This window comes from Polaromonas sp. AER18D-145 (genome assembly GCF_002379095.1).
In the GTDB taxonomy this organism is placed as follows: domain Bacteria; phylum Pseudomonadota; class Gammaproteobacteria; order Burkholderiales; family Burkholderiaceae_C; genus Polaromonas.
Genome location: NZ_NBZV01000036.1, coordinates 1 through 48,756, shown reverse-complemented (window position 1 = coordinate 48,756; position 48,756 = coordinate 1). Strand labels below are relative to the sequence as shown.

General features: G+C 63.5%; 45 protein-coding genes and 1 tRNA gene. 19 read left to right on the top strand and 27 right to left on the bottom strand.

Going from position 1 to position 48,756, the window contains the following annotated elements; translation table 11 throughout:
• The first annotated feature begins 1 nt into the window (after nucleotide 1).
• Complete coding sequence (locus B7G52_RS16815; RefSeq protein ID WP_096698698.1) at nucleotides 2–1,279, top strand: Glu/Leu/Phe/Val dehydrogenase; 1,278 nt, start codon at nucleotides 2–4, stop codon at nucleotides 1,277–1,279.
• A 123-nt stretch (nucleotides 1,280–1,402) separates the two neighbouring features.
• Here B7G52_RS16815 and B7G52_RS16810 read toward each other — a convergent pair whose 3' ends face one another.
• The 25 genes from B7G52_RS16810 to B7G52_RS16690 form a co-directional block, all read right to left on the bottom strand.
• Nucleotides 1,403–1,897 (bottom strand): DUF1178 family protein, encoded by a 495-nt coding sequence (locus B7G52_RS16810; RefSeq protein ID WP_096698697.1) that lies wholly within the window; start codon nucleotides 1,895–1,897, stop codon nucleotides 1,403–1,405.
• Nucleotides 1,898–1,907: 10 nt separating this feature from the next.
• Nucleotides 1,908–2,558: an NUDIX domain-containing protein gene (locus tag B7G52_RS16805; RefSeq protein ID WP_170954792.1), complete on the bottom strand. Its 651-nt coding sequence runs from the start codon at nucleotides 2,556–2,558 to the stop codon at nucleotides 1,908–1,910.
• Nucleotides 2,555–2,854 carry a DUF2818 family protein gene (locus tag B7G52_RS16800; RefSeq protein WP_096698695.1) on the bottom strand — a complete coding sequence of 100 codons (300 nt, stop codon included), beginning with the start codon at nucleotides 2,852–2,854 and terminating at the stop codon, nucleotides 2,555–2,557. The genes B7G52_RS16805 and B7G52_RS16800 overlap by 4 nt, the downstream gene beginning before the upstream one ends.
• On the bottom strand, nucleotides 2,851–4,353 hold the full coding sequence (gene nuoN, locus B7G52_RS16795) for an NADH-quinone oxidoreductase subunit NuoN (protein ID WP_096698694.1): 1,503 nt from the start codon (nucleotides 4,351–4,353) through the stop codon (nucleotides 2,851–2,853). Before nuoN ends, B7G52_RS16800 begins: the two co-directional genes overlap by 4 nt.
• Nucleotides 4,354–4,375: 22 nt before the next feature.
• The gene (locus B7G52_RS16790; RefSeq protein WP_096698693.1) at nucleotides 4,376–5,851 is read right to left on the bottom strand and encodes an NADH-quinone oxidoreductase subunit M; all 1,476 of its coding nucleotides are present in this window, start codon (nucleotides 5,849–5,851) and stop codon (nucleotides 4,376–4,378) included.
• A gap of 21 nt (nucleotides 5,852–5,872) precedes the next feature.
• A complete protein-coding gene (gene nuoL, locus B7G52_RS16785; protein WP_096698692.1) occupies nucleotides 5,873–7,918 on the bottom strand; it encodes an NADH-quinone oxidoreductase subunit L in 2,046 nt (681 codons plus the stop codon).
• Between the two features lie 7 nt (nucleotides 7,919–7,925).
• Nucleotides 7,926–8,234, bottom strand: coding sequence for an NADH-quinone oxidoreductase subunit NuoK (gene nuoK / locus B7G52_RS16780; protein ID WP_096665916.1), 309 nt, complete (start codon nucleotides 8,232–8,234; stop codon nucleotides 7,926–7,928).
• Entirely contained in the window at nucleotides 8,231–8,875 is a 645-nt protein-coding gene (locus B7G52_RS16775) for an NADH-quinone oxidoreductase subunit J (protein ID WP_096698691.1), read from the bottom strand. Before B7G52_RS16775 ends, nuoK begins: the two co-directional genes overlap by 4 nt.
• A 41-nt stretch (nucleotides 8,876–8,916) precedes the next feature.
• Nucleotides 8,917–9,414, bottom strand: a complete 498-nt coding sequence (nuoI, locus tag B7G52_RS16770; RefSeq protein ID WP_096698690.1) for an NADH-quinone oxidoreductase subunit NuoI — start codon at nucleotides 9,412–9,414, stop codon at nucleotides 8,917–8,919.
• A gap of 133 nt (nucleotides 9,415–9,547) precedes the next feature.
• Entirely contained in the window at nucleotides 9,548–10,627 is a 1,080-nt protein-coding gene (gene nuoH, locus B7G52_RS16765) for an NADH-quinone oxidoreductase subunit NuoH (RefSeq protein WP_096698689.1), read from the bottom strand.
• Nucleotides 10,624–12,765, bottom strand: a complete 2,142-nt coding sequence (gene nuoG / locus B7G52_RS16760) for an NADH-quinone oxidoreductase subunit NuoG (protein ID WP_096698688.1) — start codon at nucleotides 12,763–12,765, stop codon at nucleotides 10,624–10,626. The genes nuoH and nuoG overlap by 4 nt, the downstream gene beginning before the upstream one ends.
• 27 nt (nucleotides 12,766–12,792) lie before the next feature.
• Nucleotides 12,793–14,145 carry an NADH-quinone oxidoreductase subunit NuoF gene (gene nuoF / locus B7G52_RS16755; RefSeq protein WP_096698687.1) on the bottom strand — a complete coding sequence of 451 codons (1,353 nt, stop codon included), beginning with the start codon at nucleotides 14,143–14,145 and terminating at the stop codon, nucleotides 12,793–12,795.
• A gap of 2 nt (nucleotides 14,146–14,147) precedes the next feature.
• Nucleotides 14,148–14,669 (bottom strand): NADH-quinone oxidoreductase subunit NuoE, encoded by a 522-nt coding sequence (gene nuoE / locus B7G52_RS16750; protein WP_096698686.1) that lies wholly within the window; start codon nucleotides 14,667–14,669, stop codon nucleotides 14,148–14,150.
• Nucleotides 14,670–14,675: 6 nt separating this feature from the next.
• On the bottom strand, nucleotides 14,676–15,929 hold the full coding sequence (locus B7G52_RS16745) for an NADH-quinone oxidoreductase subunit D (RefSeq protein ID WP_096665937.1): 1,254 nt from the start codon (nucleotides 15,927–15,929) through the stop codon (nucleotides 14,676–14,678).
• A gap of 113 nt (nucleotides 15,930–16,042) precedes the next feature.
• Entirely contained in the window at nucleotides 16,043–16,654 is a 612-nt protein-coding gene (locus tag B7G52_RS16740) for an NADH-quinone oxidoreductase subunit C (RefSeq protein WP_096698685.1), read from the bottom strand.
• Nucleotides 16,654–17,133, bottom strand: a complete 480-nt coding sequence (locus B7G52_RS16735; protein WP_096665943.1) for an NADH-quinone oxidoreductase subunit B family protein — start codon at nucleotides 17,131–17,133, stop codon at nucleotides 16,654–16,656. The genes B7G52_RS16740 and B7G52_RS16735 overlap by 1 nt, the downstream gene beginning before the upstream one ends.
• Nucleotides 17,134–17,182: 49 nt before the next feature.
• Nucleotides 17,183–17,542, bottom strand: coding sequence for an NADH-quinone oxidoreductase subunit A (locus B7G52_RS16730; RefSeq protein ID WP_096665946.1), 360 nt, complete (start codon nucleotides 17,540–17,542; stop codon nucleotides 17,183–17,185).
• 95 nt (nucleotides 17,543–17,637) lie between these two features.
• Nucleotides 17,638–17,722: transfer RNA gene (locus B7G52_RS16725), tRNA-Leu, on the bottom strand.
• A 115-nt stretch (nucleotides 17,723–17,837) separates the two neighbouring features.
• Nucleotides 17,838–18,248, bottom strand: coding sequence for a preprotein translocase subunit SecG (secG, locus tag B7G52_RS16720; RefSeq protein ID WP_096698684.1), 411 nt, complete (start codon nucleotides 18,246–18,248; stop codon nucleotides 17,838–17,840).
• Nucleotides 18,249–18,281: 33 nt separating this feature from the next.
• Nucleotides 18,282–19,040 (bottom strand): triose-phosphate isomerase, encoded by a 759-nt coding sequence (tpiA, locus tag B7G52_RS16715; protein WP_096698683.1) that lies wholly within the window; start codon nucleotides 19,038–19,040, stop codon nucleotides 18,282–18,284.
• Nucleotides 19,037–20,038 carry an NAD(P)H-quinone oxidoreductase gene (locus tag B7G52_RS16710; RefSeq protein ID WP_096698682.1) on the bottom strand — a complete coding sequence of 334 codons (1,002 nt, stop codon included), beginning with the start codon at nucleotides 20,036–20,038 and terminating at the stop codon, nucleotides 19,037–19,039. Before B7G52_RS16710 ends, tpiA begins: the two co-directional genes overlap by 4 nt.
• 71 nt (nucleotides 20,039–20,109) lie before the next feature.
• On the bottom strand, nucleotides 20,110–22,227 hold the full coding sequence (gene pnp / locus B7G52_RS16705; protein WP_096698681.1) for a polyribonucleotide nucleotidyltransferase: 2,118 nt from the start codon (nucleotides 22,225–22,227) through the stop codon (nucleotides 20,110–20,112).
• A gap of 254 nt (nucleotides 22,228–22,481) precedes the next feature.
• The gene (gene rpsO / locus B7G52_RS16700; RefSeq protein ID WP_096665963.1) at nucleotides 22,482–22,748 is read right to left on the bottom strand and encodes a 30S ribosomal protein S15; all 267 of its coding nucleotides are present in this window, start codon (nucleotides 22,746–22,748) and stop codon (nucleotides 22,482–22,484) included.
• 152 nt (nucleotides 22,749–22,900) lie between these two features.
• Nucleotides 22,901–24,178, bottom strand: a complete 1,278-nt coding sequence (locus B7G52_RS16695) for a pyridoxal phosphate-dependent aminotransferase (RefSeq protein ID WP_096698680.1) — start codon at nucleotides 24,176–24,178, stop codon at nucleotides 22,901–22,903.
• On the bottom strand, nucleotides 24,129–25,421 hold the full coding sequence (locus B7G52_RS16690; RefSeq protein WP_096698679.1) for a branched-chain amino acid ABC transporter substrate-binding protein: 1,293 nt from the start codon (nucleotides 25,419–25,421) through the stop codon (nucleotides 24,129–24,131). The genes B7G52_RS16695 and B7G52_RS16690 overlap by 50 nt, the downstream gene beginning before the upstream one ends.
• Before the next feature lie 117 nt (nucleotides 25,422–25,538).
• Between B7G52_RS16690 and B7G52_RS16685 the strand changes: the two genes are divergently transcribed.
• The gene (locus B7G52_RS16685) at nucleotides 25,539–25,940 is read left to right on the top strand and encodes an Hsp20/alpha crystallin family protein (RefSeq protein WP_096698678.1); all 402 of its coding nucleotides are present in this window, start codon (nucleotides 25,539–25,541) and stop codon (nucleotides 25,938–25,940) included.
• Nucleotides 25,941–26,081: 141 nt separating this feature from the next.
• On the opposite strand, the gene tsaD is transcribed toward B7G52_RS16685, so the two are convergent.
• Complete coding sequence (tsaD, locus tag B7G52_RS16680; protein WP_096698677.1) at nucleotides 26,082–27,119, bottom strand: tRNA (adenosine(37)-N6)-threonylcarbamoyltransferase complex transferase subunit TsaD; 1,038 nt, start codon at nucleotides 27,117–27,119, stop codon at nucleotides 26,082–26,084.
• Between the two features lie 115 nt (nucleotides 27,120–27,234).
• On the opposite strand from tsaD, the gene B7G52_RS16675 reads away from it, so the two are divergent.
• From B7G52_RS16675 to B7G52_RS16605, 15 genes are all read left to right on the top strand, one after another.
• The gene (locus B7G52_RS16675; RefSeq protein WP_096698676.1) at nucleotides 27,235–28,479 is read left to right on the top strand and encodes a nitrate regulatory protein; all 1,245 of its coding nucleotides are present in this window, start codon (nucleotides 27,235–27,237) and stop codon (nucleotides 28,477–28,479) included.
• 341 nt (nucleotides 28,480–28,820) lie between these two features.
• On the top strand, nucleotides 28,821–30,074 hold the full coding sequence (locus B7G52_RS16670; protein WP_096698675.1) for an ABC transporter substrate-binding protein: 1,254 nt from the start codon (nucleotides 28,821–28,823) through the stop codon (nucleotides 30,072–30,074).
• 249 nt (nucleotides 30,075–30,323) lie between these two features.
• Nucleotides 30,324–31,289, top strand: coding sequence for a nitrate ABC transporter permease (gene ntrB / locus B7G52_RS16665; RefSeq protein WP_096698674.1), 966 nt, complete (start codon nucleotides 30,324–30,326; stop codon nucleotides 31,287–31,289).
• Nucleotides 31,290–31,318: 29 nt separating this feature from the next.
• Nucleotides 31,319–32,128 carry an ABC transporter ATP-binding protein gene (locus B7G52_RS16660; RefSeq protein ID WP_096698673.1) on the top strand — a complete coding sequence of 270 codons (810 nt, stop codon included), beginning with the start codon at nucleotides 31,319–31,321 and terminating at the stop codon, nucleotides 32,126–32,128.
• 399 nt (nucleotides 32,129–32,527) lie between these two features.
• On the top strand, nucleotides 32,528–33,292 hold the full coding sequence (locus B7G52_RS16655) for an MHYT domain-containing protein (RefSeq protein ID WP_096698672.1): 765 nt from the start codon (nucleotides 32,528–32,530) through the stop codon (nucleotides 33,290–33,292).
• A 163-nt stretch (nucleotides 33,293–33,455) separates the two neighbouring features.
• The gene (locus B7G52_RS16650; RefSeq protein WP_096698671.1) at nucleotides 33,456–34,571 is read left to right on the top strand and encodes a response regulator; all 1,116 of its coding nucleotides are present in this window, start codon (nucleotides 33,456–33,458) and stop codon (nucleotides 34,569–34,571) included.
• A 457-nt stretch (nucleotides 34,572–35,028) separates the two neighbouring features.
• Nucleotides 35,029–37,461 (top strand): nitrite reductase large subunit NirB, encoded by a 2,433-nt coding sequence (gene nirB / locus B7G52_RS16645; protein WP_096698670.1) that lies wholly within the window; start codon nucleotides 35,029–35,031, stop codon nucleotides 37,459–37,461.
• 32 nt (nucleotides 37,462–37,493) lie between these two features.
• Nucleotides 37,494–38,276 (top strand): type IV pili methyl-accepting chemotaxis transducer N-terminal domain-containing protein, encoded by a 783-nt coding sequence (locus B7G52_RS16640; protein ID WP_096698699.1) that lies wholly within the window; start codon nucleotides 37,494–37,496, stop codon nucleotides 38,274–38,276.
• 14 nt (nucleotides 38,277–38,290) lie between these two features.
• Entirely contained in the window at nucleotides 38,291–38,677 is a 387-nt protein-coding gene (gene nirD / locus B7G52_RS16635) for a nitrite reductase small subunit NirD (RefSeq protein ID WP_096698669.1), read from the top strand.
• 136 nt (nucleotides 38,678–38,813) lie between these two features.
• A complete protein-coding gene (locus B7G52_RS16630; RefSeq protein ID WP_096698668.1) occupies nucleotides 38,814–41,702 on the top strand; it encodes a nitrate reductase in 2,889 nt (962 codons plus the stop codon).
• A gap of 173 nt (nucleotides 41,703–41,875) precedes the next feature.
• Nucleotides 41,876–42,781 carry a DNA-binding protein YbiB gene (gene ybiB / locus B7G52_RS16625; RefSeq protein WP_096698667.1) on the top strand — a complete coding sequence of 302 codons (906 nt, stop codon included), beginning with the start codon at nucleotides 41,876–41,878 and terminating at the stop codon, nucleotides 42,779–42,781.
• Nucleotides 42,778–43,581, top strand: a complete 804-nt coding sequence (cobA, locus tag B7G52_RS16620; RefSeq protein ID WP_096698666.1) for a uroporphyrinogen-III C-methyltransferase — start codon at nucleotides 42,778–42,780, stop codon at nucleotides 43,579–43,581. Before ybiB ends, cobA begins: the two co-directional genes overlap by 4 nt.
• Nucleotides 43,582–43,690: 109 nt before the next feature.
• Entirely contained in the window at nucleotides 43,691–44,950 is a 1,260-nt protein-coding gene (locus B7G52_RS16615; protein ID WP_096698665.1) for an NAD(P)/FAD-dependent oxidoreductase, read from the top strand.
• Nucleotides 44,951–45,134: 184 nt separating this feature from the next.
• On the top strand, nucleotides 45,135–45,347 hold the full coding sequence (gene rpsU / locus B7G52_RS16610) for a 30S ribosomal protein S21 (protein WP_007872347.1): 213 nt from the start codon (nucleotides 45,135–45,137) through the stop codon (nucleotides 45,345–45,347).
• An 85-nt stretch (nucleotides 45,348–45,432) separates the two neighbouring features.
• Nucleotides 45,433–45,879: a GatB/YqeY domain-containing protein gene (locus B7G52_RS16605; protein ID WP_096666012.1), complete on the top strand. Its 447-nt coding sequence runs from the start codon at nucleotides 45,433–45,435 to the stop codon at nucleotides 45,877–45,879.
• A gap of 123 nt (nucleotides 45,880–46,002) precedes the next feature.
• On the opposite strand, the gene pmbA is transcribed toward B7G52_RS16605, so the two are convergent.
• Nucleotides 46,003–47,415 carry a metalloprotease PmbA gene (gene pmbA / locus B7G52_RS16600; RefSeq protein WP_096698664.1) on the bottom strand — a complete coding sequence of 471 codons (1,413 nt, stop codon included), beginning with the start codon at nucleotides 47,413–47,415 and terminating at the stop codon, nucleotides 46,003–46,005.
• Nucleotides 47,416–47,440: 25 nt separating this feature from the next.
• Between pmbA and yjgA the strand changes: the two genes are divergently transcribed.
• Both yjgA and mog read left to right on the top strand, forming a co-directional pair.
• Nucleotides 47,441–48,028 (top strand): ribosome biogenesis factor YjgA, encoded by a 588-nt coding sequence (yjgA, locus tag B7G52_RS16595; protein WP_240523499.1) that lies wholly within the window; start codon nucleotides 47,441–47,443, stop codon nucleotides 48,026–48,028.
• A 2-nt stretch (nucleotides 48,029–48,030) separates the two neighbouring features.
• Complete coding sequence (gene mog / locus B7G52_RS16590; RefSeq protein WP_096698662.1) at nucleotides 48,031–48,621, top strand: molybdopterin adenylyltransferase; 591 nt, start codon at nucleotides 48,031–48,033, stop codon at nucleotides 48,619–48,621.
• Nucleotides 48,622–48,756 lie beyond the last annotated feature (135 nt).

Here is a 48,756-nt window from a genome sequence, read left to right as displayed (position 1 = left end):
ACTGTCGCACCCCCTGCCCTCCTACCTGCAGGCCGACAAGCTCGGCCCCTGGGGCAATTACCTGCAGCAGGTCGACCGCGTGATTCCGCACCTGGGCAGCCTGGCACGGTGGGCGGAGACACTCAAGCGGCCCAAGCGCATCCTGATTGTCGACGTGCCCATCCACATGGACGACGGCACGGTGGCGCACTTTGAAGGTTACCGCGTGCAGCACAACGTCTCGCGCGGTCCGGGCAAGGGCGGCGTGCGTTTTCACCAGGATGTGACCTTGTCTGAAGTGATGGCGCTGTCGGCCTGGATGTCGATCAAGAACGCCGCGGTGAACGTGCCCTACGGCGGCGCCAAGGGCGGAATCCGCGTGGACCCGAAGAAACTCTCGCGCGGCGAACTCGAACGCATGACACGCCGCTACACCAGCGAGATCGGCATCATCATCGGCCCGAACAAGGACATCCCCGCGCCCGACGTCAACACCAATGAGCAGATCATGGCGTGGATGATGGACACCTACTCGATGAACACCGGCTCGACCTCGACCGGCGTGGTCACCGGCAAGCCGGTGGACCTGGGCGGCTCGCTGGGTCGGCGCGAAGCCACCGGCCGCGGCGTGTTCACCGTTGGCGCCGAAGCAGCCAGACACATCGACCTGGACATCGCGACCGCCCGCGTGGCGGTGCAGGGTTTTGGCAATGTGGGCGGCGTGGCCGGCAAGCTGTTTGCCGAAGCCGGCGCACGCATTGTGGCCGTGCAGGACCATGGCGGCACGATTTACCGCGAGGCCGGGCTCGATGTGCCCTCGCTGCTCAGACACGTGGCGGAGACCGGCAGCGTGGCCGGTTTTGCGCAGGCCGAAAAAATCGACGACGACAAATTTTGGGAAGTCGATTGTGAAATCCTGATCCCTGCCGCATTGGAGCAGCAGATCACCAAGGACAACGCCGGTCGCATCAAGGCGCGCATGATCATTGAAGGTGCCAACGGGCCGACCACCCCCGAAGCCGACGACATCCTGCAGGAACGCAATGTGCTGGTGCTGCCCGACGTGATTGCCAACGCCGGCGGCGTGACCGTCAGTTATTTCGAATGGGTGCAGGATTTTTCAAGCTTTTTCTGGGACGAAGCCGAAATCAACGCCCGCCTGGTGCGCATCATGAAGGAAGCCTTTGCCGGCGTCTGGCAGATGTCCCAGGACCACAAGGTCAGCCTGCGCACTGCGACCTTCATCGTGGCCTGCAAACGCATTCTGCACACGCGCGAGTTGCGGGGTTTGTACCCCTGATCGGCGGGAAGGCTATCCCGCGGTTCCAGATTCAAGCAGGGGCCGCGGGACTGGCTTTGCCAGTCCGCAGACGCAGCGGCCCCCTCGGAAGGCAGAGCTACACGCAGTGAACGACCGTGGGGATCAGTGAAGCTTGACGGCCGCAGGCAGCGGCAAGGGCATCACGTCGATGCCCTCTTCCAGCAGCTCGACCGCTTCGGCCCGGCTGGCCTGGCCGCGGATGCTGCGCTGCTCGGCGTCGCCGTAATGCATGGCACGGGCCTCGTCGGCGAACCGTTCGCCCACGTCCTCGGTGTTGGCCATCACGTGGCGCAAGGCCTTCAGGAACTCGGCCTGAACGGCCGGGCTGCCGGCGGCAGCCATCACCTCATGCACCGGGCTGCTGGCCGGCGCGGCCGCAGGCACGGACAGTTCACGCGAAGATGAAGCCGCTGCCGGCTCCGCGCCGGTGGCGCCCAGATTGAGCCGGGGCGCGCTGGGCATTTTCCGCACGGACGGGTCGGCGCACAGCGGGCAGGTCACCAGGCCGCGGGCCAGCTGGCCCTGAAAGTCATCTTCCGACGCAAACCAGCCTTCAAAGGCGTGCTGGTGCGAACACTGGAGGTTGAGGACTTTCATGGGCTGATTATCAGGCCCCGGCGCGGGAAGCGCCGGTCTGCCAGTCCAGCGACCATGCGCCCGACAGGACGTTTTGTAGCCACAGCGCGCCCGTCAGTGTCTTGCCGTCGGTGACACGGCCGTCGCGGCACCACTGCAGCAATTCGGCCGGGGTGGCCGTGAACACGTCGAGAAACTCGCCCGCGTCGAGCTTGCGTTCCCCGAGGGTCAGGTCCCTGGCGAACCAGATGTCGATGAACTCGGTCGAGTAGGAAATCACCGGGTGCATGACACCGGCGCGGGCCCAGGACGCCGCGCTGTAACCGGTTTCCTCGAGCAGCTCGCGCTGCGCACAGGCCAGCGGTTGCTCGCCGGCATCGAGCTTGCCGGCCGGAAACTCCAGCATCACGGCCTGCACCGGGTAGCGGTATTGCCGCTCCAGCACCAGGCGGCCGTCGCCGAGCTGGGCAATGATCATGACCGCGCCCGGATGGCGCACATATTCGCGTGAGGCTTCGCGCCCGTCCGGCAGGCGGACCGTGTCGCGGAAAGCATGGAGGAAATGGCCGTGCAACAGCTCCTGGCTGCCAACCTTGTGCTCGATCAGATGGCTGTCGGCCGGATCAAGGGGCTCTGCGGGATGCTCAGGCATGGCGGAGGATCGGGCGGACGCCGCGCTCAACGATGTTTGAACAGGTAGCGAAACACAAAGCCCGGAAAGGCGAAGGTGATGAACAGCGTGGCCGTGATGGCGTAGAACTCCCAGCCCTGCGGCGCGATCTGGCCGGCGCGCTGCTCCAGCAGCAAGGCGACACCGCCCACCACGACGTACCAGAACACCATTTCGGCAAGACGCACCGCGAGGTTCTTCGGGTTCTTCAGCCGGTACACCAGCAGCACGCGGTTGCTGATGAACGGCAGGTTGGCCGCCAGCAGGGCCAGCGCCACCACCAGCCATACCGAGACAGTCTGGTTCATGTGCCGAGGGACTTCACAACGCTGGCAATCGCCTGCTGGCACAGCGTCATCAGGCCGCCGGGCATGACACCCAGCAGCAGCACCAGCGCACCGTTGATGGACAGCACCACGCGGGCATCGGCAGGGGCCACGATGGCCGTGGGCATGCCGACGTTGGGTGCATCAAAATACATCACCTTGACGATACGCAGGTAATAGAAGGCGCCGACCAGCGACATCAGCACCGCAAAAACCGCCAGCACGATGTAGCTGGTCTGCTGCGAGGACACCAGGGCCTGCAACACGCCGAGCTTGGCGTAGAAACCAACCACAGGCGGCACCCCGGCCAGCGAGAACATGCTGATGGCCATGACGCCGGCAAACAGCGGGCTGCGCTGGTTCAGGCCGGCCAGGTCGGTGATTTCCTCGGACTCGTGGCCAGCACGCGCCAGCAGCAGGATGATGCCGAACACCGCGAGTGTGGTCAGCACATAGGTGATGGCGTAGAACATGGCCGCGCCGTAGGCGTACTCGGCGTTGAGCGGCCGCCCGGGAACCACCGCGGCCAGTAGCGCCAGCAACAGGAAGCCCATTTGCGAGATGGTGGAGAACGCCAGCATGCGCTTGAGGTTGGTCTGCGCCACCGCCGCCAGATTGCCCACCAGCAGCGAACCGATGGCCATCAGCGCCAGCATCTGCTGCCAGTCGATGGCCAGCGGCAGCAGGCCCTGCACCAGCAGGCGGATGCAGATGGCAAAGGCGGCAAACTGCGGCGCCGCACCGATCAGCAGCGTGATCGCCGTGGGCGCGCCCTGGTACACGTCGGGCAGCCACATGTGAAACGGCACGGCGCCCAGCTTGAAGGCCAGGCCGGCCACGATGAAGACCAGGCCGAACACCAGCACCTGGTGGTTCACCTGGCGGCTGGCAATGGCCCGGTACACCTCGTTGACGTCCAGCGAGCCGGTGGCGCCGTACATCATGGACAGGCCGTAAAGCAGGAAGCCCGAGGCCATGGCACTGAGCACAAAGTACTTCATCGCGGCTTCAGTGGCCGTTGCGTTGTCGCGGCGCAGCGCCACCAGGGCGTAGCTGGACAGCGTCATCAGCTCCAGGCCCATGTAGAGCACCAGGAAGTTGTTGCCGGAGATCATCACGAAGATGCCGAGCAGCGCAAACATGCCCAGCGTGAACAGCTCGCCGCCGCGCAGCATGTCGCGGTCTGCCGCATACCCGCGCCCATACACCAGGGTGACCATCATCGCGATCGAGGCGAAACACTTGAGCCAGTTGCCCATGGGGTCGCTCACGACCATGTTGCCGAAGCCGTAGAACGTGTTGCCCTTGACGGCGTACACGGCCTCCAGTGCCGCCACGGCAGCCAGCGTCAGCAGGGTCAGCACATAAGTCAGGGTGCGCTGCGGGCTTTTCACGCCGAGGTCGACCAGCGCGATCACGCAGGCCATGACCAGGAGCACGATTTCCGGGTAGACCGATAGCCAACTGAGTTTGTCAATCATCTGGATTCTTTGAAATGGTTGCTTATTGCAGTTTGGAAGCCGCGACGTGTTTCAGCAGGTCGATGACCGAACTGTCCATCACATCGGTGAAGGGCTTGGGATAGATACCCATGAACAACACGGCAATGGCCAGCAGGGCCAACATCAGGAATTCACGGCTGTTGATGTCGGCCAGGCCTTTGACATCGTCGTTGGCGACTGGTCCGAGGTAGACGCGCTTGAACATCCAAAGCGTATAGGCCGCGCCGAAAATCAGCGCCGACGCGGCGGCCGCGCCAATCCAGAAGTTGAACTTGACCGCGCCCAGGATCACCATCCATTCGCCGACAAACCCGGCTGTGGCGGGTAGGCCGCAGTTGGCCATTGCAAACAGCAGCGCAAAGGCCGTGAACTTGGGCATGGTGTTGACCACGCCGCCATAACTGGCGATTTCACGCGAATGCACACGGTCATACAGCACGCCGATACACAGAAACATGGCGGCGGAGACGAAGCCATGCGCAATCATCTGCACAATGCCGCCGGACACACCGATGTCGTTGAAGATGAAAAAGCCCAGGGTGACAAAACCCATGTGCGCCACCGACGAATACGCCACCAGCTTTTTCATGTCCCGCTGGACCATGGCGACCAGGCCGACGTAAATCACGGCGATCAGCGACAGGGCAATCATGAGCCCGGCCCATTCGCGCGCGGCGTCTGGCGCAATCGGCAGCGAAAACCGCAGGAAGCCGTAGGCACCGAGCTTGAGCATGATGGCGGCCAGCACCGCCGAGCCGCCGGTGGGCGCCTCGACGTGCACGTCGGGCAGCCAGGTGTGGACCGGCCACATCGGCACCTTCACCGAAAACGCCGCCAGGAAGGCGAAGAACAACACCGTCTGCGCGGTGGCGTCCAAGGGCAGCTTGTACCAGACGGCGAGGTCAAAACTGCCGCCCGACTTGACATACAGGAAGATCAGCGCGATCAGCATCAGCAGCGAGCCGAGCAGCGTGTACAGGAAGAACTTGAAGGCCGCGTAGATCTTTCTCGGCCCGCCCCAGACGCCGATGATCAAGTACATCGGGATCAGCGTGGCTTCGAAGAACACGTAAAACAGCATGCCGTCGAGCGCCGCGAACACACCTATCATCAGGCCGCTGAGGATCAGGAAAGCGGCCATGTACTGGTTGACGCGGCTGGTGATCGACTCCCAGCTCGCGATGATGACCACCACGTTGATGAAGGCCGTCAGCAGCACAAACCATAGCGAGATGCCGTCCACGCCGAGGTGGTAGTTGACATTGAAACGCTCTATCCACGGGGCCTTCTCGACAAACTGCATGGCCGACGTGCCGATTTCAAAGCCGCCGTAAAGAGGAAGGGTCACAAGGAAACTGACGATGGCACCGATCAGTGCGATCCAGCGCACGCTGCGCGCCTGGTCGTCACGTCCGAGGGCCAGCAGGATGACGCCGAAAAAGATCGGCGTCCAGATGGCAAGGCTCAACAATCCCATTTTTATTCTTCTCCTTGTCGCTTATTTGCTGAGCAATTCTTTGATCATCGGCCAGGTCGAGAAATAACTGACCAGGATAAAAATACCGACGATCATGGCCAGCGCGTAGTGGTAGATGTAGCCGGTCTGCACCTTGCGCACCACACCGGACACCCAGCCGACCAGCTTCCAGGAGCCGTTGACCAGTGCGCCGTCGATCAGCTTCTCGTCGCCGCCCTTCCAAAGACCAATGCCCAGGCCGCGCGCACCACGCGCGAGAACGTTCTCATTGAACCAGTCCATGTAGTACTTGTTCTCAAGCAGCGTGTAGAGGGGCTCGACGCGGCGCTTGATGGCTGCCGGCAGGGCCGGGTTGACCATGTACATGTAATAGGCTGAGGCGACGCCCGCAAGTGCCAGCCAGAACGGCGCGGTCATGAGGCCATGCAGCGCCATCTGGGCCGGACCGTGGAACATTTTTGCCAGTTCGGCCATGGCCGGGTGTTTGGCCGCGTTGACGATGATGGCGTCTTTCAGGAAGTCGCCGAACAGCATGGCGTCAATGCTCATGAAGCCGATCACCACCGAGGGAATGGCCAGCAGGACCAGCGGCGCGGTCACCACCCAGGGCGACTCGTGCGGCACATGGGCCGCATGGTGCGCATCATGGCCATGGTGGTCGTCGTGGTGGGCATCGGGGTTCTGGTCAAAACGCTCCTTGCCGTGGAACACCAGGAAATACATGCGGAAGGAATAAAAGGCTGTCACGAACACACCGGCGAGCACCGCGAAGTGCGCAAAACCGGCGCCCGGCAGGTTGCTGAAATGCACCGCTTCGATGATGCTGTCTTTCGAATAGAACCCGGCAAACAGTGGTGTGCCAATCAGCGCCAGGGAACCGAGCAGCGCCGTGATCCAGGTGATGGGCATGTACTTGCGCAGCCCGCCCATCCAGCGAATGTCCTGGTTGTGGTGCACCCCCATGATGACGGAACCCGCCGCCAGGAACAGCAGCGCCTTGAAGAAGGCGTGGGTCATCAGGTGGAAGACGGCGACCGAGTAGGCCGAGGCGCCCAGCGCCACTGTCATGTAGCCGAGTTGAGACAAGGTGGAATAGGCCACGACGCGTTTGATGTCGTTCTGGATGATGCCCAGAAAACCCATGAACAGGGCCGTGATGGCGCCGATCACCATGATGAAGCTCAGCGCGGTGTCGCTGAGTTCGAACAGCGGTGACATGCGGGCCACCATGAAGATGCCGGCCGTGACCATGGTGGCGGCGTGGATCAGCGCGGAAATCGGCGTCGGGCCTTCCATGGAGTCTGGCAACCAGACATGCAGCGGGAACTGCGCCGACTTGCCCATGGCGCCAATGAACAGGCAGATGCAGATCACGGTGATCAGCATCCAGTCGGTGCCCGGGAAACCGAGCTTGGCGATGTCGCCCGATTTGGCAAACACCTCGGTGTAATTGAGCGAGCCGGCGTAGGCCGCGAGCAGGCCAATGCCGAGGATGAAGCCGAAGTCGCCGACCCGGTTGACCAGGAAGGCCTTCATGTTGGCGAAGATGGCGGTCGGCTTGTTGAACCAGAACCCGATCAGCAGGTAGGACACCAGGCCCACGGCCTCCCAGCCGAAGAACAGCTGCAGCAGGTTGTTGCTCATCACCAGCATCAGCATGGAGAAGGTGAACAGCGAGATGTAGGCGAAAAAGCGGTTGTAGCCTTCGTCTTCTTCCATGTAGCCGATGGTGTAGATGTGCACCATCAGCGAGACAAAGGTCACGACACACATCATCATGGCGGTCAGGCCATCCACCAGGAAGCCGATTTCCATCTTCAGCCCACCCACGACCATCCAGGTGTAAAGCGTTTCATTGAAACGCGCACCGTCGATGGCGACACTCTTGAGTGTCATGGCCGAGATGATGAAGGCCACCAGCACACCGACGATGGTCAGCGTGTGCGACAGGCGGCGGCCTATCCAGTTGCCACCGAACGTGGTGCCGAAAATACCGGCCAGCAGCGAGCCTGCCAGAGGTGCCAGGGGAACGGCCAGCAGGGTGGCGGCGGAAAGGGTCTGGCTCATGTTCTTCTTATCCCTTGAGCGTGTTGAGTTCGTCCACGTTGATGCTGGCCTTGTTGCGGAACAGCAGAACGAGAATGGCCAGGCCGATGGCCGATTCGGCGGCCGCGACGGTCAGGATGAAAAACACGAACACCTGGCCGGCCAGGTCATTGAGGTAGTACGAGAAAGCCACGAAGTTCATGTTGACGGCCAGCAGCATGAGCTCGATCGCCATCAGGATGATGATCAGGTTTTTCCGGTTCAGGAAAATACCGATGACCGACAGCGCAAACAGCATCGCGCCCAGTGTCAGGAAATGTCCCAGCGTGAGCATCATGCCTTTTCCTCCGGTGCGGCAACCACAGGGGCAGCCTGCGTGGCCTTGATCTTGACCAGGCTGACGCGATCGCCGCGCTTGACGCGGATCTGGTCGGCCGGGTTGGTGTTTTTGGAATCCTTGCGCGCACGCAGGGTCAGCGCAATGGCGGCAATGATGGCCACCAGCAGAATCACTGCCGCGATTTCAAGCGGATACAGGTACTCGGAATACAGCACCTTGCCGATCTCTTTGGTGTTCGAATACTGCGCGGCGGCCTGCCCTGCCACCACGGCCGACTTCGGCGCCTCGCTCAGGCGGAAACCGCCCATCAGCACGGCAGACATTTCCAGTGCAATCAGCGCACCGACGCTGGCAGCCAGCGGAAAGTGCTTCCAGAAACCCTTGCGCACCCCTTCCATGTTGATGTCCAGCATCATCACGACAAAGAGGAAAAGCACCATCACGGCGCCGACATACACCAGCACCAGCGTGATGGCCAGGAATTCGGCCTTGAGCAGAATCCACAGGGCCGACGCCTGGAAGAAGGCCAGCACCAGGTAGAGGGCGGCATGCACGGGATTGCGCGCCGTGATCACCCGGAATGCGGCAAACAGCAGCACCAGGGCGAAGAGATAAAAGAGACCTGTTTTAGCGTCCATGTTCTGCGAATCTTTCTTGAGCCAACGACCTGGGGGCGGTGTCAGCGGTACTTGGCATCCGCGGCGCGGCTGGCAGCGATTTCTTTTTCGTAACGGTCACCGACAGCCAGCAGCATGTCCTTGGTGAAATACAGGTCACCGCGTTTTTCGCCGTGGTATTCGAAGATGTGGGTCTCGACGATGGAGTCCACCGGGCAGCTTTCCTCGCAGAAGCCGCAGAAGATGCACTTGGTCAGGTCGATGTCGTAACGCGAGGTGCGGCGGCTGCCGTCTTCGCGCACATCCGATTCGATCGTGATGGCCATCGCCGGGCAGACGGCCTCGCACAGCTTGCAGGCAATGCAGCGCTCTTCGCCGTTTTCATAACGGCGCAGCGCATGCAGGCCGCGAAAACGCGGACTCAGCGGCGTCTTTTCTTCCGGGAACTGGATCGTGATCTTGCGCTTGAACATGTACTTGCCGGTCAGGGCCATGCCCTTGAACAGCTCGGTCAGCATGAAGCTGGATACGAAGTCTTTGACAGAGGCAACTGCACTCATGATGATTTCCTGAGAGCTACACGAAGTGAGCGAATGCGGGGGCCAGGCTTTTCCGACGGGCCGCCCCTAGGAAAAACGCGCCCCCTCGGGGGGCAGAGAGCTACACGAAGTGAGCGAACGTGGGGGCTCATGGTCATTTCCAGAGGCTGTACGGGGTCTGCATCCAGGCCCCGATGACCACCAGCCAGACCAGGGTCACAGGAATGAAGATCTTCCAACCCAGACGCATGATCTGGTCATAACGGAAGCGCGGGAAGGTGGCGCGCACCCACAGGAACAGGGTGACCACCACAAAGGTCTTCAGCCCCAGCCAGATCCAGCCAGGCACCCAGTTGAAGAGTTCGCTGTCGATCGGCGACAACCAGCCGCCGAGGAACAGGATCACGGTCAGGATGGACACCAGAATCATGTTGGCGTATTCGGCCAGGAAGAACATGGCGAAGGCCATGCCCGAGTACTCGACCATGTGGCCGGCCACGATTTCCGACTCGCCCTCGACCACGTCAAACGGGTGACGGTTGGTTTCGGCCAGGCCGGCAATGAAAAACACCACGAAAATCGGCAGCAGCGGCAGCCAGTTCCAGGACAGGAAGTTCAGGCCTTTGCTGGCCGCCATGCCGATGGACTGGCCCATCACGATGTCGGTCATGTTCAGGCTGGCCGACACCATCAGCACCACCACCAGGCAAAAACCCATGGCGATTTCGTAGCTGACCATCTGCGCCGACGCCCGCATGGCGCCCAGGAAAGCGTATTTGGAATTCGAAGCCCAGCCGGCAATGATGACGCCGTACACCTCGAGCGAGGTGATGGCCATCAGGAACAGCAGGCCGGCGTTGATGTTGGCCAGCGCCACATCGGGCCCGAAAGGCACGACCGCCCAGGCCGCCAGCGCCGGCATGATGGTCATGATGGGGCCGAGCACAAACAGGCCCTTGCTGGCCGCCGTCGGAATGATGATTTCCTTGGTCAGCAGCTTGAGTGCGTCGGCAATCGGCTGCAACAGGCCGAAGGGGCCGACGCGGTTCGGGCCGAGGCGGATCTGGGTAAAACCGATCGCCTTGCGCTCCCACAGCGTGAGGTAGGCCACACAACCCATCAGCGGCAGCAGCACCACGACAATCTTGATCAGGGTCCAGAGCACCGGCCAGACCGTGCCAGGCCAGATGCCGCCCATCAAACCCTGGCCGAAGCTGAAAATGGTGTCAATCATGCTGCCACTCCCTCAAGCGCAGCGGCCTGCCGCGCATCAGCCGTCAGTTGCAGCGAGGTGGCGCGCCGGACCAGGCTGTCGAGCTGGTAAATGCTGGCCACGACAGGCGCCGCACCGGCCGCCGTCAGCTGGACCGCCGCCTGGGTTGCATTGCCAAGCTGCTGCGCCGGCACCATCGCACCTTCGGCACCGGAAATCTGCCGCAGCACATCCTGCGCGGACTCGAAATCAAAACCCGGCAGGCCGAGCAGGTTGGCCAGCACGCGCAGCACCTTCCAGGCGGGCCGCGCTTCCCCGAAGGGCTTGACCACGGCATGAAAACTCTGCACGCGGCCCTCGGCGTTGACAAAGGTGCCGGGCGTTTCGGTGAACGGTGCAATCGGCAGCAACACGTCGCTGAAATCCATGTTCGCCTTGAAGGGGCTCAGGGTCACCACCATGTGCGCGCTGTTGAGTGCGGCCTTGGCCGAAGCCCCGGCCGCCGAATCGAACTCAGGCTCGTTGTTGAGCAGAATGACGGCCTTGAGCTTGCCCGCCAGCATCTGGCCGGCATCCAGGCCGTTGCCCGCCGGGAACGCGCCAGCGAGCTGTGCGCCGACGGTGTTGGCCGCTTCCGTGAGGTAACCGACGGTCGCGCCGGTCTGCTCGCCGATCCAGTTGGCCAGGGCCAGCAGGCTGGCGGCGTTGGCATGGTGCGCGGCGGCATTGCCCAGCAGGATGGCCTTGCGCTCCCCGCCCTGCAGGGACTTTGCCACTGCTTTGGCGACGTCCGTGGCCTGGCCGGCGGCAGGCGCCGGAACACCCTTGTCCGCCGCTATCGCTGCGGCCACATCGGCCAGGGCCTGCGCCCAGGCACCCGGCTCGGCCAGGACCGCATTGGCCACCGGCATCGCCCAGGCGTCGACCGAGGCCAGCTCTGCTACGGAAGTGATAGCACTCAGCGCACAGCCCTTGCGGACGGACTGCCGGATTCGCTGGGCAAACAGCGGGTGGTCCTTGCGCAGGTTGGAACCCACGACCAGCACACGCTGCAGATTGGACAGTGACGCGATCGAGGTGCCCAGCCAGCGCACGGAGGACGACGGGGCAAATTCAGCATTGCGCAGGCGGTAGTCGATGTTGTCGCTGCCCAGGCCGCGCATCAGCGAGGCCGCCAGGAACAGCTCTTCGAGCGTGCTGTGCGGGCTGGCCAGCGTGCCCACGCTGTCGGCACCGTGGTCAGCCTTGATCTGCTTGAGCCCGTTGGCGACATATTCGAGCGCGGTCTGCCAGTCCACGGCCTTCCACTGTCCGCCCTGCTTGAGCATGGGGGTGGTCAGGCGCTCGTCGCTGTTCAGGGCTTCGTAGGAGAAACGGTCGCGGTCGGCAAGCCAGCATTCGTTGACGTCTTCGTTTTCGAGCGGCACGACACGCATGACCCGGTTGTTCTTGACCTGGACAATCAGGTTGGCACCGGTCGAATCGTGCGGGCTGACCGACTTGCGGCGCGACAGCTCCCAGGTGCGGGCGCTGTAGCGGAAAGGCTTGCTGGTCAGCGCGCCCACCGGGCAGATGTCGATCATGTTGCCCGACAGCTCGGAGTCCACCGACATGCCGACAAAGGTCTCGATCTCGGCGTGTTCACCGCGGTGCGACATGCCCAGCTCCATCACGCCGGCGACTTCCTGGCCAAAACGCACGCAGCGCGTGCAGTGGATGCAGCGGCTCATCTCTTCCATCGAGATCAGCGGGCCGACATCCTTGTGGAAAACCACGCGCTTTTCTTCCTCGTAGCGCGAACCGCTGCTGCCGTAGCCGACCGCCAAGTCCTGCAACTGGCACTCGCCGCCCTGGTCGCAGATCGGGCAATCGAGCGGGTGGTTGATCAGCAGGAACTCCATCACGCCCTTCTGGGCCTTGATGGCTTTGTCGCTCTTGGTGTGCACGATCATGCCCTGCGTCACGGGCGTGGCGCAGGCCGGCATCGGCTTGGGCGCCTTTTCCACATCAACCAGGCACATGCGGCAGTTGGCCGCGATGCTGAGCTTCTTGTGGTAGCAAAAATGGGGAATGTAGGTACCGGCTTTTTCGGCCGCATGCATCACCGTGCTGCCTTCGAGCACTTCCACTTTCTGACCGTCGAGTTGGATTTCAACCATGGTGATTTTGCTTTGAGGGAGGCGCTGTTATGCGTAAACCGGGACCAGACAGGTCTTGTGGGTGATGTGGTGTTCGAACTCGGCGCGGAAGTGCTTGATCATGGCGCGCACCGGCATGGCCGCGGCGTCGCCGAGCGCGCAGATGGTGCGGCCCTGGATGTTGTCGGAGATCGAATTGAGCATGTCCAGGTCGCTCTCGCGGCCATGGCCGTGTTCAATGCGGTCCACCATGCGCCAGAGCCAGCCGGTGCCTTCGCGGCAGGGTGTGCACTGGCCGCAGCTTTCATGCATGTAGAAGTAGGACAGGCGCAGCAGGCTCTTGACCATGCAGCGGGTCTCGTCCATCACGATCACCGCGCCGGAGCCGAGCATGGAGCCGGCCTTGGCGATCGAGTCGTAGTCCATGTCGGTGGCCATCATGATGTCGGCCGGCAGCACCGGCATCGACGAGCCGCCGGGAATCACGGCCTTGAGCTTGCGCCCGCCGCGCATGCCGCCCGCGAGCTCGAGCAGTTTGGCAAACGGGGTGCCCATCGGGATTTCGTAGTTGCCTGGACGCTCGACGTCGCCGCTGATGGTGAAAATCTTGGTGCCGCCGTTGTTGGGCTTGCCGCAGTCCAGGTAGGCCTGGCCGCCATTGCGGATGATCCAGGGCACGGCCGCGAAGGTTTCGGTGTTGTTGATGGTGGTCGGTTTGCCATACAGGCCGAAACTGGCGGGGAACGGCGGCTTGAAACGCGGCTGGCCTTTTTTGCCCTCCAGCGATTCAAGCAAGGCGGTTTCCTCGCCGCAGATGTAGGCGCCGAAACCATGGGCCGCGTGCAGCTGGAAGCTGTAATTGCTGCCCAGGATATTGTTGCCCAGCAGCCCGGCGGCACGCGCTTCTTCCAGCGCTTCTTCAAACCGCTTGTAAGTGGTGAAGATTTCGCCGTGGATGTAGTTGTAGCCCACATTGATGCCCATCGCGTAGGCGGCGATCGCCATGCCTTCGATGACGATGTGCGGGTTGTACTGCATGATGTCACGGTCTTTGGCGGTGCCCGGCTCGCCTTCGTCCGAGTTGCAGACCAGGTATTTCTGGCCCGGGAACTGGCGCGGCATGAAACTCCACTTCAGGCCGGTCGGAAAACCCGCGCCGCCACGGCCGCGCAGGCCGCTGCCTTTGACCTCGGCGATCACCTGGTCTTGCGTCAGGCCTTCGCCGCCATCCTGGCCGAGGATCTTGCGCAGGGCCTGGTAACCGCCGCGCGCTTCGTAGTCTTTCAGGCGCCAGTTGGCACCATCGAGGCCCGCCATGATTTGCGGGTCGATATGGCGGCCATGGAACGAGGTCTGGACGCCGGTGGCCTCAAACTGGGAAAGGATGCTGGAAGCAGACATGGTTACTTCGCCTCGGCAGATTTAAGGCCATCGATCAGCTGGTCGAGTTTGTCGTTGCTCATGAAGCTGCACATGTGCAGGTCGTTGACCAGCATGACGGGCGAGTCGGCGCAGGCGCCCAGGCACTCGGACTGCTGCAGCGTGAACAGGCCGTCTGCGGTCGTGCCGCCCATGGTCACACCCAGCTTGTGCTCCAGATAGGCCAGCGCCCTGGTGCCCTCGCGCAGCTGGCACGGCAGGTTGGTACAGACGTTGATCTTGTACTTGCCCACCGGCTGCTGGTTGTACATGTTGTAGAAGGTCGTGACCTCGTGCACGGCAATCGGCGCCATGCCGAGGTAGGCGGCAACCAGCTTCTCACTCTCGGCGCTCACGTAGCCCAGCTCTTCCTGCACGATGGCCAGGCAGGCCATGACGGCCGACTGCTTCTGGTCGGCCGGGTACTTGGCGACCTCGCGGGAAAAACGGTCCAGGGTCTGCGCTGACAGCGCAGACGTTTGCGTTGGGTTGGATTCAGAAGTCATAGATTTTCAGCGGTCAATTTCGCCAAACACAATGTCCATCGTGCCGATGACGGCGACCGCATCGGCAATCATGTGGCCACGCGACATTTCGTCCATGGCCGCCAGGTGCGGAAAGCCGGGCGGCCGGATCTTCAGGCGATACGGCTTGTTGGCCCCGTCGCTGACGATGTAGATGCCGAACTCACCCTTGGGGTGTTCCACGGCGGCATAGGCCTCGCCTTCGGGCACGTGGAAGCCTTCGGTGAAGAGCTTGAAATGGTGGATCAGCTCTTCCATGTTGGACTTCATGGATTCGCGGTCGGGGGCAGCCACCTTGTGGTTGCTGGTGATCACCGGGCCGGGGTTCACGCGCAGCCAGTCCACACACTGCTTGATGATGCGGTTGGACTGGCGCATCTCCTCGATGCGGACCAGGTAGCGGTCGTAACAGTCGCCGGTCTTGCCGACCGGGACGTCGAAATCCATCTGGGCATAGACATCGTAGGGCTGCTGCTTGCGCAGGTCCCAGGCAAAACCGGAGCCCCTGAGCATGGGGCCGGTGAAACCCAGGTTCAGCGCGCGCTCGGGCGACACCACGCCGATGCCGACCGTGCGCTGTTTCCAGATGCGGTTGTCGGTCAGCAGGGTTTCGTACTCGTCCACATAACCCGGAAACTTGTTGGCGAAGTCGTCGATGAAGTCCAGCAGCGAACCCTGGCGGTTTTCGTTGAGTGCCTCGATCGCCTTGGCGTTCTTGATCTTGCTGACCTTGTACTGGGACATGGTCTCGGGCAGGTCGCGGTAAACGCCGCCCGGCCGGAAATAGGCCGCATGCATGCGCGCACCGGAGACGGCCTCGTACATGTCGAACAACGCCTCGCGCTCGCGGAAGCAGTAAATCAGGATGTTCATCGCGCCGCAGTCGAAACCGTGCGCGCCCAGCCAAAGCAGGTGGTTGAGCAGGCGCGTGATCTCGGAGAACATCACGCGGATGTATTGCGCGCGCACCGGCACGTCCACGCCTATGAGCTTTTCGATCGCCAGGCAGTAGGCATGCTCGTTGGACATCATCGACACGTAGTCGAGGCGGTCCATGTAGGGCAGCGACTGGATGTAGGTCTTGCTCTCGGCGAGTTTTTCGGTGGCGCGGTGCAGCAGCCCGATGTGCGGGTCGGCGCGCTGGATCACCTCGCCGTCGAGTTCGAGAACGAGGCGCAGCACACCGTGGGCGGCAGGGTGCTGCGGCCCGAAATTGAGCGTGTAGTTTTTGATTTCAGCCATGGGGTATCAAACTATGTAAAACCGGGCTGCCGCCGCCGCGCCGGGCCGCCCCCAACAAGGCAAGCCCCCTCGGGGGGCAGCGCAGCACACGAAGTGGCAAGCGTGGGGGCTCTTCATTGCAGTCCGCCGTAGTTGTCTTCACGAATCACGCGCGGGGTGGTTTCACGCGGTTCGATCGTCACCGGCTGGTAGATCACGCGTTTCTGCTCGGGGTCGTAACGCATCTCGACATGGCCCGTGGTCGGGAAGTCCTTGCGGAAAGGATGGCCGATGAAGCCGTAGTCGGTCAGGATGCGGCGCAGGTCGTTGTGGCCTTCGAAGATGATGCCGAACAGGTCGAACGCCTCGCGCTCGAACCAGTTGGCCGAATTCCACACCTCGGTGAGCGAGGCCACGACCGGGAAATCGTCGTCGCCGCAGAATACCTTGAGCCGCACCCGCTGGTTCAGGCTGACCGACAGCAGGTGCGATGCCACACAAAAACGACGACCGTCGTAACGGCCGTTGGCATATTCGGAGTAGTCGATGCCGCACAGGTCGATCAGTTGTTCGAACTGGCAGCCCGGGGTATCGCGCAGGATCAGCGCAGCGGCGAGGTAATCGGGCGCAGCCACGACGACCGTCAGTTCACCAAACGCAACGCTCACGCGTCTGGCTTTTTCACCGAGAGCGGCAGCAACAGTAGCTGCGAGTTGTTCAGCAGTAGCAGGATGCAGAGGACCCATCAAGCCCTCGCAATGGTGTTGGTGCGGCGGATTTTCTGCTGCAACTGGATGATGCCGTACAGCAGCGCTTCGGCCGTCGGCGGGCAGCCCGGCACATAAACGTCGACCGGCACGATGCGGTCACAGCCGCGAACGACCGAATAACTGTAGTGGTAATAACCGCCACCGTTGGCGCACGACCCCATGGACAGCACCCAGCGCGGCTCGGACATCTGGTCATACACCTTGCGCAAGGCCGGGCCCATCTTGTTGCACAGCGTGCCGGCGACGATCATCAGGTCGGACTGGCGCGGGCTGGGCCGGAACAACATGCCGAAGCGGTCGATGTCGTAACGCGCGGCGCCGGCGTGCATCATCTCGACGGCGCAGCAGGCCAGGCCGAAGGTCATGGGCCAGAGCGACCCGGTCTTGGCCCAGTTGACCACCGAGTCGTAACTCGTGGTCATGAAGCCTTCGTTGAAAACACCTTCTAGTGACATACCCGTCCCTTTGTGGCGGCTGCGCCTGCAACCGCTGAGTCTTGGTGAGCTATTCCCAGTCCAGGGCGCCTTTTTTCCACTCGTAGGCAAAGCCGACGACCAGAATGCCGAGGAAAATCATCATGGACCAGAAGCCCACCGGACCGATTTCCTTGAGCGCCACGGCCCACGGAAACAGGAAAGCGATTTCGAGGTCGAAAAGAATGAACAGGATGGCGACGAGGTAATAACGCACATCGAACTTCATGCGGGCATCTTCAAACGCCTCGAAGCCACACTCATAGGGGGAATTTTTTTCGCTGTCCGGCTTGTTCGGACCGAGCAGACGGCCCAGCAACTGGGGCACCACGCCGACAGCCACGCCCACCAGGATAAACAACAGGACGGGGAGGTATTGGTCGAGGTTCATCGTCGATTCAACTTCTGCAAGCCGCTTGTGCTGGATGCCAGTTTGCTGTTCAAGGCCTGGGCCCTGCCTGAGCAGTACTGGCCAGTGCCTGTAGGTGGTGCGGACGGCGAGACTCGAACTCGCACAGCTTTCGCCACTACCCCCTCAAGATAGCGTGTCTACCAATTTCACCACGTCCGCGGTTTTTAGCTGTCCGGATTGCATGAGGAACCTTGCGGCTTTTGGCTTTCCGGGCAGTCTCAGAGTTTACTCTGAATTTGCACCGTTCCCTGAGCAGAACGGCACCTTTGTGGCGCTATTTCGTCGGGATTTGACCTGCACCAGAAGCGGCCGGCGCAGGCGGTACGGCAACCGCACCGGCGGTGGGTGCGGGGGTGGCCGTGCCGGGGATTTGGCCGGCACCGGGAGCGACCGGCGCTGGCGCCGTGGTGGCCGCGCCTTCCAGCACGCTGGTGCCGGTCTGTGGACGCGCGTTGCCGAAGTAGGCCAGCGCCAGGGTACAGACAAAAAACACGGCCGCCAGGACAGCCGTCGTGCGCGACAGGAAGTTGGCACTGCCGCTGGCGCCAAACAGGCTGCCGGAACCGCCGCTGCCAAAAGCCGCCCCCATGTCGGCGCCCTTGCCGTGCTGCACAAGGATCAGGCCGATCATGCCCAGCGCGGTGATCATCTGGACCGCCAGAACAATGGTTAACAAAACGTTCATATTTACTCCTAATTGAATAGCGTGCTCCGCCCGTCAGACGGCGGCTGCAGCAATAATCGTCAAAAACTCGGGGGCCTTGAGCGACGCGCCGCCGATCAGGCCGCCGTCGATGTCGGGCTGGCTCAGCAGCGTTGCGGCATTGGCCGCATTCATGCTTCCGCCATACAGAATTTTCACGCGCGCGGACTGGTCCGTCGCCGCCTTGAGCTGGGCCCTGAGCACCGCATGCACGGCTTGCGCCTGCTCGGGTGTCGCGGTCCTGCCGGTGCCGATCGCCCAGACCGGTTCATAGGCCACGACGATCTCGCTGATGCAGTGGCCATTGGCATGAATCACGGCCGCCAGCTGGCGCTTGACAACACTTTCCGTCTGCCCTGCTTCGCGTTCTGCCAGCGTCTCACCGACACAGACAATCGGCGTGATGCCCAGTGCCAGCGCCTGCTGCGCCTTCTCGGCGACCAGCGCATCGGTCTCGAAGTGGTACTGGCGGCGCTCCGAGTGGCCGACGATGGCGTAACGGCAGCCGAAGTCCTTCAGCATGGACGCGCTGACTTCACCGGTGTAGGCCCCGGAAGCCTTGGCCGAGACGTCCTGCGCACCCAGATCAATGGAAGCCAGTGCCGGCAAGGCCTGGGCCAGCGCCTGGAACTGTGCCAGATACGGCGCCGGCACACACACCGCCACCGCACAGCCCGGCTGCGCCGGCAAACCGGCCGCCAGGGCCTGCAGCAAGGCCTCATTGGCAGCCAGGCTGCCGTTCATTTTCCAGTTTCCTGCAATCAGTTTTTTCATGCTGCCGGTGCCTGCCAGGTCAAAACAATTTTGCCGATGTGCTGGTTCGACTCCATCAGCGCATGGGCTTTGGCCGCGTCGGCCGCAGCAAAGGTGCTGTGAATCACGGGTTTGATCGCGCCGCTGGCCAGCAGCGGCCAGACTTTTTCCTTCAGGGCTGCGGCAATCGCGGACTTGAACTCGATCGAACGCGGCCGCAGGGTCGAACCGGTGACGGTCAGGCGTTTGCGCAGCACCAGGCCGGCATTGAACTCGGCCTTGAGGCCGCCCTGCACGGCAATGATCACCAGGCGGCCGTCTTCGGCAAGGCACTCGACTTCACGCGCCACGTAGCTGCCGGCGACCATGTCGAGAATGACATTGACGCCCTGGCCTGCCGTGAGCTTTTTGACCTCTTCGGCAAAGTCGCTGGTCTTGTAGTTGATCGCGTGGTCGGCACCGAGGGCCAGGCAGGCGGCGCATTTGTCGTCGCTGCCGGCCGTGACCAGCACCGTGGCGCCCAGCGCCTTGGCCATCTGGATGGCCGTCACGCCGATGCCGCTGGAGCCGCCCTGGATCAACAGGGTTTCGCCCTTTTGCAAGCGCACCCGGTCAAAAACATTGCTCCAGACGGTAAAAAATGTTTCGGGCAGCGAGGCTGCCTCGATATCGCTGAGGCCCGCCGGCACCGGCAGGCACTGACCCACTGGCGCCACACACAGCTCGGCGTAACCGCCGCCCGCCACCAGTGCGCAGACACGGTCGCCCACTTTCAGGCCGGCTTGCGCCATGGCCGCGGCGTCGCCGCCAACAACCACGCCGGCCACTTCCAGCCCGGGAATGTCCGACGCCCCGGGCGGCACCGGGTAGTTGCCGGTGCGCTGCAGGACATCGGGGCGATTCACCCCGCTGGCACTGACGCGGATCAGCAACTCGCCTTCGCCGGCAACCGGCGCCGGCCGCTCGCCCAGACGCAGAACGTCGGGCGGACCATAGGAGGTGATTTCAACGGCTTTCATTAAACTTTCCAGTCATTTGTGGCCACAGCCCCCGACTGGCGGGCGCAAGCAGCTACAAATAAGATAGCAGATTAGCCCTGGTCCTGGCCTTGAGCCGGACGGTCGAGCAGCGCCTTCATGGACAGCTTGACGCGGCCTTTTTCGTCGGTTTCCAGAACCTTGACCTTGACGATCTGGCCTTCGCTCAGGTAGTCGGTGACGCGCTCGACACGCTCGTGGGCGATCTGGCTGATGTGCAGCAGGCCGTCCTTGCCGGGCAACAGGTTGACGAGGGCGCCGAAGTCCAGGATCTTGGTGATCGCGCCTTCGTAGACCTTGCCAATTTCGACTTCGGCGGTGATCTCGGCGATGCGGCGTTTGGCTTCATCGGCCTTGGCGCTGTCGTTCGACGCGATCGTGATGGTGCCGTCTTCCTCGATGTTGATCTGCGTGCCGGTTTCTTCGGTCAGCGCACGAATGACGGCGCCGCCCTTGCCGATCACGTCACGGATTTTCTCGGGGTTGATCTTCATGACATACAGGCGCGGTGCGAAGTCAGAGACCTCGGCCTTGGCTTCGCCCATGGCTTCCTGCATCTTGCCGAGGATGTGCATGCGGGCTTCCTTGGCCTGGGCCAGCGCGACCTGCATGATTTCCTTCGTGATGCCCTGGATCTTGATGTCCATCTGCAGCGCGGTGATGCCGGCGGTGGTACCGGCCACCTTGAAGTCCATGTCGCCCAGGTGATCTTCGTCACCCAGGATGTCGGTCAGCACGGCAAAGCGGTTGTCTTCCTTGATCAGGCCCATGGCGATGCCGGCCACGTGAGCCTTCATCGGCACGCCGGCGTCCATCAGCGACAGGCAGCCGCCGCAGACCGAAGCCATCGACGAGGAGCCGTTGGACTCGGTGATCTCGCTGACGACACGCATGGTGTACGGAAACTCTTCCTTGGTCGGCAACACGGCGATCAGCGCGCGCTTGGCGAGGCGGCCGTGGCCGATTTCGCGGCGTTTCGGGCTGCCCACACGGCCGGTTTCGCCGGTGGCGAACGGAGGCATGTTGTAGTGCAGCATGAAGCGGTCTTCATAGTCGCCCGACAAGGCGTCGATGCGCTGTGCATCGCGCTCGGTGCCCAGCGTGGTGATCACCAGCGCCTGGGTCTCGCCGCGCGTGAACAGGGCCGAACCGTGGGTACGGGGCAGCACGCTGTTGCGGATTTCGATGGGGCGCACGGTGCGCGTGTCGCGGCCATCAATGCGGGGATCGCCGGCCAGGATCTGGCTGCGCACGATTTTGGCTTCGATGTCGAACAGCATGCCTTCGACGGCAACACCGTCGAATTCGACGCCCTCGGCCTTCAGGCCCATCTTGGTCCAGGTGGTCACTTCGCGCGTGGCGTGGGTGCGGGCCTGCTTGTTGCGGATCTGGTAAGCCTTGACGAGCTTTTCTTCGGCCAGCGCAACCACCTTGGCGATCAGCACCTCGTCCTTGGCAGGCGCACGCCAGTCCCAGACCGGCTTGCCGGCATCACGAACAAGTTCGTGAATCGCGTTGATCGCGATGTTGCCCTGCTCATGGCCAAACACGATGGCGCCGAGCATGATTTCTTCGGACAGCTGCTGGGCTTCGGACTCGACCATCAGCACGGCGGCTTCGGTGCCGGCCACAACCAGATCCATTTTCGAATCCTTCAGCTGGGTCTTGCCGGGGTTCAGCACGTACTGGCCGTCGATGTAGGCCACGCGGGCCGCGCCTATCGGGCCATTGAAAGGAATGCCGGAAATAGCCAGCGCGGCGCTGGATGCGATCAGCGCAGGAATGTCGCCTTCGACTTCAGGATTGAGCGACAACACATGGATCACGACCTGCACTTCATTGAAGAAGCCTTCGGGGAACAGGGGGCGGATCGGGCGGTCGATCAGGCGCGAGGTCAGTGTTTCAAACTCGCTGGGACGGCCTTCGCGCTTGAAGAAGCTGCCGGGAATGCGGCCGGCGGCGTAGGTTTTTTCGAGATAGTCGACCGTCAGGGGAAAGAAGTCCTGACCGGGCTTGGCCTCGGTTTTGGCAACCACGGTGGCCAGCACCACGGTGCCATCCATATCCAGCAACACGGCGCCGCCGGACTGGCGTGCGACTTCGCCGGTTTCCATCGTGACCTTGTGCTGACCCCATTGGAAAGTCTTGCTGACTTTGTTGAAAATGCTCATGTTTTTTTCTCCACTTGACTGGGTGCATGAGGCTGCACCTGAAGCCCGGAGCGGGGACAAATCGAACACGATGCCATTCCACAAAACACCTGCGCCCAGGATTTTTCTTGTGGAATGACACAGCGCGTGCTCTTTTTGCCTTGCTCCGAAGTAAGCCAGTTATGCCTGCGGCATTCCTGGAATTTTGTACATTTTGAAGTAAAAAACGCCTGAGCTAGTGAACTAACTCAGGCGCTTTGCAGTCGTTTTAGCGCTTATTTGCGCAGGCCAAGCTTGGCGATCAACGCAACATAACGGGCTGCGTCCTTGGACTTCAGGTAATCCAGCAGCTTGCGGCGGCGGCTCACCATGCGCAGCAGGCCACGGCGACCGTGGTGATCCTTGGCGTGGGTCTTGAAATGGGGCATCAGTTCATTGATGCGGCCGGTCAGCAGGGCCACTTGAACTTCTGGGCTGCCGGTGTCGCCAGCGGCGCGTGCGTTGGCCTGAACGATGTCGGCCTTGATGGATTTCGCGATCATGGGTTTTCCTTGGAAATTACTTGCGAGCGGTACAGTGTTCCCGACGTGGGAGTTGACCGTGGCCGCCGTGTTCTGCAACGCGCCGCTTCTTCAGAATGAAAAAGCACGCTTTTGCGCAGAGCCTTGGATTATAGCCCAGTCTCCGGGCCGGCTCAGGCGCCCGGCAGCCAGCGGGCCAGGCGCTCCACGCCCTGCCCCAGCCTGGCGACGTCCCGGCTTGCAAAACACCAGCGCAGCCAGCCCTGGGCCTCGGGCGCCGGGTTGACCATGAAGGCATTGCCGGGGGCCAGCCCGAGGCCGGCCTCCACCACCAGGCGTTTGGCGGTGGCCAGCGAATCGCCGAAGCGCGCCTGGTCCGACAGCCTGAAAAACGCATACATGCCGCCCCGGGCCGGGGCCACTTCCACACCCGGCAGCGCCTGCAGCAGCGGCACCAGCGTGTCGCGGCAGGTTTTCAGGTGCGCCACCAATTGCGGCGTGACGTCATCGGTTCTTGCCAGCGCCACCAGGGCGGCCCGCTGGACGAACACCGGGGCGCACGAGGTATTGAACTCCACCAGCTTGCCCATGTGCGGCGTCATGCCGGGTGGCATCACCAGCCAGCCCAGGCGCCAGCCGGTCATCAAAAAGCTCTTGGAAAAGCTGTGGACGACCAGCAGCCGGTCTTCCGGGGCCGCAATATCGAGGAAACTCGGCGCGCAGCCATTTTCCGTGGGCTCGAAATAAAGCCGCTCGTACACCTCGTCGGCCAGAATCCAGGTGCCGGTGCGGCGGCAGTGCGCGAGCAGGGTTTCCTGCTCGGCGCGGCTCAGGGTCCAGCCGGTCGGGTTGTTCGGTGCGTTGACGATCAACAGCCGGGTCCGGGGCGTGATGGCCGCCAGCAACTCGTCCATATCGAGTTGCCACTGGCTGGCCACCGGCCGCAGGCTCACGCAGCGCAGCTTCGCGCCCATGATCAGCGGCTGCGCGGTCAGGTTGGGCCAGACCGGCGTCACCGCCACCACCTCATCGCCGGCATCCACCAGCGCCTGCATCGCCAGCATCAGGGCGTTCACGCCGCCCGAGGTGACAGCAATACGGTCCGCATCAATCGCTGCCGCGCCGCAGCAGCGCAAGCCGGTGGCGTAACGCGCAATCGCTTCGCGCAGCTCCGGCAGGCCCAGGTTGTGCGCGTAAAAAGTCTCGCCCTGCTGCAGCGAGGCGATGGCGGCATCGCGGATGAAGGCGGGCGTGACCTCGTCACTTTCACCAAACCAGAACTTGAGCACATCGCTGCGCCCCATGCCGGCATTGGCCACCTGGCGGATCATCGATTCTTCGAGGTCTAAAACGGCTTGTCTCATGCGGGTCTTTCTGCGAAGGGTGGCGTTGGCGTGCGGTTCAGGGCCGCTGCATCTTGCAGTTGTGCGGCTGGCTGGAGCGCGCGGCATCGATGGTCTTGATCACCCGGAAGCCATAACCCGAGCCCTCCACATCGAACCGGACACCGGGTGCCCCCTGCCGGTCCATCACGGCCACCAGCAGCGGCTGCTGGAACTGGTGGTCGGCGCCGCGCATCACACCCTTGTGGCCGGCAAACAGCACCGTCGCCTTTTCCAGCTGCGCGGCGACGGCGGCGGACTCCACCGTGCGGGCTTTTTCGATGCTCTGCGCCAGGGCTTCCACCATCAGCTGCATGCGCATGTGCACATAGTCGTCCTGGGGTTTCGGAAAACGCTGGCGGAAGGACTGGTAAAACGCTTCCGACTGGGCACCCGGTTCATTGGGAAACCATTCGGCCACAGCGATCACCTTGCCGACGCCGGCATCCCCCAGCGCGGCGGGCACGCCCAGTGCATTGCCGTAAAAAGTGTAAAAGCTGCCTTCAAAACCCACATCCCTCGCGGCCTTGACCAGCAGGGTCAGATCGTTCCCCCAGTTGCCGGTGAGCACGGCCTGAGCGCCGCTGGCCTTGATCTTGGCGGCATAGGGAAGAAAGTCCTTGACGCGGCCCATCGGGTGCAACTCGTCGCCGACGATCTGCACATCGGGGCGCTGGGCACCCAGCTGCCGGCGGGCTTCGCGCAGCACGGCCTGGCCAAAGCTGTAGTCCTGCCCGATCAGGTAGATGCTCTTGACCGCCTTGTCTTCCTTGAGCACATCCATCAGCGCGGCCATGCGCATGTCGGCGTGGGCATCGAAACGGAAGTGCCAGTAGCTGCATTTTTCATTGGTCAGCACCGGATCCACCGCGGAATAATTCAGGTACAGCGCGCGCTGGGCCGGCTGGCGCTCATTGTGTTTGTTGATCGCATCAATCAGCACCGCGGCCGTCGACGACGAGTTGCCCTGGGTCACCAGCGTGATCCCGTCATCCAGGGCGGAGCGCAGGGCCGACAGGGCCTCCTCGTTCTGGCCCTTGCTGTCGTAGCGCTCGAACACCAGCGGGCGATTGCCGCCGGGCAGCTTGAGGCCGCCGCGCGCATTGACGCGCTCCGCCGCCCACACCAGGTTGCGGAACACGGCTTCGCCTGTATTGGCAAACGGCCCGGACAGGCTCTCGATCAGCGCGACGCGGACCGGGGCTGGCGCCGCCGCGGGCTGCTGTGCGGAGGCACTGGCCGACCACAGACAGGCGCTCGCGCCTAGGGCCAGTACGGCACGTTTCAAGGTTCGATGACTGAAAAAATACATTCTGGAATTTCCTTGAAATACGCCTTGGCACGCTTACCTGCTGTGCATGCGGCGATCACGATTGGGAGCCGCGAAGTGTAAGGGGAAAAATTTCCCGCCCAACCCAAAGGAGTCCTTATGTTTTATTCACTTGCCGGCCGTCCTGCACGAAGCTTTCAGCGTCCCGCCTCCTCGCTGGTCAGCAACGGCGCCCTTGACAAATTCCTGAGCGACACCCTGGGCGCCCTGTCCGACAGCCGCCCCGCCCAATCGGCGTCGGTGGAAGACGGTGACAAGGCCTATTCACTGCAACTGGACGTTCCGGGCCTGGCCAGGGAACAGCTGGACATCGGCATCGAAGGTGATGTGGTGCGTATTGCCAGCAAAGCCGATGCCGCACGCACGGTCAAGGCGGCTTACCGTTTTCCTGTGGAAATCGACGCCGCCGCAAGCACCGCCAAACTGGCAAACGGCGTGCTGACCTTGACGCTGGGCAAAAAAGTCCCGGTCAGCAACGTGGCCCAGCTGACGATTCAGTAGAACTGGCCCCCACGTTCGCTCACTGCGTGTAGCTCTCTGCCCCCCGAGGGGGCGCGTTTTTCCTTGGGGCGGCCCGGCGGAAAAACCTGGCCGCCAAGGTCGCTCACTGTGTGTAGCTCTCTGCGCCGCCGCCAAACCGGGTCAGGCTGTGATTTCCGCCAGACCCCAGCGCGGCTTCACGTCAAAGGTGTAGCCGCGCTGCAGGCTTTCCAGGCCTGCCTGCAGCCGCATGCCGGCCGCCAGCGCGATCATGGCGCCGTTGTCGGTGCACAAATGCATTTCCGGGTAATGCACCCGAATCCCCTTTTTGCTGCAGGCCGCGTTGAGCTGTTCACGCAGCAAGGCATTGGCCCCCACGCCACCGGCCACCACCAGCCGTGTCAAGCCGGTCTGCTCCAGCGCTTTCAACGATTTTTTGACCAGCACTTCCACAATGGCCGCCTGCGTCGAGGCCGCCAGGTCGGCCCGGGCCTGCTCGCCCATGGGCTCGCCGAGTTTTTTGGCCTGCGTCAGCACTGCGGTTTTCAGGCCGGAAAATGAAAAATCGAGGTCGCCGCTGTGCAGCAGCGGCCGGGGCAGCTTGAAGGCCTGGGCGTCGCCGCCCAGCGCCAGCCTGGCCAGGTGCGGCCCGCCGGGGTAAGGCAGGCCCAGCAACTTGGCCGATTTGTCAAAGGCCTCGCCGGCCGCGTCGTCAATGGTTTCGCCCAGCAGCTCGTAGCTGCCCACCCGGTCCACCCGCATCAGCTGGGTGTGGCCGCCCGACACCAGCAACGCCACGAAGGAAAACTGTGGCGGGTCGGCGCTCAAAAAAGGCGAGAGCAAATGCCCCTCGAGGTGATGCACGCCCATCACCGGCTTGCCCAGCGCTGCCGCCAGTGAACAGGCCACGCCGGCGCCCACCAGCAGCGCGCCGGCCAGGCCCGGGCCGCGGGTGTAGGCCACCACGTCCACGTCGGCCAGCGAACGCTGCGCCTGGCCCAGCACCTCGCTGATCAGCGGCAGCACACGCCGGATGTGGTCGCGGCTGGCCAGTTCGGGCACCACGCCGCCGTAAGCCTGGTGCATGTCGATCTGGCTGTGCAGCGCGTGCGCCAGCAACGCCGGCACGCCCTGGCCCGCGGCGTCGACAAGCGCCACGCCGGTTTCGTCACAACTCGATTCAATTCCCAGTACAAGCATGGCACCCAGTGTAAAGCGCGGTGTGCCGTTCGCCCCGGGTCGGGGCCGAAAACGGCCCGGGGCATGAATGTTGCAGGACAATCACTGACCTTCCTTCCTTCCTTTGACTGAAACGATGAAATCCGGATTGAGCTTTCTGATTGCCGCCAGGCGTTGCGAAATCAACGACCTCGAGCAACTCACCCGCACCAGCGCGCTGGTCAACGTGATCGGGCGGCTGGTCCACGCACTGCAGAAGGAACGCGGCATTTCCAATGTTTTCCTGGGCTCGCAGGGCGCCCGGTTCGCCGCGCAGCTGCCCCGCCAGGTGCTCGATTGCCGGCAGGTCGAGGACGAGTTGCGCGCCAGCTTCGACCACCTGGACACCGATGCCGGCCACCTGAACAACGGCGCGCGGCTGTTCAGCCGCATTGCTTTTGTCCTGCATGAACTCGACGCCCTGCCCGCCCTGCGGGCCCGCATCGGCGCGCAGGGCGTGGCCGCGGCCGAGGTCACCACGGCATTCGTCAAGCTGATCGCCGGCCTGCTGGCCGTGGTCTTTGAAGCGGCCGACAGTGCCACCAACCCCGAGATTTCGCGGCTGCTGGTGGCCATGTTCAACTTCATGCAGGGCAAGGAGTTTGCCGGTCAGGAAAGGGCTTTCGGCGCGGCCACCTTCGCTTCGGGCCAGACCGACAGCCAGCGCCAGCAGCAATGGCTGCACCTGATCCAGTCGCAGGAACGCTGCGTGCAGGTGTTCAGCGACTTCTCGACACCGGCGCTGCGCGAACTGTGGCAAACCAGCCAGAGTCCCGCCACGCTGGCAGAGCTCGAACGCCTGCGCCGCATCGCCTGCTCGGTCGCGGCCGGCGCCCTCGACCCCAACCTGAGCCAGACCTGGTTCGACTGTTGCACCCACCGCATCGACGCCATGAAAGCCGTCGAGGACCAGCTGGCGGCCGAACTGCTGCAGCTGTGCGAACAGAAGATCGTGCAGGCCCGTGCCGAACTGCGCGACCACCAGATGATCCTCGCCGCGCTCACGGCGCAGGGCGGCAGCCTGCCAGTTGGGACGGGCCAGGCCGGTCCCGCGGCCACGTCTTATGGCCCGCACCTGGACCGCTCCATCCTCGAGCTGGTCCAGGACCAGGCGAGCCGGCTGCAGGCCATGAGCGACGAGCTGGAGACGGCGCGCGCCTCCCTCAATGAGCGAAAGCTCATCGAACGCGCCAAGGGTCTCCTGATGGCGCACCGCAAGCTCAGTGAAGAAGAGGCCTACAAGATGCTCCGGCAAACCGCCATGAACCAGAACCGCCGCCTGACCGATGTGGCCGAAGCCGTGCTGGCCATGGCGGATTACCTGGCCACCGGAACGCCCTGAATAGGCACAAGACCTGTGCCGCCTGAGGGCTCCGCACCATCATGGCGCACCCCGTCTGAGCGGGTTCTGCGCTCCCGGCGCAACGGCGACAAGCCGTTTTTCAGAGGCAAACAGCAACCCGTCCCCCAACATCAGAATCATCTGGCACGGTTGCTGCTTAGTTGATGGCATGAATGGGCCAACGGCGGTCCGTTCCAAAGTCATCCACGGCTTCACAGGACAACGGCGTCCATTTCCAGCCTGCTTGTGCAGGCCCGAAATGGGCGCCGTTTTGTTTTTCCGCTTTTGACCTTCTGCGCTTCTTTTTTCAGTCTTCTGTTTTGTCACTCAAGGAGTTCCACATGACGCAAACTTCCCCCGCTCCAGGCAAGCCGACACGCCGCGACTTCATCCGCAAAGCCGGTGCACTGGGCGGCGCCGCCACCTTCGGCATCGGCAACCCCGGCGCCTGGGCAGCCGGCTCCGATGCGCCCGAGAAGAAGGAAGTCAAGATCGGCTTCATTCCGCTGACCGACTGCGCCAGCGTGGTCATGGCTTCGGTCATGGGTTTTGACAAAAAACACGGCGTCACCATCATTCCCAGCAAGGAAGCCAGCTGGCCCGGCGTGCGCGACAAGCTGGTCAACGGCGAACTCGACTTTGCCCATGTGCTTTACGGCCTGATTTATGGCGTGCACATGGGAACCGCCGGCCCCAAGAAAGACATGGCCGTGCTGATGAACCTGAACCACAACGGCCAGGCCATCACACTCTCCAAGAAAATCGCCGACAAGGGCGCCGTGGACGGCGCCGGCTTGGCCAAATTGATGGCCTCCGACAAGCGCGAATACACCTTCGCGCAGACCTTTCCCACCGGCACCCATGCGATGTGGCTGTACTACTGGCTGGCAGCCAACGGCATCAACCCGATGAAGGACGCCAAGGTCATCACCGTGCCACCGCCGCAGATGGTGGCCAACATGCGCATCGGCAACATGGACGGCTTCTGTGTGGGCGAGCCCTGGAACCACCGCGCCATCATCGACGGCATTGGCGTGACCGCCACAACCACCCAGGACATCTGGAAGGACCACCCTGAAAAGGTGCTGGGAACGACGGCCGACTTCACCAAGAAGTACCCCAACACGGCGCGCGCCGTCACCGCCGCCATCATCGAAGCCGGCAAATGGATAGACGCCAGCCTGTCCAACAAGAACAAGATGGCTGAAACCATTGCCGAAAAAAGCTATGTCAACACCAGCGTCGATGCGATCAACCAGCGCATCCTGGGCCGTTACCAGAACGGCATGGGCAAGACCTGGGACGACCCGAACTACATGAAGTTCTTCAACGACGGTGCGGTCAACTTCCCCTACCTGTCCGACGGCATGTGGTTCCTGACGCAGCACAAGCGCTGGGGCCTGATCAAGGACCACCCCGACTACCTGGGCCTGGCCAAACAGATCAACCAGATCGACATCTACAAGGACGCCGCCGCTGCCGCCAAGGTCAGCGTGCCCAAGGACGTGATGCGCAGCCACAAGTTGATGGACGGCACGGTCTGGGACGGCAAGGACCCGAAAAAATACGCGGATTCTTTCAAGGTGAAAGCGTGAACGGCGCGGCGAGGGGCCCCACTTGTGGGGATCGACGCCCCCGGAGAACGCTTTCGGCGGCCGACACCTTTCAGCTTCGTCAGGCCTCACAACTCTGGAGGCCGCAGCGTGAGCCGCGCGGCGAGGGGCCCCAGCTCGCTGGGGATCGACGCCCGAGCGAACGCTTTCCGCTGCCGAAACCACACAAGCCCGATTCACCGCACGCTGCTGAGGCAGCGCGCCTGATCAAACTGCGTCAAGGAGATCACCATGGTCAGTGCCGTATTCCACAGCCCGCTTGAAGCTGCCACGCCGGCAGCCCGCAGCGGCGACAAACCCAGGGAGCCATCAGCTGCACATTTAATAGCTGACGGCGTCCATAACACGGGCGCTACAGCCCAAAACAACATGAAAACTACCGTGCCAGCCGCCGCGCCAGCGAAACCACCGCGGGACGCCTCCGTGCTCTGGCTGGGCATTCTGCCGCCGCTGCTGGGCCTGGGTTTGCTGGTGCTGGTCTGGGAACTGGTGTCCATGGGCACCGGCGCCAGCATCCCCTCACCGAAAGACACCTTCATCCAGGCCATCGAGATCTTCAAGGACCCGTTCTACAGCAAGGGCCCGAACGACCAGGGCGTGGGCTGGAACGTGCTGTCCTCGCTCAAACGCGTGGCCATGGGTTTCGGCCTGGCGGCCGTGGTGGGCATTCCGGTGGGTTTCATGATTGGCCGCTTCACCTTCCTGAGCCGCATGTTCAACCCCTTGATCAGCCTGTTGCGCCCGGTCTCGCCGCTGGCCTGGCTGCCGATCGGCCTGCTGGTGTTCAAGGGCGCCGATCCGGCCGCCATCTGGACCATCTTCATCTGCTCGATCTGGCCCATGATCATCAACACCGCCGTCGGCGTGCAACGCGTGCCGCAGGACTACATGAACGTGGCGCGCGTGCTCAACCTCAGCGAATGGAAGATTGTCACCAAGATCCTGTTCCCCGCCGTGCTGCCCTACATGCTGACCGGGGTGCGCCTGGCCGTCGGCACCGCCTGGCTGGTCATCGTCGCGGCCGAAATGCTGACCGGCGGCGTCGGCATCGGCTTCTGGGTCTGGGACGAGTGGAACAACCTCAATGTCAAGAACATCATCATCGCGATTTTCGTGATTGGCATCGTCGGGTTGGTACTGGAATTTGTGCTGATCAAGGTCGCCACGGCCTTCACGTTTGAAGAAGTGAAAAGTTAGGCCTCCGGCCTGCCAACCAAGGACGCATCATGAGTTCATTGACCACCAAATACATCGAGATCCAGGGCGTCGAACAGACCTTCAAGACCAAAAAAGGCCCGTTCTGCGCGCTGCAGAACATCAACCTGACGGTCGCGAAAGGGGAATTCGTCGCGCTGATCGGCCACTCGGGCTGCGGCAAGTCCACGCTGCTGAACCTGATGGCCGGCCTGACCACGCCAACGCAAGGCACGCTGCTCTGCGCCAACCGCGAAATCTCCGGTCCGGGCCCCGAGCGCGCCGTGGTGTTCCAGAACCACTCGCTGCTGCCCTGGCTCACCTGCTTTGAAAATGTCTACCTCGCGGTGGAGCGGGTGTTTGCAGCCAAAGAGAACAAGGCGCAACTCAAGGCCCGCACCGACGCGGCGCTGGCCATGGTCGGTCTCACCGCTGCAGCGCAAAAACGCCCTGGCGAAATCTCGGGCGGCATGAAGCAGCGGGTCGGCATTGCCCGCGCGCTGTGCATGGAGCCCAAGGTGTTGCTGCTGGACGAACCGTTTGGCGCCCTTGACGCCCTGACCCGCGCCAAGCTGCAGGACGAGCTGCTGCAGATCGTGGCGACCACTCAGAGTACCGTGGTCATGGTCACGCACGACGTGGACGAGGCGGTGCTCCTGTCCGACCGCATCGTGATGATGACCAACGGTCCCTCGGCCACCATCGGCGAAGTGCTGCACGTCGAGCTGCCGCGCCCGCGTGACCGGGTCGCCCTTGCCGAAAGTTCGCAGTACCTGCATTACCGCAAGGCAGTGATCGACTTCCTCTACACCCGCCAGGGCCACGTCGAAAAAGCTGCGTAACCGCCGGCCGAAAGGGCACACCACCCTGTGCCGTGACCGACACCGCGGCAGCTCGAACGGGAACAGGCCGCCTTGGCGAACGTGGTGCCCCTCGCCGGTCGGGCCGTGTTCCTGTTGGACGCCCGGCCGCCCGACTCTCCAGGGTGACTTCACCCCTGTCTTGCAGGCGCCACGGACTTCTGGCCCCGTGCAGCCCGGGACCGCAGCCGCACGCGGGCTTTCGCTCGCCGTCCGAGCTCCCCCATCCCTCTGCACCACCCCTACCCGCCATGGCCATCGGCCAGGGCCAGCGCTGGTCGCTTTCTGAGCCCTCATCCCATGAGGGTTTATTGACGGCCAATGCAACAAATCGCAGTAAGTATTACATTTCAGTCTTTAATGTAACTACTTGGTATTTAAATGAACACTCAAGTTTTAACCAGCTACCAGTGGACCCTGGTCGCCCTCTCGTTCCTGATTTCGGTAACCGGCGCCTTTGTCGCGCTGACGGCCGCCACGCGCATCCAGCAGAACTCCACCCACCGCACCATCAACATCCTGGCAGCCGGCGTGGCACTGGGCGGCGTTGGTGTCTGGGCCATGCATTTCGTCGGCATGCTGGCGCTCGATCTCGATGTGGCAAGCAGCTTTTCGATGATCGAAACCGGCGTTTCGCTGGCGGTGGCCGTCCTGGTCGCCTCACTGGCACTGGGTTTTGTCGCCAAGGCGCCGGACAGCCTGCCGCGCATGCTGGGTGCCGGTGCGCTGCTCGGGACCAGCGTGGCTTTCATGCACTACCTGGGCATGTACGGCATGAAATTCGGCGGCTACATCCAGTGGAACTACGGGGTGGTGGCCATCTCGCTGGTCATTGCCGTGGTCGCAGCCACCGCCGCATTGTGGCTGGCCTTCAACTCCGCCAGTTTGGCGCGCCGGGCCGGCGCGGCGCTGGTGATGGCGGTGGCGGTGTGCGCCATGCACTACACCGGCATGGCGGCTGCGGAGTTTGTCTGCACCACGCCGAACCGCACAGCCATTCCTCAGGGTTTTGGCTACATCAGTTCATTCAACCTGCCCAGCCTGGTCATCATTGCCGCGTTCGCCATGGTGCTCCTGATCTCCCTGGATCAGTTTCTGCAGCGCAATGTGGTCACACTCCCGAACTCCATCAAAACCCGTCGCTGACCCAGGTGGCGTGCCGCCGACAGGCCGGGCCCGCCGGAAGCGGCGCCCCGGCGGCACGCAGCCACCCGACCAGGCACAGGCGGCAGCAAGGTTTTTGATCACCGGCATGCCGACCGCGCTGGTAAGCTTCCCGCCATGACGCTTGCTTTGATGGAATGAAGAGATGGCCCTGATTGTGGTCATTGATGACGACGAGGCGATCCGTACCCTGATCGCTGCCGCCCTGCGCTTTGAAGGCTATGAGGTGGCGGAGGCGGACAACGGCGCCTCCGGGCTGGCGCTGGTGCGGAGCAACGCGCCGGACCTGGTCGTCAGTGATGTCAACATGCCCGTGATGGACGGTTTTGCCATGCTGCAGGCGCTGCGCACCGACCCCGCCATCCAGGCCACGCCCGTCATCCTGCTGACTTCGCTGCAGGAACGCGCACATGTCCGCGCCGGCATGACCAGCGGCGCCGACGACTACCTGACCAAACCCCTGGTTTTCGGGGAGCTGCTCGAAGCAACCGCCGCCCAGCTCAACAAGCAGCTGATGCGCCAGTCCGTCCAGGAGCAGGCCGTCGGTGCGGCGGTCGGTGAGGCACTGAAGGAACAGGAAAAAAAGCTGGGCAGCCTCTACGAAAAACGAATGCTGGCCGAACTCGCCGACAAATGGCCCTCGGCACAGGCGCTGGTCGCGGACCGGCGGTTTTCCAGCGCCAGCGTGCTTTTTGTTGACGTGGTCAATTTCCAGGCGCTGGCCGAAAAACTCTCCAGCACGGAACTCAGCGAGGTGGTGCGCGAGTTTTACAAAAATGCGGGCGACACCCTCTATCTTTTCGGCGTCTTCCACATGCAGTTTGTCGGCGAAGGACTGCTGGCCGTGTTCGTGGACAGCACGGACACCGACACCGTCAACCATGGCCTGCGTGCCACCCGGGCGGCCTTGGGCCTGATCGACGCCGCCCAGCGGGTGCAGGGCTTTTTGCTCAGCCATTTTGCCGGGCGTTCGCTGCCGCGTTTCGAAATCTGTGTGGGCCTGAACAGCGGCCCCGTGACGCTGGCCAAACTGGAGGACCCGCTGTGGGGCAGCGCGCAGGTTCTGCCGGTCGGCGACAGCGTCAGCACCACCCTGCAGTTGCAGAAACAGGCCACCTCGGCCGGCTGGAAGATTGCGGCGAGCGCCACCTTGCTGCGCGAGGTCGCCGGCACCGTGAAGACAGGCCGGCGCAAGCGCTTTTCCCTGCCGGGCCGCAGCGGCGCCATGGACGGCACCGAAGTGCTGGGCATCGCGCTTTAAGCGTCAGGACCTCTCTGCGGTCAGCTTCCCGCGACGGGCGCGACGCGGACAGGCCCTGCACCATGACAAGCCCTGTGCATGCCCGCCTTTGGTGCGGATGGCGAGCCTTCCGGGCAAATCTGGCAACAAGCGCTGCGTCAGGCAGGAATGCCGCGCACGGGCAGAACAGGCCGGCCCTCCCGGGCGCGCCATGGCCACGCCCTCAGGCCCGTCACTTACGCCACCGCATGGCACAACTTTTGCGTAAGCCTTCACGGGCGCAACGACGCGCCCACCCGCAACCAGCACACTGCGGGTTCTGCGCATAACGCCGTGCGTATTGGTGTATCTCATACCGGCCACAGCCGGGTCCCTGTTCTGCAGGAGAGAGCATCATGGTTTTTACCTCCCCTTTTTCGCAAGCCGGCATGGCTTTGGCGCTTGCGCCGACGGCACCGGCCCCCACTGGAGTGGCACGATGAAAAAATCAAAACTGGTCATGGTCGGCAATGGCATGGCGGGCGTCCGTACCATCGAGGAACTGCTCAAGGTCGCGCCCGAGCTGTATGACATCACGGTGTTCGGCGCCGAGCCGCACCCCAACTACAACCGCATCCTGCTGTCCCCCGTGCTGGCCGGCGAGCAGACACTCGACGAAATCGTTCTCAACAGCTGGGACTGGTACAAGGACAACCACATCACCCTGCACGCCGGCAAGAAGGTTGTCGAGGTGGACCGCATCAAACGCATCGTGCGCGCCGAAGACGGCACCGAAGAAGAATACGACCGCCTGCTGATGTGCACCGGCTCCAACCCCTTCATCCTGCCCGTGCCCGGCAAGGACCTGCAGGGCGTGATCGCCTACCGCGACATTGCCGACACCAACGAAATGATTGCAGCGTCGGAAAAATATAAAAAAGCCGTGGTCATCGGCGGCGGCCTGCTCGGCCTGGAAGCGGCCAACGGCCTGATGCTGCGCGGCATGGATGTCAGCGTGGTGCATGTGATGCCGACGCTGATGGAGCGCCAGCTCGACAGCGTGGCCGGCCGGCTGCTGCAGACATCGCTGGAAGAGCGCGGGCTGACCTTCCTGATGGGTGCGCAGACCCAGGAACTGGTGGGTGGACCGGACGGCCGTGTCACCGCCATCAAATTCAAGGACGGCACGCAAGTGGCCACTGACCTCGTGGTCATGGCGGTCGGCATACGCCCGAACACGCAGCTGGCCGAAGCCATGCGCCTGCATTGCAACAAGGGCATTGTGGTCAACGACACCATGCAGACGGTCACCGACGCCCGCATCTACAGCGTGGGCGAATGCGCGGCGCACCGTGGCATCGCCTATGGCCTGGTCGCACCACTGTTCGAGCAGGCCAAGGTGGCGGCCAACCACCTGGCGCAGTTCGGCATCGGCCGCTACACCGGTTCGCTGACATCGACCAAACTGAAAGTGACCGGCATCGATCTGTTCTCGGCTGGCGAATTCATGGGCGGCGAAGGTACGGAAGAAATCGTCATGAGTGATCCCTTCGGCGGCGTGTACAAAAAGCTGGTCATCCGGGACGACAAACTGATTGGCGCCTGCCTCTACGGCGACACCGTGGACGGCTCGTATTACTTCAAGCTGCTGCGCGACGGCCGCAGTGTCGGCGATATCCGCGACCGGTTGATGTTCGGCGAGTCCAACATCGGGGATGCGGGCCACGAAGGGCACAACAAGGCCGCGGCCATGCCCGATGAAGCCGAAGTCTGCGGCTGCAATGGCGTGACCAAGGGCACCATCTGCAAGGCCATCAAGGAAAAAGGCCTGTTCACGCTCGACGAGGTGCGCAAACACACCAAGGCCAGCGCGTCCTGCGGCTCCTGCACCGGCCTGGTCGAGCAGATCCTGATGGCCACCGCCGGCGGCGACTACTCGGCCACGCCCAAGCTCAAGGCGATGTGCGGCTGCACCGACCATGGCCACCAGGCGGTGCGCGACGCGATCCGCGCCAACAAGCTGCTGAGCATTGCGGAGGTCTACCAGTTCATGGAGTGGCGCACGCCCAATGGCTGCGCGTCCTGCCGGCCGGCCGTCAACTACTACCTGATCAGCACCTGGCCCAAGGAAGCGAAAGACGACCCGCAAAGCCGCTACATCAACGAACGCAGCCATGCCAACATCCAGAAGGACGGCACCTACAGCGTGATCCCGCGCATGTGGGGCGGGGAAACCACGGCCAGCGAGCTGCGTCGCATCGCCGATGCGGTCGACAAGTACAAGATCCCGACCGTCAAGGTCACCGGCGGCCAGCGCATCGATCTGCTGGGTGTGAAAAAGGAAGACCTGCAAAACGTCTGGAAAGACATCGGCATGCCCTCGGGTCACGCCTATGCCAAGGCCCTGCGCACGGTGAAGACCTGCGTCGGCAGCGAATGGTGCCGCATGGGCACCCAGGACAGCACGCAGATGGGCAAGGACCTGGAACGCGCGATGTGGCGCATGTACGCACCGCACAAGGTCAAGTTCGCGGTCAGCGGCTGCCCGCGCAACTGCGCCGAGTCGGGCATCAAGGACGTCGGCATCATCGGCGTCGATTCGGGCTGGGAGATGTACATCGCCGGCAACGGCGGCATCAAGACCGAGGTGGCGCATTTTTTCACCAAGCTAAAAACAGCTGCCGAAGTGCTCGAGTACACCGGCGCCTTCTGCGAGCTTTACCGCCAGGAGGGCTGGTACCTCGAGCGCACGGTGCACTACGTCAACCGCGTCGGCCTGGACTACGTGAAGAAAAAAATCCTCGACGACCATGAAGGCCGCAAGGCCCTCTGGGAGCGGCTGCAGTTTGCGCTTGATGGCGAGCCCGATCCGTGGTTCGACCTGAAGGAAGCGGCCGTTGATACGCGGCAGTTTTCCCCCCTCTCTGCCTGAAGTTCCAACACTTGCCCAGGATGAATGCACCGATGACCTACTCCCTTCAGCGCCGCGTTTTCTGCGGCTCCGCACTGGCTGCCGTGGTCCCCGTCCACGCCCAGGTTGCCGGACTCGGCGACGCCATCAACAAGGCCGGACGCCAGCGCATGCTGTCGCAGCGCATGAGCAAGGCCTGGTTCGGCCTGGGCCAGGGTATCCAGGCTGAATCTGCCCGCCGCGTGCTGGACCAGTCCATGGCCCTGTTCGACCGGCAGCTGGTCGAACTCAAGACTTTTGCACCAGCCGGCGAAACCCGCGATACCTACGTCTTGCTGGAATCCGCCTGGTCGGACTACAAAAGCCTGCTGGTCGGCTCCGTGCCGTCGCAGGACAGGGCCAAGTCGGTGCTCGACCAGGCCGGCAAGGTGCTGGCCCTGGCACACAAAGGCACAGGACTGTTCGAGCAGCAGGCCGGCAAGCCGGGTGCCAGGCTGGTGAACGTCGCTGGCCGGCAGCGCATGTTGTCACAACGCATGGCGCAGTTCTACCTGGCCAACAGCTGGAACGTGGAAAGCGCCCTGAGCCTGCGGGAAATCAGCAAGGCGCGCGAAGAGTTTGTGCCGGCGCTGGAAATGCTGCGCAATGCGCCGGAAGCCACCGCCGAGATCAGGCAGGAGCTGGTCCTGGCCGACAACCAATGGATCTTCTTCGACAACGCGCTGAAGGCACGCGTGACGGGCCCGAAGGCCGCCACCGATGTTTTTGTGAGCAGCGAAAACCTGCTTCAGGTCATGGACCGGGTCACCGGCATGTACGCCCGCGTTCTCGGCTAGAAAAAAGGACCATCATGAGCGAATGGAAAAAAATCTGTCTGGTGACCGACATCCCTGTGCTGGGCGCGCGCCGCGTGGCGCGGGAGCGCGGCATCGATGTAGCGGTGTTCCGCAACGACCAGGATGGCGTGTTTGCCCTGCTGGACCGGTGCCCGCACAAAGGCGGCCCGTTGAGCCAGGGCATCGTGTTCGGCTCCAGCGTGGCCTGTCCACTGCACAACTGGACGATTGACCTGGAAGGCGGCTGCGCCAGAGCGCCGGATGAGGGCTGCACGCCGAAGTTCAGCGTGTCCGTGAGTGACGGTGTCGTGCACCTGGACGCCAACGAACTCGCCACGCTGGCCCTCGACCTGACCCGTCCGGTGGCCGGCCCGGCCGGCAAAGAGCTCGCCAGCGCCTGAGCACGCCAATGACTGCTGATGTGCTCGCCAGGGAAACCCGCTCAACCCGCCCCCGCGGTCGGATGGACGGCGGTCTCGCGTTCGCGCCAGCCGCTTTGGACAAACATGAAACACTGCAGCCGGTGTTTGACTCGCCATGACGGATACACGTTCGACCTGTCCTTACTGTGGCGTCGGCTGTGGCGTGATCATTGAATCCCATGGCAATGAGATCACCGGGGTCCGAGGCGACCCGCAACACCCGGCCAATTTCGGGCGGCTCTGCACCAAGGGCTCGACCCTGCACCTGACGGCCTCGAACATCGTCACGCGCCAGACCCGGTTGCTGCACCCGATGCGGCGTGAGCAGCGCGGCGCCGCGCCGCAGCGCATCACCTGGGACAGCGCGCTGGATGTTGCCAGCGAAGGTTTCGCCCGCATCATCCGCGAACATGGGCCGGACGCGGTCGGTTTCTACATCTCGGGCCAGTTGCTGACCGAGGACTATTACGTCTTCAACAAACTCGCCAAGGGCCTGATCGGCACCAACAACATCGACACCAACTCGCGCCTGTGCATGAGCAGCGCGGTGGCAGGCTACAAGCAGACCCTGGGCGCCGACGCGCCGCCCAGCTGTTACGACGACGTCAACCATGCGCAGTGCATCTTCATCGTCGGCAGCAACACCGCTTACGCGCACCCCATCCTGTTCCGCCGCATCGAGGATGCCAAGGCCGCCAACCCGGCCATGAAAATCATCTTCTGCGACCCGCGCCGCACCGACACCGCGGGCATCGCCGACCTCTACCTGCCGGTCCAGCCCGGCACCGACGTCGCGCTGTTCAACGGCATGCTGCACATCATGCTGTGGGAAGGCTGGACGCAAGCCGCTTACATCGCCGAACACACGGGCGGCTTCGACGCGCTGAAAACCACGGTGCGCGACTACACGCCCGACCTGGTGTCGCAGACCTGCGGCATCACGAAAGACGATCTGTTCACCGCCGCGAAACTGTTCGCGACCTCGGGCGCGACCCTGAGCCTGTACTGCCAGGGCCTGAACCAGTCGAGCAGTGGCACCGCCAAAAACGCGGCGCTGATCAACCTGCACCTGGCCACCGCACAGATCGGCAAGCCCGGCGCCGGTCCGTTTTCGCTGACCGGTCAGCCCAATGCCATGGGTGGGCGTGAGGTCGGCGGCCTGGCGAATCTGCTCAGCGCCCACCGCGACCTGGCCAACCCGCAGCACCGCGCCGAAGTCGCCGCGCTCTGGGGCATCCCTTCGGTCCCGGACCAGCCCGGCAAGACCGCGGTCGAGATGTTCCAAGCGGCGGCCGACGGCGAGATCAAGGCCTTGTGGATCGCCTGCACCAACCCGGCGCAGTCCATGCCCGACCAGGCCACCGTGCGCCGTGCGCTGCAACGTGCGGAGCTGGTCATCGTGCAGGAAGCCTTTGTCACCACATCCACCTGCGACTACGCCGACCTGCTGCTGCCGGCCACCACCTGGGGCGAAAAAACCGGCACCGTGACCAACAGCGAGCGCCGCATCAGCCGCGTGCGCCCGGCGGTGGCTGCACCGGGCGAAACGCGGCACGACTGGTCGATTGCCGTGGCTTTCGCGCAGCGGCTGGAAAAACTGCTGCCGGTGCAAAAAATCAGCACGCTGTTTCCCTGGTCCGCCGGCGACGAAGCCGCCGCCGTGGAGGGCATCTGGAACGAACACCGCGAATCCACGCGCGGGCGTGACCTCGACATCACCGGCATGAGTTACGCCATGCTCGACGCTGCGCCGCAGCAGTGGCCGTTGCCCGAGGGCGAAAGCACCGGCAAGGTGCGGCTTTACGAAGACGGCATCTTCCCGACCGAAGACGGCAAGGCGCGCTTCGTCAACACGGTGTACAACCCGGTGGCCGAGCCGCGCGAATCGCGTTACCCCTTCTCGCTGACCACGGGCCGGCTGCGCGACCAGTGGCACGGCATGAGCCGCACCGGCACGCTGGGCCGCCTCTTCGGCCATGTCGCCGAGCCGGCCATCCAGATGAATGCGCAGGACATGGCGCGCCGCCTGCTGAAAGACGGCGACCTGGTGCACGTCACCTCCAAACGCGGCTCCATCGTGGTGCCGCTGCAGGCCTCGCCGGAGGTGGCGGTCAGCCAGGCCTTCATGGCCATGCACTGGGGCGGGGAGTACCTGAGCGGCCTGTCCAGCAGCGGCGAACCGCTGGCCGGCGTCAACGCGCTGACGACCTCGGCCTATTGCCCGAGCTCCAAACAGCCCGAGCTCAAACACGCGGCCGTCAAGATCCTCAAGGCCGAGCTGCCCTGGTCGCTGCTGGCCATGGCCTGGCTGCCCGATGACGAGGTGCTGGCAGCGCGCGAACGGCTCAAACCGCTGATGGCGGCTTTTGCCTTCAGCAGCTGCGTGCCGTTTGCCAACCAGGTACCGCTGGGCGAAGCGGGCCGGCAGCGCGGCGGCGTGCTTTTTCGCGCGGCGGCTTTCGAGGCACCGCCGGCCGGCATGCTGGAAAACATCGAGGGCATTCTCGGCCTGGGCGGGACGGATGTCCTGCGTTATGCCGACCGAAAAAAGGGCCAGCACCGCACTGCACGGCTGGTACGCCATGGCGAGCAGGCCGAACTGGCGGGCTTCGTGCTGGCCGGCGATGTCAGCGCGCAGGCCTGGATCAAGACCCTGCTGCAGGACGAGCTGCCGGCGCAAAGTTACGGCCGCCTGCTGCTGCTGCCGGGCGCCAAGGCCCCGGTGGCCCTGCAGTCGCGCGGCAAACCGGTGTGCACCTGTTTCAGCGTCACCGATGCCGAGATCGGCGCCTGCCTGACGGACACCACCCACGCGGTCGGCGGCGCCGGCTACCTGGCCAGCGACGACGAACGGCTGCAGGCGCTGCAGGACAAGCTCAAATGCGGCACCAACTGCGGCTCCTGCGTGCCCGAGATCAAGCGCATCATCCGGACCACCGCCCAAGCCCGGCCCGCAGCCGCCACCGGCGGCCGCACCGTGATCCCGATCAAGGTGCTCGCCTGACAAACACCGGCTTATTGATCTTTTCCAAATACACGACAGTGAATTGGACCGCTCTCACCCTCGCCCTCTGGGAGAGGGTCGGGGTGAGGGATTGAGCGTTCCGACTGTCACGAGTTCTGAAACGCTCAATAAGCTCATAACGGAAAGTTATCTGCCTTCGCCGACAATCACACATGTCCATCGCTCAGTACATCAAGGTCATAGGCCGCGGCAAAGACGGCGCACGGCCGCTCACGCGTGAGCAGGCGGGCGACCTGTTCGGCCAGGTGCTCGACGGCACGGTGACCGACCTGGAGGTGGGCGGCTTTTGCCTGGCCATGCGCATCAAGGGTGAAACGCCGGAAGAGATGGCCGGTTTCCTCGACGCGACTTACCAGCGCATGCAGCGTTTTCCGGCAAGTGCCCAACCCGTGGTGGTGCTGCCGAGCTACAACGGCGCGCGCAAGCTGCCGGTGCTGACGCCCTTGCTGGCGCTGCTGCTGGCACGTGAAGGGCTGCCGGTGCTGGTGCATGGCACGGCCACCGAGTCCAGCCGGATTTTTGCATCGGATGTGCTTGCAACCCTTGAGATACCTGCGCTGACAGCTATTGAAAAGATAGCAAATGGCGAGGTGGTGTTTGCCCCCACCGAGCTGCTGTGCCCGGGGCTCAAGCGCCTGCTCGACGTGCGGCGCGCCGTCGGCCTGCGTAACCCGGCGCACAGCCTGGTCAAGATCATGAACCCCTGCCTGGGCAAGGCGCTGGTGGTCAGCAGCTACACCCACCCCGAGTACGCGATCTCCATGGGCCAGACCTTCGAGCTGATTGAAGCCAACGCCCTGCTGCTGCGCGGCACCGAGGGCGAGGTCGTCGCCGATGCGCGCCGCACGCCGCAGATGCAGGCCTTCATCGCGGGGCAGCGCACCCTGCTGCAGGAAGCGCAGCCCGGCACCCTGGCGAGCGTGCCGGACCTGCCCGCAGCCATCGACAGTGACAGCACCGCCGCCTATATCCGCGCGGTGATGTCGGGCTCCGCTGCCGTGCCGGCATCGATTGCCCGGCAGGTGGAACATATCTTGCTACTAACATTGCAACTATGACAAGCAGCAAAAACAACCTCTCTCCCAACGGCCGGTGCACCCTGGTCGGCGCGGGCCCGGGCGACCCGGAACTGCTGACCCTCAAGGCGCTCAAGGCCATCGAGGCCGCCACCGTGCTGCTGGTCGACGACCTGGTCAGCGACGAGATCGTGGCTTATGCCAAGCCCGGTGCACGCATCGTGCATGTGGGCAAACGCGGCGGCTGCAAATCCACACCACAGGAGTTCATCGAAAAGCTGATGATCATGGCGGTGAAGGAAGGTGAAAACGTGGTGCGCCTCAAGGGCGGCGACCCCTTCATCTTCGGCCGCGGCGGCGAGGAGGTTGAGCACCTGCAGGCCGCCGGCATCGCCGTCCATGTCGTCAACGGCATCACCGCCGGCCTGGCCGCGGTGACCTCGCTGGGTGTGCCGCTGACGCACCGCCACCATGCGCACGGCGTGGTGTTCGTCACCGGCCACGCCAAACCGGGCGACGTGGGCACGGACTGGCGCGCGCTGGCCGACACGGCGCACAAGGCCAAACTCACGCTGGTGATCTACATGGGCGTCAGCGGCGCCGGGCGCATCCAGGACGAACTGCTGGCCGGCCTGCCGGCGACCACGCCGGTGGCCGTGATCCAGAACGCCTCGCTGCCAACGCAGCGCCACATCACCACCACGCTGGGCCAGCTGGCCGATGCCATCGGCGCGTCCGGCCTGGCCAGCCCGTCGGTCATCGTGGTGGGCGATGTGATCAGCGGCGTGGCGGCAGCGGGCGAATTTCCGCAGACCGCTCCGGCGCAGTTCCGCGCCGCCTGAACGTCACGGGCGCCGGGGAGGCCCGGCTACACTCCTCTGTCCCGGTCGGGCCAGATTGCTATCTCTTTCATAGCTTCTTGCGCCCGTCCATATTGGGCTGGAGGCCGATTTGACCCATAAATTTGATGTGGTGGTGGTGGGTGCCGGGGCAGCCGGGCTGTTCTGCGCCGGCATCGCTGGCCAGCGCGGCCTCAAGGTGCTGCTGGTGGACCACAGCGAGAAAGTGGCGGAGAAAATCCGCATCTCGGGCGGCGGCCGCTGCAACTTCACCAACCAGGGCACCACACCGGCCAACTTCCTCAGCGAGAACCCGCACTTTTGCCGCTCGGCCCTGTCGCGCTACACGCCGCAGGATTTCATCGCCCTGCTGCAGCGCCACGGCATCCCTTTTCATGAAAAACACAAGGGCCAGCTGTTTTGCGACCGTTCGGCCGAGGACGTCATCACCCTGCTGCTGGCCGAGTGTGATGCCGGCGGCGTCACGCGCTGGCAGCCTTGCAGCATCAAAAGCATCACCGGCCCTGAGCAGGCGGGCGCAGGCAGCTACAAAATCGAGAGCGACCGCGGCCGCATCGAGGCACCGCAGGTCGTGATCGCCACCGGCGGCCTGTCCATCCCCAAAATTGGGGCCACCGATTTTGGTTACCGCATCGCCAGACAGTTCGGCCTGCGCCTGGTGGAGCCGCGCGCCGCGCTGGTGCCGCTGACCTTCGACGGCGAGGCCTGGGCACCGTATGCCCAGCTGGCCGGCCTGGCCCTGCCGGTGCGGATCGAAACCGGACCGACCGACGCCACCCCGAAACAACGCAAAAAAGCCGTGGTCTTCGCCGAAGACCTGCTGTTCACCCACCGCGGCCTGAGCGGTCCGGCGGTGCTGCAGATCTCCAGCTTCTGGCGCGAAGGCCAGCCGGTGCGCATCAACCTCGCGCCCGGCGTGGACCTGCCCACCCTGCTGTTGCGCGCCAAGGCAAGCTCGAAAAAGCTGATTGCCAACGAACTGGCGGCGCTGGTGCCCGGCCGTCTCGCCGACGCCTGGGTCAGCCGCGACCCGGCCTGGCAAAAACCCGTCAGTGAGGCCACCGACAAGGCCCTGACGACGCTGGCCGACCGGCTGGCCGACTGGCAATTAACCCCGACCGGTACCGAAGGCTACAAAAAGGCCGAAGTGACGCTGGGCGGCGTCGATACCCGGGATTTGTCGTCCCAAACCATGGAGTCGAAGCAGCCGGGCCTGTATTTCATCGGCGAGGTCGTTGATGTCACCGGCTGGCTGGGCGGCTACAACTTCCAGTGGGCCTGGGCCTCGGCTTTTGCCTGTGCGCAAGCCTTGGCCCAAAAGCACCACGTCGGATCCCCGGCCCCGGATTAACCAGCAGGGGCCGCGGATCTGGCTTCGCCAGTCCGCAGGCGCAGCGGCCCCCTCGGGGGCAGCGCAGTACACGTAGTGACAAGCGTGGGGGCTGGTATATAATCCAAGGCTTTGCTAGCAAACCCGCGTCCGGCCTGATTCTGATCAGATCACTAACGACGCAAAATTTTGGATCACTTCATCAATGACGACTATTCGTGTAAAAGACAATGAGCCCTTCGACGTGGCTCTGCGCCGTTTCAAGCGCACCATCGAAAAACTCGGTCTGCTGACCGACCTGCGCGCCCGTGAGTTCTACGAAAAGCCCACCGCCGAGCGCAAGCGTAAAAAAGCTGCCGCTGTCAAGCGCAACTACAAACGCATCCGCTCCATGCAGTTGCCCAAGAAGCTGTACTAAGCCAGTACACGCCTTCCGGCACCTCACCAAGCCCGCTGAAGGACGCTCCAGCGGGCTTTTTACTTTTTTACCGTTGGAGAAACCCATGTCCCTCAAAGACCAGATCACCGAAGACATGAAAACCGCCATGCGCGCCAAGGACAGCGAGCGCTTGGGCACCATCCGCCTGCTGCTGGCGGCCCTCAAGCAAAAAGAGGTGGATGAACGCGTGGTGCTCGACGATGCCGCCGTGGTCGCCATCGTCGACAAGCTGATCAAGCAGCGCAAGGACTCGATCGAGGCCTTCCAGAAGGCCGAGCGCAAGGACCTGGCCGACAAGGAAGCCGCCGAACTGGTGGTTCTGCAGGCCTACCTGCCCGCGCGCCTGAGCGCCGAAGAGGTTGCTGCCGAGGTCAAGGCCATCGTCACCGAACTGGGTGCCAGCGGCCCCGGCGACATGGGCAAGGTCATGGGTGCGGTGAAAGCCAAACTCGCCGGCAAGGCCGACATGGGCCAGGTCTCGGCTGCGGTCAAGGCAGCGCTGGCAGGCTGAAATTAGCGCCGCGGCAGACGTTTTAAGTCAAGCAGGGGCCGCGGAACCGGCTTTGCCGGGCCGCAGGCGCAGCGGCCCCCTCGGGGGGCAGGGAGCTACACGCAGTGAGCGACCGTGGGGGCCTTAACTTCCGGCGATCTTCATCCGGTTGATGAGGATGGAGCCCACACTCTTGGCGCCGTAGTTGTAGACATCGGCGCCCACGGCCTGGATGCCCATCAGCATGTCCTTGAGGTTGCCGGCAATCGTGATTTCTTCCACCGGAAAGGCAATCTGCCCTTTCTCGACCCAGAAACCCGAGGCGCCGCGCGAGTAGTCGCCCGTCACGTAGTTCACGCCCTGGCCCATCAGCTCGGTCACGAAAAGCCCGGTGCCGAGCTTCTTCAGCATCGCGTCGAGGTCGTCACCCGCTTTGGTCTGGCGGCTGCTCAGCACCAGGTTGTGCGAACCGCCGGCATTGCCGGTGGTGCGCATGCCGAGCTTGCGTGCCGAGTAGGTGCTTAAAAAGTAGCCGCGCACAATGCCGGCCTCGACCACCTTGCGCGCGCGGGTTTTCACGCCTTCTTCGTCAAACGGCGCGCTGCCCTTGCCCTTGCGCAGGTGCGGGTCTTCGCTGATGTCGATGTGATCGGGAAACGCCGGCTTGCCCAGGCTGTTCAGCAGGAAGGTGCTTTTGCGGTACAGCGCCCCCCCGCTGACGGCCTGCACAAAGCCGCCCAGCAGGCCGGCGGCCAGCGGCGACTCGAACAGCACCGGGCACTGCACCGTCTTGATCTTGCGGCTGTTCAGGCGCGCCAGCGCGCGTTCGGCGGCGTAGCGGCCGACCGCCTCGGGGCTGGCCAGTTCGCTGGCGTCGCGCATGGAGCTGTACCAGGCATCACGCTGCATCTGGCTGCCCTTGCCCGCGATCGGCGCGACGGAGATGCTGTGGCGCGAGCTGGCATACCCACCGCGGAAACCGCGCGTGTGCGCGCTGAAAAAATGGCTTTGCTGGGCCGACACGCCCGCGCCTTCGCTGTTGGTGATGCGTTTGCTGGTGCCCAGGGCGGCCGCCTCGCATTGTAGCGCCAGGCGGGCTGCGCCTTCCGAGTCGATGGCCCAGGGGTGGAACAGGTCCAGCTCGGGGTGAACGCGCGCGATGTCGCGGTCGGCCGGCAGGCCGGAGGTCTTGTCTTCGGCGGTGAAACGCGCGATGTCGTAGGCCGCCTTGACGGTCTGCTCGATCGCTGCTTTGGAAAAATCGCTGGTCGATGCGTTGCCGCGTTTCTGGCCCACATACACCGTGACGCCCAGCGACTTGTCGCGGTTGCGCTCGACATTTTCAAGTTCACCCTTGCGCACGCTGACACTCAGGCCGCAACCTTCGGAAGCCTCGGCGGCAGCATCCGTGGCACCGATTTTTTTGGCGTGCGCGAGGGCGCTGTCCACCAGTTCCTCGAAAAAATCACGGTGGTAACTGAAGCCCTTTTCCGGTTGGGAAGAAGGCCGGACCGCCTGTTTGGCGCCGGAGGATGTCTTGGAAGTCTTGAGGGTCATATGGGTAGCTATGATACTGACTGCTATGAACAACAAGACTCCTAAGGCTATCAAGGGCTACTGGTCCCACGGCCGCTTCGTGAAACCCGAAGAAATTGCGCTGGAAGAAGTTGGCCCGCCCAGCAAAACCCAGCTCAAGGCCGAAGCCGACGAAAAACAGGCCCTCGGCGAAGCCCTGCTCACCCTGCGTGCCGACCTGATGGCCCGGCTGGACCTGCCCGACAAACTGATCGACGCCATCGCCCAGGCCCGCAAAATCACCAACTTCGAGGGCAAACGGCGCCAGATGCAGTTCATCGGCAAGCTGATGCGCCCGCTGGACACCGAACCGATTCGCGCCGCGATCGACGAGCAGAAAAACGGCTCGGCGCAGCTCACGCTGGCGCTGCACCTGGCCGAGCAGTGGCGCGACAAGCTGATCGCCTCCGACGATGCGCTGGGCGACTGGCTCAGCGAACACCCGGACACTGACGCGCAGCAGTTGCGCGCCCTGGTGCGCCAGGCCCGCAAGGACGCCAAGCCCGAAAAACCGGGCGAAGCGCCGCGCCATGGCAAGTCCTACCGCGAGATCTTCCAGCTGGTGCGGCAGACGCTGGCGCCGGAGGCCCCCTGACCATGGCCCACGATGCAGTGAAGATCGGCATCGTCTCGGTCAGCGACCGGGCGTCCAGCGGCGTCTACGAAGACAAGGGCCTGCCCGCGCTGAAAGAGTGGCTGGGTCGCGCGCTGCGCAACCCGATCGAATTTGCAGAGCGCCTGATTCCCGACGAGCAGGCGCAGATCAGCGCCACCCTGATCGAGCTGGTCGATGCCGGCTGCTCGCTGGTGCTGACCACCGGCGGCACCGGCCCGGCCCTGCGCGACGTGACGCCCGAAGCGACGCTGGCAGTCGGCCACAAGGAAATGCCGGGTTTTGGCGAGCAGATGCGCCAGATCAGCCTGAAGTTCGTGCCCACCGCCATCCTGTCGCGTCAGGTCGCCGTGATCCGCGACCGGAGCCTGATCCTGAACCTGCCCGGCCAGCCCAAGGCGATTGCCGAAACACTCGAAGGCCTGAAAAATGCCGACGGCTCGCAAGCAGTCGCCGGCATTTTTGCCGCCGTGCCGTATTGCGTCGACCTGATTGGCGGGCCTTACCTGGAAACCGACGATGCGGTGTGCAAGGCGTTCCGGCCCAAGTCGGCGATTCGGGCGGCCGTTTCCTGATTTTTCATACCAAATCGGCGCTTAGCCCATACTGGTCGGGCGTAACCAGCTATTGATTTCATAGCGTTTTTCTGGCGTCACGCTGCGACTGCGGTCCGCTGTGGACAGTAGGCGCAACTCCCCACTCCCTCCCCC

What these genes read in the sequence shown, in the direction of transcription:
- B7G52_RS16810 (WP_096698697.1), bottom strand. Translation starts at nt 1,897, where the DNA reads ATGAAAGTCCTCAACCTCCAGTGTTCGCACCAGCACGCCTTTGAAGGC.
- B7G52_RS16800 (WP_096698695.1), bottom strand. Translation starts at nt 2,854, where the DNA reads ATGAACCAGACTGTCTCGGTATGGCTGGTGGTGGCGCTGGCCCTGCTG.
- nuoN (WP_096698694.1), bottom strand. Translation starts at nt 4,353, where the DNA reads ATGATTGACAAACTCAGTTGGCTATCGGTCTACCCGGAAATCGTGCTC.
- B7G52_RS16790 (WP_096698693.1), bottom strand. Translation starts at nt 5,851, where the DNA reads ATGGGATTGTTGAGCCTTGCCATCTGGACGCCGATCTTTTTCGGCGTC.
- nuoL (WP_096698692.1), bottom strand. Translation starts at nt 7,918, where the DNA reads ATGAGCCAGACCCTTTCCGCCGCCACCCTGCTGGCCGTTCCCCTGGCA.
- nuoK (WP_096665916.1), bottom strand. Translation starts at nt 8,234, where the DNA reads ATGATGCTCACGCTGGGACATTTCCTGACACTGGGCGCGATGCTGTTT.
- B7G52_RS16775 (WP_096698691.1), bottom strand. Translation starts at nt 8,875, where the DNA reads ATGGACGCTAAAACAGGTCTCTTTTATCTCTTCGCCCTGGTGCTGCTG.
- nuoI (WP_096698690.1), bottom strand. Translation starts at nt 9,414, where the DNA reads ATGAGTGCAGTTGCCTCTGTCAAAGACTTCGTATCCAGCTTCATGCTG.
- nuoH (WP_096698689.1), bottom strand. Translation starts at nt 10,627, where the DNA reads ATGATTGACACCATTTTCAGCTTCGGCCAGGGTTTGATGGGCGGCATC.
- nuoG (WP_096698688.1), bottom strand. Translation starts at nt 12,765, where the DNA reads ATGGTTGAAATCCAACTCGACGGTCAGAAAGTGGAAGTGCTCGAAGGC.
- nuoF (WP_096698687.1), bottom strand. Translation starts at nt 14,145, where the DNA reads ATGTCTGCTTCCAGCATCCTTTCCCAGTTTGAGGCCACCGGCGTCCAG.
- nuoE (WP_096698686.1), bottom strand. Translation starts at nt 14,669, where the DNA reads ATGACTTCTGAATCCAACCCAACGCAAACGTCTGCGCTGTCAGCGCAG.
- B7G52_RS16745 (WP_096665937.1), bottom strand. Translation starts at nt 15,929, where the DNA reads ATGGCTGAAATCAAAAACTACACGCTCAATTTCGGGCCGCAGCACCCT.
- B7G52_RS16740 (WP_096698685.1), bottom strand. Translation starts at nt 16,654, where the DNA reads ATGGGTCCTCTGCATCCTGCTACTGCTGAACAACTCGCAGCTACTGTT.
- B7G52_RS16735 (WP_096665943.1), bottom strand. Translation starts at nt 17,133, where the DNA reads ATGTCACTAGAAGGTGTTTTCAACGAAGGCTTCATGACCACGAGTTAC.
- B7G52_RS16730 (WP_096665946.1), bottom strand. Translation starts at nt 17,542, where the DNA reads ATGAACCTCGACCAATACCTCCCCGTCCTGTTGTTTATCCTGGTGGGC.
- secG (WP_096698684.1), bottom strand. Translation starts at nt 18,248, where the DNA reads ATGAACGTTTTGTTAACCATTGTTCTGGCGGTCCAGATGATCACCGCG.
- tpiA (WP_096698683.1), bottom strand. Translation starts at nt 19,040, where the DNA reads ATGAAAAAACTGATTGCAGGAAACTGGAAAATGAACGGCAGCCTGGCT.
- B7G52_RS16710 (WP_096698682.1), bottom strand. Translation starts at nt 20,038, where the DNA reads ATGAAAGCCGTTGAAATCACCTCCTATGGTCCGCCCGACGTTCTGCGT.
- pnp (WP_096698681.1), bottom strand. Translation starts at nt 22,227, where the DNA reads ATGAGCATTTTCAACAAAGTCAGCAAGACTTTCCAATGGGGTCAGCAC.
- rpsO (WP_096665963.1), bottom strand. Translation starts at nt 22,748, where the DNA reads ATGATCGCGAAATCCATCAAGGCCGACATCGTTCAGGCCAACGCACGC.
- B7G52_RS16695 (WP_096698680.1), bottom strand. Translation starts at nt 24,178, where the DNA reads ATGCCGCGCGCTCCAGCCAGCCGCACAACTGCAAGATGCAGCGGCCCT.
- B7G52_RS16690 (WP_096698679.1), bottom strand. Translation starts at nt 25,421, where the DNA reads ATGTATTTTTTCAGTCATCGAACCTTGAAACGTGCCGTACTGGCCCTA.
- B7G52_RS16685 (WP_096698678.1), top strand. Translation starts at nt 25,539, where the DNA reads ATGTTTTATTCACTTGCCGGCCGTCCTGCACGAAGCTTTCAGCGTCCC.
- tsaD (WP_096698677.1), bottom strand. Translation starts at nt 27,119, where the DNA reads ATGCTTGTACTGGGAATTGAATCGAGTTGTGACGAAACCGGCGTGGCG.
- B7G52_RS16675 (WP_096698676.1), top strand. Translation starts at nt 27,235, where the DNA reads ATGAAATCCGGATTGAGCTTTCTGATTGCCGCCAGGCGTTGCGAAATC.
- B7G52_RS16670 (WP_096698675.1), top strand. Translation starts at nt 28,821, where the DNA reads ATGACGCAAACTTCCCCCGCTCCAGGCAAGCCGACACGCCGCGACTTC.
- ntrB (WP_096698674.1), top strand. Translation starts at nt 30,324, where the DNA reads ATGGTCAGTGCCGTATTCCACAGCCCGCTTGAAGCTGCCACGCCGGCA.
- B7G52_RS16660 (WP_096698673.1), top strand. Translation starts at nt 31,319, where the DNA reads ATGAGTTCATTGACCACCAAATACATCGAGATCCAGGGCGTCGAACAG.
- B7G52_RS16655 (WP_096698672.1), top strand. Translation starts at nt 32,528, where the DNA reads ATGAACACTCAAGTTTTAACCAGCTACCAGTGGACCCTGGTCGCCCTC.
- B7G52_RS16650 (WP_096698671.1), top strand. Translation starts at nt 33,456, where the DNA reads ATGGCCCTGATTGTGGTCATTGATGACGACGAGGCGATCCGTACCCTG.
- nirB (WP_096698670.1), top strand. Translation starts at nt 35,029, where the DNA reads ATGAAAAAATCAAAACTGGTCATGGTCGGCAATGGCATGGCGGGCGTC.
- B7G52_RS16640 (WP_096698699.1), top strand. Translation starts at nt 37,494, where the DNA reads ATGACCTACTCCCTTCAGCGCCGCGTTTTCTGCGGCTCCGCACTGGCT.
- nirD (WP_096698669.1), top strand. Translation starts at nt 38,291, where the DNA reads ATGAGCGAATGGAAAAAAATCTGTCTGGTGACCGACATCCCTGTGCTG.
- B7G52_RS16630 (WP_096698668.1), top strand. Translation starts at nt 38,814, where the DNA reads ATGACGGATACACGTTCGACCTGTCCTTACTGTGGCGTCGGCTGTGGC.
- ybiB (WP_096698667.1), top strand. Translation starts at nt 41,876, where the DNA reads ATGTCCATCGCTCAGTACATCAAGGTCATAGGCCGCGGCAAAGACGGC.
- cobA (WP_096698666.1), top strand. Translation starts at nt 42,778, where the DNA reads ATGACAAGCAGCAAAAACAACCTCTCTCCCAACGGCCGGTGCACCCTG.
- rpsU (WP_007872347.1), top strand. Translation starts at nt 45,135, where the DNA reads ATGACGACTATTCGTGTAAAAGACAATGAGCCCTTCGACGTGGCTCTG.
- B7G52_RS16605 (WP_096666012.1), top strand. Translation starts at nt 45,433, where the DNA reads ATGTCCCTCAAAGACCAGATCACCGAAGACATGAAAACCGCCATGCGC.
- pmbA (WP_096698664.1), bottom strand. Translation starts at nt 47,415, where the DNA reads ATGACCCTCAAGACTTCCAAGACATCCTCCGGCGCCAAACAGGCGGTC.
- yjgA (WP_240523499.1), top strand. Translation starts at nt 47,441, where the DNA reads ATGAACAACAAGACTCCTAAGGCTATCAAGGGCTACTGGTCCCACGGC.
- mog (WP_096698662.1), top strand. Translation starts at nt 48,031, where the DNA reads ATGGCCCACGATGCAGTGAAGATCGGCATCGTCTCGGTCAGCGACCGG.